The following is a 57,671-nucleotide window of genomic DNA, read 5'->3' as shown; positions in this document are numbered from 1 at the left end:
GGTTCAAACAGATCAACGACGGATACGGCCACGCGATCGGCGACGAGGTGCTGGTCGAGCTGGCCAACCGACTGCGCGAAGCCTGTCCACCGGACACGGTGATCTGCCGGTACGGCGGTGACGAGTTCGTGCTCGCCATCAACCCGCACCGCAATATGCTCATCGATCTCGCACACCGGATTGTGGCAGCGCTGCGTGACCCGGTGTGGTCGTCGGCGGGACCGGTTCCGGTGTCGGCGAGCGTCGGCACGGCCTACAACCCGCCGGGCACCCCGTGCGATTTCACCGATCTGCTCCGCCGCGCCGACCGTGCGATGTACGCCGCGAAAACGGCGGGTGGTCGCCGGTTCGCGTTCGCCGACGAGCCGGAGATCAACACGGCCGTCGCGGGCTGACGCGTTCCACCGACCAGCTTCCGCCTGGCGATCGGCGCCTTTGGTTCAGCCCGGTTGGCAGGTGGGGCACCAGAAAAGGTTTCGCGTTTCCATGACCTGATGGGCGATCGGCGTGCCGCACAGTCGGCACGGTGCGCCGTGGCGTCGATAGACATAGGTACGTGGACGATCGGGCGAATACGAGGGCTCGCCGTGATCGTGCTCTGGTCGGACCACAACCATCTTCCCGACGCGCACCCCCACGCGCATCAGCGCGCCGAGATCGGCCCACATGGAAGCCCACTCGCCGTCCGTCAGGGCGGTGCCGGGCCGATGCGGCGAAACTCGATGCCGGAACAGCAGTTCCGCGCGGTAGACGTTGCCGACTCCGGCGAGCACCTGCTGGTCCATCAGCAGAGCGCCGATCGGCCTGCGCGAGCGACGAATACGGTGCCATGCGCGATCCGGGTCGGCGCCACGGCGCAGCGGATCCGGGCCGAGCCGATCGGTGAGCGCGGAAACCTCAGGTGCGAACAGGATCTCGCAGGCGGTCGGCCCGCGTAGGTCGGTGCCGAAGCCGGGCTGTCCCTGCGGCGCCCCGATCATCCGCATCCTGACCTGCCCGACCGGCTCCCCCATCGGCAGCTCGGACTCGCTGAATTTGCCGTAGAGACCCAAATGCACGTGCACAACGAGACCCGAATCGTAATGGTGGAGCAGGTGTTTTCCCCATGCCTCCGCCTTGGTCAGCACCTGACCGTCCACCCGGGCGGCGCCGGCGGCGAATTTGCCCTGCGGGCTGGATACGCGCACCACGCTACCCGCGAGGCGACGCTGATGCAGCCGCGCGAGACGGTGCAGCGTATGTCCTTCCGGCACAGCCGTACCGCGGTGCGCTCAGTAGGCGGGGACCGGCGGTGCGACGCCGGTCTTCTCGTATTCGGCGAGGATGTCGATGCGCCGCTGGTGGCGTTCCTCATTCGACCACGGGGTCGCGAGGAACGCGTCAACGATGGCCAGCGCTTCTTCGGTGGAATGCATGCGGCCGCCGATACCGATCAGTTGTGCGTTGTTGTGCTGGCGGGCCAGCTGGGCTGTCCCGACGCTCCAGGCCAGCGCGCAGCGGGCGCCGGGCACTTTGTTCGCGGCGATCTGTTCGCCGTTACCGCTGCCGCCGAACACCAGGCCCAGGCTGCCGGGATCGGCGACGGTGCGGCGGGCCGCCTCGACGCAGTAGGCAGGGTAGTCGTCGAGCGCGTCGTATTCGAGCGCGCCGCAGTCCACGATGTCGTAGCCCGCCTGCCGCAGGTGAGCCTTGACGTGATTCTTCAGTTCGAAACCGGCATGGTCGGCACCCAGGTATACGCGCATGGCAGGCATTGTGTCAGGCCGCCGCACCAGGCTCACGACAGGGCACACGCCCTCGATCGACACCGCGGTGCGTCTGCACGAATCGACTGATACGCCAGCTGTGTTCGCGGCCACAGGTCGACAAGTCCGACGGGGCAGCCGATCCCGGCAACCGAATAGCAACTGAATAGAGTTCATCCCATGCAGCAGCACGAACCCCAACCGCACGACCGAGCCGGACAGCAGGCCGACCCACAGGCACAGCAGGCAGGGTGGGCGCGGGCTCAGGACACGCCCGCCACACCCCACAGCCAGCCACATCCGGGCTCGTATCCCACCGGCTCATCGGGTTCGTATTCGTCGGTGCCGTACCAGCACAACCCTTATCCGAGCGTGCCGATGCCACCGGTTTTCCCACCCCAGCGGCAGCCGCGCGGCCTCTCGCCGTTCGGCATGCCTGCCAGGCATAGCTGGGAGATCCCGATGCTCGTCATCGTGATCGTGCTGACGGTCTTCGCCTATCTGATCGCGCTGCTGCTACTGGCGACCGGCAACTTCGACCAGTACGTTCTCGCGTTCGCGGCCGCGCCGCTGCTGCTGTGGTTGGGCCGCGGCATCAGCTACGCGACCCAGCGGGTGAACGGTGTGAAGATGTCGCCGACCCAATTTCCCGAGGGGTATCGGCTCGTGGTGGACGCGGCCGCCCGCTTCGGCATGACGAAAGTGCCGGACGCGTATGTGGTGCTCGGCAACGGTAAGATCAACGCGTTCGCCAGCGGACACGGCTTCCGTCGCTACGTCGTGGTGTACAGCGATCTTTTCGAGATCGGCGGCGCGGCACGCGAACCCGACGCGCTGGCGTTCATCATCGGCCATGAGGTCGGCCACATCGCGGCCGGGCACACCTCCTACTGGCGACAGCTCGGCATGTTCCTGGTGCCATTCCTGCCGATCATCGGAAGCTCGCTGATCCGCGCGCAGGAGTACACCGCCGACAACCACGGCTACTGCAATCGGCACATCGGCGCGCCCGCCGCGATGGGCACGCTGGCCGCGGGCAAGTACATGAACAAGCTGGTCGGCTTCGACGAGATGGCCGACCGGGCGGCATTCGAAAAGGGCTTCTTCGTCTGGGCCGTGAACGCCACGTCCAGCCACCCGGTGCTCACCTGGCGGATGTGGGCGCTGCGCGACCGCAGCAGGCACGGCAAGCTGTTCCTGCGCCCGAACCCGCCGGTGAGCGCCGGGTAACCTCCGCCCGACGGCTGTCGAAATTCCTACAGTCAGGTTCCGGCCGATGAGTCCGCGGAAGTCCGTGGCATCACCTTGCGAGGGCCGCGCGCCGCGGCACTCGCACATCGACGCTCAGTCGAACGACGGATCCTCGGTCCGGGTTCGCTTGAGTTCGAAGAAGTGTGGATAGGACGCCAGCGCGACGGCGCCGTCCCAGAGTTTGCCCGCCTCCTCGCCGCGCGGAATGCGGGAAAGGACGGGGCCGAAGAACGCGGTCCCGTTGATGTGGATGGTCGGGGTACCGACGTCCGGTCCCACCTTGTCCATCCCCTCGTGATGACTCCGGCGCAGCGCCTCGTCATAGTCGGTGCTGTCGGCCGCCGCGGCCAGTTCGGCAGGCAGACCGACCTCGGCGAGCGAGTCGGCGATCACCGCGGCAAGGGTCTCTTTGCGGCTCTCCCGCTCGTATTCGGCGCGCCGGTTGTGGATGCGGGTGCCCATCGCGGTGTAGAGCGGCGACAGCACCTTGTCGCCGTGCTCTTGGGCCGCGGCGATGGCGACTCGGACCGGGCCCCAGCCGGTGGCGAGCAGCTCCTGATACTGCGGGGGCAGATCTTCCTTGTCCTCGTTGAGCACCGAAAGGCTCATCACGTGGAATCGGGCATCGATGTCCCTGACCTGCTCGACCTCGAGGATCCAGCGGGACGTGATCCAACACCAGGGGCACAGCGGGTCGAACCAGAAATCGGCGACGTCCTTGGTGGCTTTGTCGGTCACGGGTGGATTCCTCTCGATCGGGTCCTGGATGGGCGGCGGGGCATACCCCGCCGCCATACCGACCAACCACGTCGACGCGCGATTCGTTCCCATCCGACACACCGTTTTCCCGAGCTGCCGCGCGGCTGCCAGTAGGGTTGGTCGGCAGGATCCCGGTTCCCTTCCGCGAAGGAGTCCGCTATGAGTTCTGATCAGCGTTTCGTCATCGTCGGCGGCGGGCTGGGCGCGGCCAAAATCGCGGAAGCGTTGCGTGCCAAGGACTTCGATGGAACGGTGACGCTGATAGGAGCCGAGGACCGGCTGCCCTATGAGCGTCCGCCGCTGTCGAAGGAGCATCTCACGGGCAAGAAGGAGCTCAGCGAGTTCACCGTCGCTCCCGCCCAGTGGTACCGCGACCATCATGTCGAAGTCCGGCTCGGCACCACGGTGACCGGGCTCGACACCGCGGCGAAGACGGTCACCCTGCCCGACGGTTCGACAGTGCCCTACGACAAGCTGGCGCTCGCTACCGGCTCCACGCCGCGCACGCTGCCGATTCCCGGGGCGGACGCGCCCAATGTGCACACCCTGCGCACCATCGAAGACTCCGACACCCTGATCAATCTGTTCGGCAGCGCACGCCGGATCGTCATCATCGGCGCGGGCTGGATCGGATTGGAGGTGGCGTCGGCGGCCCGTGCGGCCGACGTACAGGTGACCATTGTCGAGACCGCCGACCTCCCGCTGCTCGCCGCGCTGGGTCCGGAGATGGGCGAGGTGTTCGCCGACCTGCACCGATCGCACGGGGTCGATTTCCGGTTCGGCGCGCAGGTCGCCGAGATCACCACGCAGGACGCCATCGCGACGGCGCTCGCCGACGGTGTCCGGCTCGGTGACGGCAGCACGATCGAGGCCGACGCGGTACTGATCGCGGTGGGCGCCCACCCTAACGTCGAGCTGGCCGCCGAGGCCGGGCTCGCGGTAGACGGCGGTGTGCTCGTCGACGAGCATCTGACCACCAGCGATCCGGACGTCGTCGCCGTCGGTGACATCGCCGCGCAGCAGCACCCGGTCCTCGGCACACGCGTCCGGGTGGAGCACTGGGCGAACGCGCTCAACCAGCCCGCGGTCGCGGCCGCGACCATGCTCGGCAAACCAGCCGCCTACGACCGGCTGCCCTACTTCTTCACTGATCAGTACGACCTCGGCATGGAGTACACCGGCTATGCGGCGCCGGGCGGATACCGCAGGGTCGTCGTGCGCGGCACCCTGGCGGCGCGCGAGTTCGTCGCGTTCTGGCTGGACTCGGATAACCGGGTACTCGCAGGGATGAACGTGAACGTCTGGGATGTGACCGACCGGATCAAAGAGCTGATCCTGTCCGGCGAGCCGGTCGAGCCGGATCGGCTCGCCGACCTGACCATACCATTGTGATGTGAATCACTCTCAGGACAACGTCGAATCGGCGCGCCGAGCTCCGACCTTTCCCCGAGCGCGCCGCACGGGCGCTCCGAACGGCCCGGAGCCGGAAAGAGGAGTCGAACTATGAAGTACATGCTGTTGAAGACCTATACACCCGCCGCCTACTGCGACACTCCGATAACCGAATGGTCGCCGGAAGAGATCAAGGCGCACATAGACTTCCAGCGCGCACTCGGTGCACAGTTGGCCGAGTCGGGCGAACTGGTCGACGGGCAGGGTCTGGCTGGTCCGACCGAAGCACGAGTGGTCAGCTCGGACGGTCGGTCGGCGCCGGTGGTCACCGACGGGCCGTTTCCGGAGACCAAGGAGTTCCTGGCCGGGTACTGGATCGTCGACGTGGACAGCCCCGACCGGGCCTACGAGATCGCCGCGCAGGCCTCCGCCGCACCTGGCCCCGGCGGCACACCGATCGGCGAATACATCGAAGTCCGCGCGGTGATGGGCGCTCCCGCCACCGAGCAGTGAGCGACCGGCGTGCGGTGCCCGACGACACACCGCTCCCGGCGAGCATCGAGGACCTGCTGCGCGCACTGGCGCCGCAGGTCCTCGGAGCGCTCGTCCGCCGATTCGGCGATTTCGACACGGCCGAGGACGCACTGCAGGAGGCGATGCTGGCGGCCGCGACGCAGTGGCCGTCCGAAGGTCTGCCGGACCATCCACGGGCCTGGCTGATCCAGGTGGCGCAGCGTCGGATGGCCGACGCAGTGCGCGCCGAGGTGGCCCGGCGGCGCAGAGAGAACACCGCCTTCGAACGCGATGTCACCGATGCCGCCCCTGTCGACCACGACGACACGCTCGCGATGCTGTTCCTGTGCTGCCACCCCGCGCTGTCGCCGGCCAGTGCCATCGCGCTGACCCTGCGGGCGGTCGGCGGCCTCAGCACCGAGCAGATCGCGCGCGCCTTTCTGCTGCCGGAAACGACTATGGCGCAACGGATCACGCGAGCGAAGAAGAAGCTGGCCACGTTGGACCGGCCGTTCGCGCGTCCCGGCGGCGCGCAGTGGCACGAGCGGGTCGGCGCAGTCCTGCACGTGCTGTACCTGATCTTCAACGAGGGCCACACCACCAGCTCCGGATCGTCGCTGCACCGCACGGACCTCTCCAGTGAGGCGATCCGGCTGGCCAGGGCGGTGCACCGGCTGCTGCCCGAAGACGCCGAGGTCACCGGACTGCTCGCGCTCATGCTGCTCACCGATGCCCGGCGCGCGGCGCGCACCGGCGCGCACGGCGAACTCATCCCGCTGGTCGAACAGCACCGCGCCTTGTGGGATCGCGCTCTGATCACCGAGGGGACCACGCTGACCACCGCCACACTGGCCGAGGGCCTGCGCGGGCCCTACCAGATCCAGGCGGTTATCGCGGTGCTGCACGCTCAGGCGGCGCGCGCCGAGGACACCGACTGGCCGATGATCCTCGCGATGTACACCCGGCTCGAACAGCTCTCCGACAACCCCATGGTGACTCTCAACCGCGCGGTGGCCAGCGCAATGGTGTCGGGACCCTCAGCAGGCCTCCAACTCGCCTCGACCCTCGACGAGCGGCTCGCGGGCAATCACCGGCTCGACGCCGTCCGTGGCCATCTCCAAGAAATGGCAGGCGATTTCGACGCAGCCATTACTTGCTACACGGCAGCGGCCGCCCGCACCACCAGCTCCTCTGAACGTGACTACCTGACCATCCGCGCCGCCCAGCTACGCAGGGACGGGCACGCTCAGAACACGACCGCCCGCACCTAGGAGTTCGGGGGCATCCGCCACACGGACCTTCGTGGTACCTGCCGGCCGATTTGCCGACCGCGCGTACCGCGGGCGAGCGGGTGGACCAGCCGCAGTTGCTACGCGACGCCGACACGGCCGGGCCACGGAAGCCTGCCGATCGAGGCCGAGGCAGACTACCCGGTGTGGCACACAAAAACAGCGCGGGAGTTCTACTGTTCCGCCGGACCTCCGGCCACGACGTCGAGGTGTTGCTCGGGCACATGGGCGGCCCGTTCTGGGCGCGAAAAGACCTGGGCGCCTGGTCGATTCCCAAGGGCGAGTACGAGCCGGAGTCCGAAGACGCGCGCACCGCGGCCGGGCGCGAATTCGCCGAGGAACTCGGCCTGCCCGTTCCGCACGGCGAGTGGATACCGCTGGGCGAGGTCAGCTACGGCAGCGGCAAAGGAAAGAAGAGCGTCACCTTCTGGGCCGTCGAGGGCGACCTGGATCCCGCCGACATCGTGCCTGGAACCTTCGAACTGGAGTGGCCGCCGCACTCGGGCACGATCACCGAGTTTCCGGAGATCGACCGCGCCGCGTGGTTCGACCTTGCCACCGCCCGCGACAAGCTCATCGTCGGCCAGCGGCCTTGTCCGGACCGGCTGGCCCAGCACCTGGCGCTCTGACCCGCGGCTACCGCGGCACGCCCGTCCAGGTCCGGCCGGTGATCAGTTCGTAGGCCTCCATGTACCTCTGCCGGGTGGCTCCGACGATGTCGGCCGGGATCTGCGGGCCGGGAGGCTCCTTGTCCCAGCCGGTGGAGGTCGACCAGTCGCGGACGAACTGCTTGTCGAACGAGCGCTGCGGCCTTCCCGGCTGCCACTCGTCGGCGGGCCAGAACCGTGAGGAATCCGAAGTGAGCACCTCGTCGCCGAGAGTGAGAATATCGCCGTCCCAGCCGAATTCGGCCTTGGTGTCGGCGACGATGACGCCACGTTCGGCGGCGTGCGCCGCGCCGCGGGCGTAGATGTGCAGGGTGAGCTCGCGCAGCCGCTCGGCGACCGCGCGCCCCTCCTGGTTCACCACGTCCGCGAACGTGATCGACTCGTCGTGGCCTTGCGACGCTTTGGTGGTCGGCGTGAAGATCGGCTCGGGCAACTTGTCGCCCTCACGCAGCCCCGGCGGCAGCGCCACCCCGGACACCGAGCCCGTTCGCCGATACTCAACGAGCCCCGAGCCGGTCAGGTAGCCGCGGGCAATGCATTCGACCTGCACCATCTTCAGCGGCTTGACCCGGATTCCGCGGCCCGCGAACTCGGCGGGCACGTCGGTGGCGGAGACCACGTGATCAGGCACATCGGTGAAGTATTCGAACCACCAGTTCGACAGCTGAGTCAGCAGCGCGCCCTTGTCCGGGATCGGCGTCGGCAATACGACGTCATACACCGAGACCCGGTCGGAGGCGACCAGCAACAGGGTATCGCCGTCTTCGTACAGGTCGCGCACCTTCCCGGCGTGCACATGCTTCAACGTCGAGCCTCCGAATCCGTAGGGGTGAACCTGCCCTGCAACAGGCAGAATACCGCCGCGCCGTGGGCGAAGAAGCCGCACCGTCCGCCCGCCGCCGTCGTCGGCACGCGGGGGCGGGCCACGCGGTTAGGGTTGGTGCGGAAAGTCCCGCGCGGGCGGCCGCATCCAGGTGGCATTGTGGGTGCGCCCGTGCCCGTTCTTCGACCACGAAGGAGCCCCATGTCCGCACCCAACCTCACTCGTGACCAGGCGATCGAACGCGCCTCGACGGTATCGGTCGAGAACTATCGAATCGACCTGGATCTCACCGACGGGGCGGACAAACCGGGCGAGCAGACCTTCTTCTCCCGCAGCACCGTGACCTTCACCGCGTTGAAGGGCGCGGGCACGTTCATCGATATCGTGGCGCGCAATGTGCGCTCGGCGGTGCTCAACGGCAACGCTTTGGACATCTCCGACTACGACGAGTCGACCGGAATCGCGCTGACCGATCTGGCCGAACACAACGAGCTGGTGGTCGAGGCAGACTGCGAGTACTCGCACACCGGCGAGGGTCTGCACCGGTTCGTCGACCCGGCCGACGAGGCCGTGTACCTGTACTCCCAGTTCGAAACCGCGGATGCCAAGCGGATGTTCGCCTGCTTCGACCAGCCCGATCTGAAGGCAACCTTCGACCTCACGGTCACCGCGCCCACCGACTGGCAGGTCGTTTCCAACGCCGCTTTCGTGCACACCGTCGCGGCCGACCCGGGCAAGCACATCTTCCGCACTACCCCGAAGATGAGCACCTACTTGGTCGCTCTCATCGCGGGCCCGTACGCGCAATGGACCGACGTCTACACCGACGAGCACGGCAGCATACCGCTCGGCATCTACTGCCGTGCCTCGCTGGCGGAGCACATGGACGCCGAGCGTCTGTTCACCGAGACCAAGCAGGGATTCGGGTTCTACCACAGGCACTTCGGCGTCCCCTACGCGTTCGGCAAGTACGACCAGCTGTTCGTGCCGGAGTTCAATGCGGGCGCGATGGAGAACGCGGGCGCGGTGACCTTCTTGGAGGACTACGTCTTCCGCTCTAAGGTGACCCGCGCGTCCTACGAGCGCCGCGCCGAGACCGTGCTGCACGAATTGGCGCACATGTGGTTCGGCGACCTGGTCACCATGAAGTGGTGGGACGACCTGTGGCTGAACGAGTCGTTCGCCACCTTCGCCGCGGTACTGTGCCAGTCCGAGGCCACCGAGTACACCAACGCATGGACCACCTTCGCGAACGTGGAGAAGTCCTGGGCCTACCGCCAGGACCAGCTGCCCTCCACCCATCCGATCGCCGCGGACATCCCCGACCTGGACGCGGTCGAGGTGAACTTCGACGGCATCACCTACGCGAAGGGCGCCAGCGTCCTGAAGCAGTTGGTCGCCTATGTGGGCCTCGAGCCGTTCCTCGCGGGTCTGCGCATGTACTTCGCCGAACACGCCTACGGCAATGCCACGTTCGACGATCTGCTGGCGGCGTTGGAGAAGGCGTCCGGACGCGACCTGTCGACCTGGGGCACGCAGTGGCTCAAGACCACCGGACTGAACATCCTACGCCCGGACTTCGAGGTAGACGCCGAGGGCAGATTCACCTCGTTCGCCGTAGTACAGGACGGCGCGGAGCCAGGCGCGGGTGAACGGCGCGTGCACCGCCTCGCCGTCGGTGTCTACGCCGACCAGGACGGAAAGCTGCTGCGCACCAAGCGCGTCGAAATCGACCTCGACGCCGCCGAGCGCACCGACGTCCCCGAGCTGGTCGGCGTGCCGCGCGGCCAGTTCGTGCTGATCAACGACGACGACCTCACCTACTGCTCGGTCCGGCTGGACGCGGGCTCACTCGACGTCCTCGTCAACCGCATCGCCGACATCGCCGAGCCGCTCCCCCGCACGCTGGCCTGGTCGGCCGCATGGGAAATGACCCGCCAGGCCGAATTCCGCGCCCGCGATTTCGTCGCCCTGGTCCAACGCGGCGTCGGCGACGAGACCGAAATCGGTGTGGTGCAACGACTCCTGATGCAGGCCAACACCACGCTCGGCAGCTACGCCGACCCAGAGTGGGCGGCGACCACCGGGTGGCCGGACTACGCGAACCAGCTGCTGGAGCTGGCCCGCGAGGCCGAGCCGGGCTCGGATCACCAGCTGGCCTTCGTCAATGCGCTGACCGGCGCGAAGCTGTCGGCCTGGCACACCGAGGTGCTGCGCGAGCTGCTCGACGGCGACCCTGCGAAGGTCGGGCTGCCCGGTCTGGCAGTCGATACCGACCTACGTTGGCGCATCGTGTCCGCGCTCGCGGCGGCCGGCGAGATCGACGCCGACGGCCTGGATACCCCGGTCATCGACCAGGAGCTCGCCGGCGACCCCACCGCGGCGGGCCGGCGCCAGGCCGCCGCGGCGGCTACCGCCCGCCCGATGGCCGCGGTGAAGGAACAGGCGTGGGCGACCGTGATGCACGACGAGTCGCTACCCAACATCACCGCACGCTCCATCGTCGGCGGCTTTGCGCCAGCCGGACAGGGTGACCTGCTCACTCCCTACGTCGAGCGCTACTTCGCGGAGGTGCCTGGCGTCTGGGAGCGCCGCTCCAGCGAGGTCGCCCAGACTGTGGTGGTCGGCCTCTACCCCCATTGGGCGATCAGCGAGGATGCGGTGTCCGTCGCCGACAAGTTCCTCGCGGGCGACCACCCCCCAGCCCTGCGCCGCTTGGTCAGCGAGGGCAAGGCCGGTATCGAACGCTCCCTCCGCGCCCGCGCGTTCGACGCACAGTCATAAAAAACCGGCGCGTCCACCCTGCTGAACGGGTGGACGCGCCGGTTCGACGACAACCACGAACTGCCGTGCGAACACGCAGCGCCGCAGGCGCTGCAAATCGAACACAGCCAAAAATTACCGCCCGATGGCGGCGGCCATCACCCGCACCGCGGAAACGAGACCGTCGATCAGCTGGCCCTGCCGGATCGAGCTCAGCGCGGCGGTGACGCCGAGCTGGCAGACGCGATCGTTCGCGCGATCGGCGACATCCCGGCCCGAGCGCACCTCGATCGCCTTCTCGTTGGGCGAGACGGCGATCAGCACGGAGCGCGCCGCCTCGGGCGTGGTCGGGAAGAGCGCGTCCGCGCCCGCGGCCGGGTCAGCACCCAGGTCGCCGATGTAGACGTTGAAGCGCACCTTTGTCGCGCGAGTCGCCTCGGTAAGCACGTTGTCCATCGTGAGCCGCTCGTCATCGCGGAACGGGGCTTCCTTGAACACGTCGCCGGCTTCGTGCACGCCGGAGACGCGCCCGCTGGTGGTGATCGCGTATCCGTGCGGCAGGTCGGCCTCGACCACCGCAGGCCACTTAGAACTTGCCACTTGCCCGGCCTCCGATCAGCTCCACCTCGGTGGACTCGATAGCCACATGATGTCCATGCGACGTCTCTGCGTTGTCGTAGTGACCCAAGCCGGTCACCTCGTCGGTAGCACTCCACAACACCGGCGGCTGGGTCCACTTCTGACCGAGATCGAAGTGGACCGGCTTCTCACCAGGCAGTGGCTTACCGAGAAACGACAATCCGGCGATCGCACCGTAGATCACCAGCGGGATGCCGACGAAGATCAGCACTGTCTCGAGAATGCTCACGGATCAACGGTAGACGATCGTGTGTAGTAGTTCTTCGTCCGGTCGAACCGTCATGGGTTCGTGTCCCGGTGCAACGGGTGGGCCAGGCCTTTCGGTCTGCCTTCTGCCGCACGGCGACACTCAGACCAGCCAGGCCGCAGAGTTCGGTGGTAGCTGGCCACCCTCCGGCAGCGCGCTGGCCAGCAGCACATCCCCCGGCGGCAACGGGATGGGCGTCGCCGAGGCGTTGAGCACGCAGACAAGCCCACCGGGACGGCGGAACGCGAGGCAGCCCGCCGGGCTGCCGTACCACTCGATTCGGTCGCCCCCGAATTCAGGTCGCAGAGCGCGGAGTTCGATCGCCGTGCGATAGAGCGACAGTGTGGAGTCGAGTTTCTCGAGCTGGGCTTCAACGGTCAGTCCGGCCCAGTCGGGCGGGATCGGCAGCCAGGAACTGCCGGTGGTGAACCCGAACGGCGGTCCACTACCCTCCCACGGTACCGGCACCCGGCAGCCGTCGCGGCCGCGTTCGGTGTGGCCGGAGCGTTCCCACACCGGGTCCTGCAGGACCTCGTCGGGCAGGTCGTCCACGTTCGGCAGTCCGAGCTCGGCGCCGTTGTAGATGAACACCGCGCCGGGAAGCGCGAGCTCCAGCAGGATCATCGCCCGTGCCCGCGCGATCCCGACCGCGCCGCCGCCGTATCGGGTGACCTCACGCTCGATGTCGTGGTTGGACAGGGTCCAAGTCGGCGAGGCGAAGACCGGCCCGACGGCGGCCAGCGAGTTGTCGATCGCATGGCGCACGTTCTCGGCGCTGAACTGGGCCTCGGCAAGACGGAAGTTGAAAGCCAGATGCAATTCGTCGGCGCGCACGTACTCACCGAAGCGGGTGTTGTCGTTCACCCACACCTCGCCGATGGTCACCGCGTCCGGGTACTCGTCGATCAGCTTGCGGATGCGGCGGTGGATCTCGTGCACGGCGGGATTGTTGAAACGCACGTCGTTGTCGTCGTGCGCGAGCAATGCGGAGGCGACCTCGGGCAGGTCGGGCAGGCCATCGGGTTTCGCCATGCCGTGTGCGACGTCGAGCCGGAATCCGTCGACACCACGGTCGAGCCAGAACCGCATGGTCTGCTCGAAATCGGCGGCAACGTCGTCGTTGTCCCAGTTCAGATCCGGCTGTTCGCGCGCGAAGATATGCAGGTACCACTGCCCCGGCGTGCCGTCGAGCTCGGTGACCCTGGTCCAAGCGGGTCCGCCGAAAATGCTCGGCCAGTTGTTCGGCGGCTCGGCGCCGTCGAGCCCACGGCCATCTCGGAAAATGTAGCGTTCACGTTCCGGGCTACCCGGCGCGGCGGCCAGTGCCGCGCGGAACCACGGGTGCTGGTCGCTGGTGTGGTTGGGCACCAGATCCATCGTGACCTTGATTCGACGGGAGTGGGCCGCCGCGATCAGCTCGTCCATCGCGGCGAGACCGCCGAAAAGCTGGTCGATGTCGCGCGGATCGGCTACGTCATAGCCGCCGTCGGCCATCGGCGAACGCATCACCGGGCAGACCCACAGCGCGTCCACGCCCAACAGTTCGAGGTAGCCGAGTTTGTCCCGGACACCGGCGAGATCACCGATCCCGTCACCGCTCGAGTCCGCGAAGGATCGGGGATAAATTTGGTAGAACACGGCCGACCGCCACCACGGCTGGGTGGTGCGATCCACCGGCGCCGCTACGGCTGGTGTATCAATCACGAGTGCAATAGTGCCAAAGTTTCGCGCTGAAGACCTTCGGGCAAACCTGCGTTCTCGCGGTCGGGCGAATAGTCAGCGTTGTTGCGCTGAGCCGGAACCTGATGCTGCCTCACCTCTAAACCGAAACATCCAGGCAACCTTCGGTACGCCAGCGAATTCACCGCCACCGCAAAGCTGTCGGAAACAACACTTGCCAGGATGCCGGTCCGCGCCGGGAACGCGCGGTCAGAACGGGGCGTTCACCAGCGAGTTGGCCGCCATCTCCAGGTAGTCGAGCAGAGCTTTCCTGTGCTCGTCGTCGAGGATATCGGGCTCGATCTCCGCGACCGCGATCCGCATGCACCGCAGCCACGCGTCACGCTCGATCTCCCCGATGGTGAACGGCATGTGCCGCATGCGCAGGCGTGGATGGCCGCGCTCGTCGAAGTAGGTGCGCGGACCGCCCCAGTACTGCTCGAGGAACATCCGCAGGCGCCGCTCGGCGGGGCCCAGGTCTTTCTCCGGGTAGAGGGGGCGCAGCACCTCGTCGGCCGCCACCTCGCGGTAGAACGCCGCGACGATCCGCCGGAACGTCTCCGCCCCGCCGACCATCTCGTAGAACGACGTCGCTGTGTGCTCGCCCGAAGTCATAGACCCTCTCGATTCGCCGAATGCGCCACAGCCCATTGTGCCCGCACCCTTCGGCCGCCGCGCAGCCGCCGCAACGTCGCGGCTGGATGGCTCTTCAGCCACCGTTAACCAGACATTGTTGAAAATCACCGTGCACTGGCCGACGTTCCATGGTCCACTGGGTGGCAGTCTCTGCTCCGCAGATACCACATGATCCTGCCAATCATGAAATTGAGGTCGAGATGAAGCAGCGGCACAGCGCCCGATCACACGAGGCGCGAGCGCACCGACAACTCCAGCCCGCCGACGTCCACAATCGTGGGTCGGGGGCTACTCCGCTGCACCTCTTGTCCGAACATTGTCCTGCCGGCCATCATGGCCACCACGACCATGCGTCGCACCCCGCCGCACCGCCCACCGAGGGCACGAACTGGCTCAAGACCAGGGTGCTGCTATTGAACGCCACCTACGAACCGCTTACCGCCTTGTCCGCGCGTCGCGCGGTCGTCTTGCTCATCTGCGACAAGGCCGACGCCGTCCATCAGAATGACGCAGGACCGGTGGTCCATTCCGCCGAAGCATCCGTGGCCATTCCCTCGGTCATCCGCCTACGCAACTATGTGCACGTGCCGTACCGGGCCAGGGTGCCGATGACCCGCGCAGCCCTCATGCACCGGGACCGCTATCGGTGCGGCTACTGCGGCGGCAAGGCCGAGACCATCGACCATGTCGTCCCGCGCAGCCGAGGCGGGGAACACTCTTGGGAGAACTGCGTCGCCAGCTGCGCACCGTGCAACCATCGCAAGGCCGACAAGCTGCTGAGTGAGCTGGGCTGGACGTTGCGCTCCCCGCTGGTCTCGCCGAAAGGCCCGCACTGGCGCCTGCTGTCCACCACCACCGAGCTCGACCCGCTGTGGTTGCAGTACCTCGGCGAAGGCGCGGCCTGAGCCTCAGGTTCAGGTGTATTCGACCACCAGGTGTCGTTCGACGGGCGGTCGGCGCCGGGGCGACCGCGGTCGGCGCCGGCTTCCGATCTGGCTGCCCGTCGTCCTCGGCTGTGCTGTGCTCACCGGAGACTCAGAGTTCCTGTTCCTCGGCATCGCCGCCGCGGGTGGCAGCCCGATCGCGGAGGTGGTCGCCGCGGCTTGTGGTGAACTCCAGGCGCCTGCCGTACAGCTTGTTGGTTTTCCGGAGGTGGTCGGGTATCGGTTGGCGGCACGCAATGATGTTGGCCGCCGGAGCATTCGCCCTCGCTGCGGGCGCCTACGCCTTCCGCTGGGCTGGTCCCGCGCCGCGCGACCGGGTGCGCTTACCGGCCCGCACAGTGGTCTGCCGGAAATCGGCACCGTCGTCCTGCTTCCCACGCTGGTGGCCCTGACCACCTTGCCGCTCGGCACGGGCAGTCTGGGATTCGCAGTGCTCGCAGGCGTTCTTGTCGGCGGCATGCTCGCTGGAAACAGCAGCCGATCGTGGTGGTGATCCTCGCGGCCGGCGTGACGACGGCGGTGTCGCACCTCGCCGGTGTCTCCTGACCGGTCTCGAAAATCATTGTCGGCCAATCTTCTTCGCGGGCCGCAGCCGCGGGCGGCGCCGTCCCCTCCTGTTGACGGCGCCGCCAACCATTTCATCGCTCGCGAGACGCTACCGTGCTACCGGAGAGTTCGCCGTCGCCATCCCTGCTTGCAGTCCGCCGCCTGCCATTGCGTCTCGCGCGGCGCAGCACTGTCAGTACAGGGCAGCAGCGCTATTACGGCACAGCAGAGCCAATCCGATGCAGCAGGGGCAAATACAGTGCAGCGGTCCCTGACAACAGCCGCGATAGCGCGCGGCAGCAAAGTCTGCGCGGCGCATGGTGCAGTGCAGTGCAGTGCGAACGGTAAGCGCAGCAGGCGGCGCGGCGCAGCAATGCCAGCGCGGCGCAGCGGCCGAGAGCGACGTCAGCTCCAGGCAGCGCGGCAGCAGCTAGCGCGGCAGCAGTGGGATACCGCCGCCGAGGCGGCGGGCGACCGAGCCGTAGCGGGCATCCAGCCGCAGCCAGGTCCGGCTGGCCCGAACCCGAACAATCTCGGCGGGCGGGATACGGCACGGATCGACCTTCTCCCCCGAATACGGAATGAAATCCATGGCGGTGAGCGCGAAGACGACCCGCATGGGCACCTGCACCTGGGTGTCCGCACCGGAAACGGTCAACACTGTCTGATCGAGCAACGACGCGGGCGGGCCGTGACCGCTGCCGTGTTCCTTGGCCAGCCGCGCACCCTGCTCGGCGAGATCGACCAGAGTACGCGCGGGCACGTCATCGATGTGTGCGAAGCCGTCGGCGGGCGGCAGCGCGCCGCGCCAGGCGGAGTCCATCGAATACCCCAGATCGATCGGACTACTGGTCGTCAGCCCGGCCAGCACCAAGTCGGCGGCGACGGTCACATCGTCGACGCCGAGCTCGGCGACCACGGTGCGCACCGCCAGCGCCTCGAAACCCGTCGCCACCCAGGCCGAGAGGTAGCGCTCCCCACGGCGGCGCAGGCGCACCACCGCCGCTTGGTCCAGCCGGACGGCCCGGGTCAGGAACGTCGCGAGATTCTCCCGCTCCGCCGGATCGGATACGTGCAGCACTCGTTGTTCTGCCATCACGGCTCTACTGTCCCTATTCAGCGATCACCGACGCGCGATCGCTCACTCCATCCACTCGGACAGGTAATCGCGCTCCGAGTCCGTGAGCCGCCGCAGCCGCTGCGCCCGCATGTCGAACGCCGCGATCTGCGTGGACGCGATCACCGCAGGCGCCGAATCAGCCGCCGCGCCGGCGGCGTGCACCTCGTAGCCGATAGTGAAGTCGACCGCACGCAGCTGCTCGATCCACATGGCGATATCCAGCGGCGTGTCCTCGTGCCGCAGCTGGCCGCGGTAGCGGACCCGTAGGTCTGTGAGCACGCAGCCCGCACGCAGCGCAGCGGTCGGGCGACCGTCCTCGAACAGCCATGGGATCCGCGCTTCCTCCAGCAGCGTCACCATACGGGCATGGTTGACGTGCTGGAACACATCCATGTCCGACCACCTGACGTCTACCTTGGTGTGAAAGCGCCTGGGCAGCACAATGCTGCCCAGCGCTTTTCCGCCAGCGTGCGACGAACTCGTCAACGTGGTACCTCCGATTGGGCACCCACCCCGCTCACCATGCTCCGCACTTGCCGCGCCGCAACCGACAGCGTGGCGAGATCGTGGGTTCCGGACTCGAACAACTCCGACAGTGCCGCCCTGGCTCGACCGAGCCTGGACTGATTCTTCGACTCCCAGTATGCAATCTTCTCGTCCGCGGTCTCCTCCGGGTCACCGCCGGAGAGCACGTCGAGGGTGAGCGAGCGCAGCGACCCGTACATATCGTCACGCAGCGCGAGCCGGGCCAGCGAGTGCCAGCGGTCGCCGCGCTCGAGGTGGCTGACCGCCTCCAGCAGCCAGTCGATCTTGAGGTGATCGTTGAGCGCGTAGTACAGCGAGCCGACCTCGTCGCCGTCCCGGTCGGTGATGTCGGCGATGTCCACAATGTCCAGCAGCGGGAACAGGGTGAGCAGACCGAAGACCTCGGTGGCCAGGTCGGTCGGGGCGCCGCGTGCGATCAGCTCGGCCGCTTGGTCGGTGAGGCTGGTCACGTGGTGTCCGCGCAGCCAACCCGGCACCTTCGGGGCGAGCTCGCGCACGTCCGTGCTGTACCTGTTGATCTCCGCGCCGACCGCAACCGGCTGCGGTCGGTTGCTCAGGAACCACCGGGACGCCCGGTCCAAGGTGCGCTTGGTCTCGAGTTCGAGTAAGTCACGCACCGCGGTGGGCGCGTCGCATTCCCGGATCCTTGTCCACATGGCATGCAGGTCGAAGATCCCGCTAGCCGCGGCGAATGCGCGCACCGCGTCGGTGGTGGTGGCGCCGATCTCCTCGCTCAGCCGGTGCGCGTAGGTGATGCCACCGTAGTCCACCATCTCGTTCACGATCATGGTGGTGACGATCTCCCTGCGCAGCCGGTGTCTCTTGATCGCCGTGCCGAACCTGCCGCGCAACGGCGTCGGGAAGTATGCGGGCAGCCGGGCTGCGAAGTACTGACTGTCGGGCAGGTCGGAGTCGAGCAGATCGGCCTTGAGCGACAACTTCACATGCGCCATCAGGTTGGCCAGCTCCGGCGACGCCAGACCCGCGCCCTCCTCCAGCCTGCGCTTCATCTCCTGATCCGAGGGCAGCGCCTCGAGTTCGCGGTCCAGGCCACGGCGCTCCTCCAGATCTTGAATGAGCCGCGTGTGCACGTGCAGCATCTGCGATGCGTCGGTGCGCGAGAGTCCCATGAGGAAGTTCTGGGCCACATTGTCCCGCAAGACCATCTGCGCGACCTCGTCGGTCATCGAGGCGAGCAGCGGGTTACGGTCGGCCTCCGGCAGCTCACCGCTGCTGACCACGCCGTCCAGCAGCACCTTGATGTTGACCTCGTGGTCGGAGCAGTCCACGCCCGCCGAGTTGTCCAGCGCGTCGGTGTTCATCTTGCCGCCGTTGCGGCAGAACTCGATCCGGCCCAGCGCCGTTGCGCCCAGGTTGCCGCCCTCGCCGATCACCTTGACCCGCAACTGGTTCGCGTTCACCCGCACCGCGTCGTTCGACTTGTCGCCCACATCGGCATTGGTTTCGCTGCTCGCCTTGACGTAGGTGCCGATGCCACCGTTCCACAACAGGTCGACCGGGGCGAGCAGGATCGCGCGCACCAGTTCCGGCGGTGACAGCGCCTCGACGTCGTCGGCCAGCCCGAGCGCCTTCCTGGCCTGGGGGCTGATCGGCACCGACTTCACGGTGCGGTCCCACACGCCGCCGCCTGGGCTGATCAGCGAAGCGTCGTAATCGGCCCACGAGGAACGCGGAAGCGCGAACATACGCTGACGTTCCTGGAACGAACGGGCCGCGTCCGGAACCGGATCGAGGAAGATATGCCGATGGTCGAACGCCGCCACCAAACGAATGTGCTCCGACAACAACATCCCGTTACCGAACACATCACCACTCATGTCACCCACACCGACAACAGTGAAATCCTGCGTCTGCGTATCGATCTCCATCTCACGGAAATGCCGCTTGACACTCTCCCACGCACCCTTGGCCGTGATACCCATCGCCTTATGGTCATACCCCGCCGAACCACCAGAGGCGAACGCATCCCCCAACCAGAACCCGTAGCTCTGCGCGACATCATTCGCGATATCGGAGAACGTCGCAGTGCCCTTATCCGCAGCAACCACCAAATAGGTGTCATCACCATCACGACGCACCACCCGCGCCGGCGGCAACACCTCACCAGACACACGATCCACATTGTCGGTGACATCCAACAAACCAGAAATGAACGTCCGATAACACGCCACACCCTCCGCACCCAGCGCCTGACGATCCGCCACCGGATCACCCGTCGCCCCCGGCGGCTGCTTCACCACGAACCCGCCCTTCGCACCCACCGGCACGATCACCGCGTTCTTCACCGCCTGCGCCTTCACCAAACCCAAAACCTCGGTCCGGAAATCCTCCAACCGATCCGACCACCGCAAACCACCACGCGCCACCGAACCGAAACGCAAATGCACACCCTCCACCCTGGGGGAATACACGAAAATCTCGAACTGCGGCCTCGGCTTCGGCAACTCCGCAATCGCATGCGGCTCCACCTTCACCGAGACGTAGTCGCGCGACACACCTTCGGCGTCGGTTACGTAATAGTTGGTGCGCAGTGTCGCCTTGATCAGGCCGAGAATCGCGCGCAGGATGCGGTCCGCATCGAGGCTGACGACCTCGTCGATCCGGCCGTGCACCTGGGTCTCCAGCGCGGAAGCGTGTTCGGCGGAGACGGTGTCCGGATCGAAGCGCGCCGCGAACAGGTCGGCGAACAGCCGCGCGACATCCGGATAGGTCAGCAACACGCGGCAGATGTTCGCCTGGCTATACGGAAAACCGGTTTGCTGCAGATACTTCGCGTAGGTGCGCAAGATCGAAACGGCACGCCATGGCAGCCGGGCGCGTAGCACGAGCTCGTTGAGCCCGTCGGCCTCGGCGCGGCCGTACCATACTGCCTCGACGGCGCCGATGAACCGCTCACGCAGCCCGCGCACCTCCGACTCCAGCACGTCAGCGCGCTTGGAGGATTCGAGCAGCTCAGCGTCCAGGTCTCGGTCCAGCGAGCTGCGCAGCAGCTCGGGCCGGGCAAGCAAACCGAAGTCGTATATCCACCGTTCACCAGTGGCGCCGCCGGCACCGTCCGGCGGCGTCTCCAGCACGATCCGGTACGGCCGCTCGTCCACCACCTCGACGCCCAGGCTCTGCAGCACCGGAAGTACCTGGCTCAGCGAGATCCCGCTGCCGCCGACGTAGAGGGTGAAGCGCCAAGAACCCGGCTCCGACTCCACTTTGCGGTAGAGGTGTTGGTCGATGCCGCCGTCACGCAGCCGTTCCAGACGCACGATGTCGGCGAGGGCGCGGTCGGAAGCGAAGTCCTGCTTGTAGCCTTCAGGGAAGGCTCCCGCGTAGCGCTGCACCACGGCGGGGTCGAGCACCGTCGACGTGCTCACCGCGTCGTTCAGGTGGTCTTCCCAGGTCCGGCTCGCCTCGGCGAGCAGATTCTGGAGACGCAGCCGGTTGGGTTCGGAGGTGTCGGCGGCCGGCGGTGAATGGCGCGCGACACCGAACTCGGCTTCGGGCATGCGCACCGTGAAATACACCCGGGCCAAATCACTTTCGCCCACCCGCGCGGAGTAGTCGATGGAGACACCACCCAGTTCGCGGACCAGGATGTCCTGCATCTCCAGCCGCACCCTGGTGGTGTAACGGTCGCGCGGGAGGTAGACCAGGCAGGCGACGAAACGACCGTAGGTGTCCGCTCGCAGGAACAGCCGCACCTGCCGGCGCAGGCCCACGTTCAGCACGGCAGCGGCGGTGCGCCGCAGCGTCTCGGCATCGGAGGAGAACAGTTCGGTCCGCGGGAAAGACTGGATGACCTCGAGCATCGCCTGACCGGAGAACGACTCGAGGTCGAACCCGCTCTCCTCGATCACCGAACGCACCCTGCGCTCGATCACCGGGATATCCAGCACGTTCTCATGCACGGCGGTGACGGTGAAGACGCCGATGAACAGGTGCTCGCCGATGATCGTTCCGGTCTCGTCGAAGTCGGCGACGCCGACGAAGTACGGGTACGCCGAGCGGTGCACCGTGGCGGGGACCAAACCCTGGGTCAGCATGAGCAGCGGCCGATCGCCACCGTTGACCGGCACCTGGAAATCGGTGCCGACATCCGGACGAAGCACGCCCAGGCAGGTCCCGGGCAGTGCGTTGGATATCTCCTGCCCTTGGGCGCCGCTCAGGCGGTAGCGGGCGTAGCCGAGCACGGTGAAGTTTCCATGCGCCAGCCAGCGCAGCAGGTCGGCGGTGTCGACGAGGTCGGTGGCACTGAACGGTGCGGTCCCGGATTTCGCGGCGAACTCCAGGTCTTCGGCAAGCCTGCTCTGCATGTCCTTGATGGCCTCGGTGTCGCCGATCACCTGGCGCACGTCGGCGACCACGTCCGGCATGGCGGCCTCCACCTTGGCCAGCAGCGCCGGACTGGTCGACGGGTGAAGTTGCACATGCATCCACGATTCGCTCAGCCCGGTCGGGCCGGTGCCGTCCACCTCGTGCGCGGCAGCGTGCGTCAACCGTCCGTCCGCGTCCCGCTCGACCTCGAAGATCGGGTGGATCACCTCGCTCACGCTGACGCCGATCCGGCTCAGGGATGAGGTGATCGATTCTACGAGCAGCGGCATGTCATCGGTGACCAGCTGTACCGCGGCACCGATGCCCGAGCCGTCGTCCTGGTGGTACACCCGCACCAGGGCGCGACCGGCGGGACGCGTCATCGCCAGCTCGGTGTGCCGGCGGAAAATCTGAGTGATCCCGGTGATCGCACAGTCCACATCGCCCGCGTCGACGTGGCGGAAGTACGCCTCCTCGAGCGTCGCGAGGTCGCCGCGCAGTGACTGCGGCAAACTCGCAGCCCACGCCGCGCTGGACAATTCGGACGAGACCGTCATTTTTTCGCCAACTCCCTCGGATATCGGTTCCGTAACAAAGCGACGCCGGTCCGAGAGTAGCTGTGCGCCGAAGACGCAGGGGGTGAATTGCCTTCCAATCCCTGGGTGTTCACCACAACCACGGTGTTCGCCGCTCGTTTGCCAAGTTCGAACGGATGACCTCGGCTCAGTACACGATCGGACCGGCGAACGTCAGGTGAGCGCGAGAGGTCGTATCCGCGGCGGCCACGGCGCCGCATCGGTACCTCGGGTCAGCTCGGCCAACACTTCGGCGGTCGGGGCCACCGATTGCTCGAACTGCGCCTGCGCATTCACAACTCCCACCCTAGCGAGCTACGCGTGGGTAGGTGTCACTCCTGTTCCGGGTTGCCGATGTCACTTGTCAGCGACACGTCCTGATGCGATCGCACACGGTGTTTGCCGAGGACTTCGGGTCTCGGGAACTTCGGGAGGGCGGTGCGGAAATTGCCCCGCCCTACCGGCAGGACTCAGCCGCGCGTCAGCTTGCGGTGCGTAACCCGGTGTGGACGAGCCGCTTCCAGGCCGAGACGCTCGATCTTGTTGGCCTCGTACGCCTCGAAGTTGCCCTCGAACCAGAACCACTCGGCCTCGTTGTCGGAGTCGCCCTCCCACGCGAGGATGTGGGTGCAGGTGCGGTCGAGGAACCAGCGATCGTGGGAAATCACCACGGCACAGCCAGGGAACTGCTCGAGGGCATGCTCCAGCGAACCGAGGGTTTCCACGTCGAGGTCGTTGGTCGGCTCGTCCAGCAGGATCAGGTTGCCGCCTTGCTTGAGTGTCATCGCCAGGTTCAGGCGGTTGCGCTCACCACCGGAGAGCACGCCCGCGGGCTTCTGCTGGTCCGGGCCCTTGAAACCGAACGCGCTGACGTAGGCGCGCGACGGCATCTCCTGTTGGCCGACCTCGATGAAGTCCAGCCCGTCGGAGACCACCTGCCACACCGTCTTCTTCGGGTCGATGCCCGCACGATTCTGGTCGACGTAGCTCAACTTGACCGTCTCGCCGACCTTGACGATGCCACTGTCGGGCTGCTCGAGCCCGACGATGGTCTTGAAAAGCGTGGTCTTGCCGACACCGTTCGGGCCGATGACACCGACGATGCCGTTACGCGGCAAAGTGAAGGAGAGGTCCTTGATCAGCTGACGGTCGCCGAAGCCCTTGTCCAAGTGCTCGACCTCCACAACCACGCTGCCCAGGCGCGGTCCCGCGGGAATCTGGATCTCCTCGAAATCCAACTTCCGCATCTTCTCGGCCTCGGCCGCCATCTCCTCGTACCGACCGAGGCGGGCCTTGTTCTTGGCCTGGCGGGCCTTGGCGCCGGAACGCACCCAGGCGAGTTCTTCCCTGAGCCGCTTCTGCAGCTTCTGGTCCTTTTTGCCCTGCACCTCGAGGCGCTCGGCCTTCTTCTCCAGATAGGTGGAGTAGTTGCCTTCGTACGGATAGGCGCGGCCGCGATCCAGTTCGAGAATCCACTGCGCCACGTTGTCCAGGAAGTACCGGTCGTGGGTTACCGCGAGCACGGCGCCCTGGTACTGGGCCAGGTGTTGCTCGAGCCAGTTCACGCTCTCGGCGTCCAAGTGGTTGGTCGGCTCGTCGAGCAGCAGCAAGTCGGGCTTGCTCAGCAGCAGCTTGCACAATGCGACCCGACGACGCTCTCCACCGGAGAGGTTGGTGACCGGCTCGTCCGGCGGCGGACAGCGCAGCGCGTCCATGGCCTGCTCGAGCTGGGAGTCGAGGTCCCAGGCGTCGGCGTGGTCCAGGTCCTCCTGCAACTTGCCCATCTCCTCCATGAGCTCGTCGGAGTAGTCGGTGGCCATGAGCTCGGCGATCTCGTTGAAGCGGTCGAGCTTCACCTTGATCTCGCCGAGCCCCTCCTCGACGTTGCCGCGGACGGACTTCTCCTCGTTCAGCGGGGGCTCCTGCTGAAGGATGCCGACCGTGGCGCCGGAGGCGAGGAAGGCGTCGCCGTTGTTGGGCTGGTCCAGTCCGGCCATGATCTTCAGCACGCTGGATTTACCCGCGCCGTTCGGGCCGACGACGCCGATTTTGGCGCCGGGAAGGAAGTTCAAGGTGACGTCGTCGAGCACGACTTTGTCGCCGTGCGCCTTGCGAACCTTCTTCATCTGATAAATGAACTCAGCCATAAGTGTGAAGCCTATCGGTGCGAGAGATGAGGGGACGAAGCAGAGCTACCACTACCGCCGGGACGAAACCGATCCTTGCGATCACGCGTCGACGGGCTCGGGTTCACTGCTGCGGGGCGGTACCGAAGAGACGGCTGCGACATTTTCCCCCAGCCCGTCGCCGGCAGACACCCGACTTTCAGCGCTCTGGTGCGCCGAAGTATTCCGCGGCGCCGAGTCCGACCATCGCGTCACCTGTGCGGCGCAGCGGGACAGGTCAGGGCCGACGGCGACGGCACGCATCTCCAGATCCCGGCGCTCCACGCCGTCCTTGCTCCTATACTCGTGCGAGCGCAGCTGTCCGTGCGCGATGATCGGATCCCCGCGGCGCAGGGACGCATCGACACCGGCTACCAGCCTGCGCCAGCAGCTGACGGTGAGGTACAGCGTGCCGTTGTCCACCCACTCCCCCGTCGTGTGATCCAGTCGGCGGGAATTGCTCGCCATCCGGAATGTGACCACCTGGTCGCCATTGGTCAGATCCCGCTTGATCGGATGGGTCACGACAGTTCCGATCACGGTCGCGTTCGCCTCGTACATGATTACGCCCCTCTATCTGATCCGGGCCTACCCCGGACGTCCTCCCCCTCCAGGAGGGCCCCTCCAGCGTGCTCCGAAGCTGGATGCCTCGGACGACCCGATCCGAGAATGTGGACAACTTTCCGACCTGTGAAGAGCAGGGTTTTCACCTGGTGTGTTGCGCGGTCCGAACCGCGGAACCGGCGGCTTATCCGATGACACTCACTCGTATCGGCACAGTGATGCGCACCCGTCACACTGATCAAGGGCCCCGGCGCGCCGAAATCCGCGAACCACCGGGCCGGGCGCCCGATTGTCGAGCCCGCGTAACCACCGACCAGCCGACCGTCGCAGGCGACGAACACCACGTCGTCAGAGGACCGCCACGTCGGTGTTGGCGCCGCACAGCACGACGACCGGGCGTTCGTCGGGCTCCGGGACGTACGCCCCGCTCTGGATGGCGGCCAGCGCCGCGGCGCCGGTCAGCTCGACGAGAATGCGGAACTCGCGCCACAGGTACTCCTGGGCCGCCACGATCGCGTCGTCGGTGACCAGTAGCGAACGCACGCCATAGCGTCGGGCGATGTCAAGCGCGATGTCGCTGATCCTCGTGGCGCCCAGCGAATCCGTAACAAGGCGACGACCTCGGACGTCCACCGGGCGGTTCGCGTCCAACGCGGCCTGAAGAGTGGGGCTGCCCTCCGGCTCGACCCCGATCACCTGCTGACGACGGCCCAGCGCAGCCGCCATCCCTGCGACCAGTCCGCCGCCGCCCACTGCGGCCAGCACCGAAGGTCGCCCGCGCACCTGTTCTTCGAGTTCCAGCCCGACCACTCCGGCGCCGGCGACCACTGCGGCCATGTCGTGCCCGTGCAATCGCAGCGCTCCGCGTTCGGCGGCGAACTCGACGGCGTGACGCAGCGCCTCGGCGTAAGTCGCTCCGTACCAGAGCACTTCGGCGCCGTGCGACCACATCGCGGCGACCTTGGTGTGTGGCGCCGTCTCGGGGACGACCACGGTGCAGGACTTGCCGAGCCGCGCGGCCACCAAGGCGGCGGCGATACCCGCGTTGCCGCCGGAGGCGATCACGACCTGATCGGTGCCTTCCCCGGACTCCAGCAGTGCGTTGAAGATGCCGCGCACCTTGAACGTCCCTCCGTGCTGGAGGTATTCGAGCTTCATCGTCACGGGCACCGGACCGGACGGGCTTGCGACGGAGGTGTGGAAGACCGGCGTCTTGCGGACCTGCCCGGCCATTCGTCTTCGCGCGGATCGCACGTCCGACCGTTCCACCCGCCCGACCGGCCTGTGCTGGGAGACCGTGCTGGCGCATTCATTCACTTACGCAGTTCTCCATCTCGCTTGGCCAGTTCGGCGAACATCGCGTTGTGCGCGGCGAGGGCGGCGTCGTGGTCGCGTTCGGCGGCCCGATCGGTCCGCTGTGCCAGCCGCTGATCGCTGCGGGACCATTGGATCAGCAGGGCGAGCATCACCACCACCAGCGGCACCTCTCCGCTGGCCCAGGCCAGGCTGCCGCCGGTGCGCTGGTCGCCGAGCAGGTCGGCGTTCCAGCCGATCCCGAGGCCGCGATAGAACCAGCCGCCGAGCACCGTGGTCATGCTCATCAGCGCGATGCCGAAGAACGCGTGAAACGGCAGCGATCCGAACACCATGCCGAGCTTGGTGAGCGGTTGCACCTGCCGAGGTTTGGGGTCGATGCCGATCACCACCCAGTAGAACAGGTAGCCGCTGAGCAGAAAGTGCACGTTCATCATCAGGTGCGCCGCATGCGAGTCCGCGAACGAATCGAAGATGCCGCCCAGGTACAGCGCGTAGAAACCGCCGACGAAGATCACCGCCGCCACGATCGGGTGGGTCAGGAAGCGCGACACCGGATTGTGCACCGCGGCCACAAGCCATTCCCGCGGTCCTGGAACACCGCCGCGGCCGGCCGGCGGTAGCGCCCGCAGCGCCAGCGTCACCGCGCCGCCCAGCGCGAAGAGGATCGGCGCCAGCATCGACAGCGCCATGTGCGCCCCCATATGCACGCTGAACATCGCGGGCGCATACCGGCCGACTCCGGACGAGGTCGCCACCAGCAGCACCACGCAGCCGGACAGCCAAGCGACGGTCCGCCCGACCGGCCACGCGTCCCCACGCGCACGCAGCCGCCGTACGCCCAGGACATACAGCACAGCAAGCACGATCGACAGCGTTCCGAAAATCAGATCGAAGCGCCAGTCGAACAGCAACCGCGCGAGTGTCGGAGGCCCGAGCAGGTCGTAGCCGAGTTCGACTTCGGACGGTGTCGGGACCGTCTCCGGCGGCGGCGGCGGAGTGCGGCCGAGCCCGACCGCGAGGCCCATGGTCGCCGCGAAAATCAGCACCTCGACACCGGCGAAGCGGACGAGCGCCGCTCGATCGCCGGGGTCCGCCGCGAGCGCGGGTAGCGCGGCGCGGCGCTGCAGGTAGCCGAACGCACCGAGCAGCGCCAGTGCCACGGCCTTGGCCAGCACCAACCGGCCATAAGTCGTGGTGAACAGCTCGTCCAGCGGCACCCGGACCCAGGAGTTGATCACGCCGCTGACCCCTATCACGACGAACGCGATCGTCGCGGTCAGCGAGAAGCGGCGGGCGGCAAGATCGGTGCCCCCGTCGCCACGCAGCGCGTGCGCCAGCACCGCGAACAGACCGCCGACCCAGACGGCGGACGAAACCAGGTGCAGGATCAGGCTGTTGGTGGCGACATCGTGCGAACCGCCCGAGGACGAGTGTCCGGTCAACGCCAACGGCATCATCGTGACGATCGACGCGCCGAACAGCACCGGCGTCCAGCCCCAGCGCAACGCCAGCCTGCATCCGACCGCGACGATCAGCGCGAAAACCACCGTTGTGCGCCAAGCGCCCGCCAGCGCGATCTGGCCGATCGCGCGCCACAGTTCTTCCGGCCACAGGTTGTCGCCGACCGGCTGCCCTGTGGTATCCGACACAGTCAGCGGCACGAGCAGCGCCGCGCAGGACGCCCAGACCACCGCGAAGTTCGACGCCCGACGCACCGCGCGGTACCCGCCGACATCGAGCAGACCGTTGGGCTGCGGTGGGACGAGGAACGCCGCGAACAGCAGCGAGCCGACAGTCAGCGCCGCCGACAGATCGGCGAGCGCCCGCACCGCGGGCAGTCCGTAAGTGGTCAGCGAGCCCGGGTCGGGGATGCCGAGCAGACTGAGCGCCTGCGCTGCCGACAGGCCGACCACCAGCGCCGCGACCACTGCCGCGATCGCACCGGCCAGCGCGGTCACCGTCGCGAACGTGGCCCCGGACCGAGCGACCCCGGATTCAGGAGTGACCGACGGGGCCTGAGCTGACGACATACGACTGAGCGTAGTTCGGCAATACATCCATGGCCCGGTCGGGTTTCGGCCGATAATTCTGGGCGCGGATCACCGGGCGCACCGAGTACTGTCGTTGGATGGGTGGAACGTTCCTGACGCTGAGAACCCAGCGACCTGGACGGTCGTTATGATTGCGGCGCTGGACAGCACGGCCATTGTCGGCCATGGTGGAACCCACTGCCTCCGTAGCTCAGTTGGATAGAGCAAGGGCCTTCTAATCCCTAGGTCGCAGGTTCGATTCCTGCCGGGGGCGCGAGCCCCGCTCTGACCTGGCAATACTTCGGGTCAGAGCGGGGTTACCCGAACTGCACGATGCTTAAACCCCTAAGAACTTTCCGAGTAGAACTGCCGCATGGGCAGCATCTCGAGAACCCCGAGTGACGTCGGACTTCACCAATCGAAGCTGCCACGAACCGTTCAGATAGGCCACCACCGCCAGGAACGCGCCGAACAGTACGACCGTGACGTGCCTGCCGAGGATCAGCCGGATCTGTGGCGCCTGGGCTCCCTCATCCGGGCACGGGTCGGGGTCGCCGCGGGCACCGACGCACCGTTCGGTGGCGCCGATCCCTGGGAAGTGATTCGGGCGGCGGTCCACCGCCCCGCGAATTCGTCGATCTCCGAGGGGATCTCATTGCGATCAGCGTTGTCTCTGTTTTTCGGCCTGCCCGAGCGGCCCGCGGCCGCCCGGAGTATCGCACCGGGCGAGATCGCAGACCTGACATTGCTGAGCGCCCCTCCGGAGGAGGCTGCGGCTACCTGGCAGAACCCTCCCGTGGTAGTCACTATCGTCGACGGCAGGCCGGTGCACATCACCGATTAGCGATCAGACGTTTTCCGCTCTCCACAGTCGATGGCAGCGCGAATAGCGGCTCGGTACTACGCACCGCCCCGAGTCGTGCTCGTCGGACTCGCGGCGACGCATCACTCGTTCGATGATCGAACGGGCTGCGCGTGCTAATCGTCGAAGGTGACTACCACCTTCTCCGCCGCGCCCGGGGTCAGGGTGAGTTCGAAGGCATGCTCGACCTCCGAGAACGGAATCCTATGGCTGATCAGCCGGGCGAAACGCTCGGCGTGCTCGGCGATCTCAGGGGTCACCTCGAAGATCTCGGTCGGGTACCCCTGCGAGGCGATGATGCTCATCTCGCTGCGCAGCATCGCACCGATGTCGATCGGCTCCGGCTTCTTGTGCACCGCCACCATCACGAGCTTGGCGCCCCATTTGCCATTCCGCAGCGCGGTGTTCACGACGACGGGAACACCGGCGGCGTCGATGTAGATATCGGTGTCGGGACGCGGTGCGCCGAGTGCGTTGCGGCCCTCGCCGTGCAGTTCGGTCAGCCGAGCTACCACATCCTCTGTCGAGGAGTCGATCACCGCGTCCGCCCCGACCGCCAGCGCGGTCTCCAACCGCGATGGGATCACATCGGCCACGACCACATGCTGCACGCCGCGCAGCTTCAGCCAGATCGTCGCGCCCAGACCGATCGGACCGGCACCGAACACCACTACCTTGTCGGACGGCCCGGCCTCCGAGCGGTTCACGCAATGCCGCGCCACCGCCATCGGCTCATTCATCGCGGCGACCTCGAACGGTACCGAATCCGGCACCACAGCAACACTCTTGCCGACAACGGCATCCGCGATGAGGAGGTATTCGTTCATACCACCCAGCGGGCCGCCGCAGCCGATGATCCCTGACGGCGCACCTTGCGGGTTGACCACCACGTGATCGCCGACCTTCAGCCCGGAGACCTCGGCACCTACCGCCACAATCTCGCCCGCCGGTTCGTGGCCGAGTACCACCGGCACCCTCTGATCCGGGGCCAGCCCCTCGGTCCGCGCAGCGGCTTTGCTCCACGCCGCCGGCATGCCACCCATGTGAATGAATGTCACGTCGGTGCCGCAGATTCCACACGCCCGGATGCGCACCAGCGCATCCCTCGGCCCGGGTACAGGCCGTTCGATATCCACCACATCGACCTTGCCCACAGCACCGGTCTGTACGGACTTCATCGTTGGCACGGTCAACTCACTTTCTCCGGATGGAATGTCAGACATGCTCTGCCACAAGCTTTTCAGCATCTTCAGAAGACCCCGCGGAGACTGCTCGCCGGACGGGGATGGTAGCGGCGACGGCCGCGGCGACCAGTGCGACACCACAGCCGAGGAACAAACTGGTACGGAAGCCGTCCTCGGTCGGGATGCTGTGCCCGCCCACGGTCATGCTCATCTGCGCCAGCACGACGCCGATCACAGCCGCCGAGAACGAGGTACCCACCGAGCGCATCAAGGTGTTGAAGCTGTTGGCGGACGCCGTCTCCGACAGTGGCACCGCGGCCATGATCAGCGCGGGCATCGCGCCGTAGGCCAGGCCGACACCACTGTTGATGATGCAGAGCGAGATCAGCAGACCCCAGGTCGAGCCCATCAGCACGGTCGAGGCGCCGTAACCCAGCGCGATCACCAACCCACCCGCGATCAAGGTGACCTTCGGGCCGCGCACCGCCGACAGGCGGGCGCCCATCGGGGAAATCACCATCATCATCAGGCCCGACGGAGCCATCCACAAACCCATCGCCATCATCGACTGCCCCAGGCCGTACCCGGTGACCGTCGGCGCCTGCAGCAGCTGTGGCACGGTCAACATCGCCGCGTACATCGCGACGCCGACGACCAGGGAGGCCGCGTTGGTCAGCAGCACAGGAGGCTGCGCGGTCACCCGCAGATCGACAAGGGGGTCGGCGATGCGCAGTTCCCACCAGCCCCAGACCAGCAGCAGCACGATCGCTGCCGCGAACAAAGCCAGAATCGTGCCACTTCCCCAGCCCCAGGCGGCGCCCTTGGACACCGCCAACAACAGGCACACCAGCCCAGCGCCCAGCCCCAGCGCGCCGACGATGTCGAAACTGCCGCTGGCCTTGATCGGCGAGTCCGGCACCACAACCCAAATCGCCACGGCGATAAGCGCGCACAAGACAGCGGAGGCCCAGAACAGCACTCGCCAGTTCGAATACTCGGCGACCGCCGAAGAGACCGGCAGCCCGAAGGCCGCGCCGATGCCCAGCGATGCGCTCAGCAGCGCAACCGCCGCTCCCAGCCGTTCGGCCGGGAGCACATCGCGCATCAGGCTGATCCCGATCGGCACGATGCCGACACCCATGCCCTGCAGGCCGCGGCCGACGATCATCGGCAGTACCGAGGACGACACCGCACAGACCACCGAGCCGGCGATCAGCGGCACTGTCGACAACAGCAGAACGCGACGCTTGCCATACAGGTCGCCGAGCCGCCCGGCCACCGGCGTGGCCACCGCCGCCACCAGCAGCGTCGACGTCACCACCCACGACGCGTTCGACGCCGTCGTGTGCAGCAACTGCGGAAACTGCGCGATCAGCGGTATCACCACCGTCTGCATGATCGCCGCGGTGATGCCGGCAAACGCCAGCACTCCCACGATTCCGCCTGCTCGGGCGGATTCAGGCTTGTCCACACCAACCTCCAGAAGATCACATGTCATCAGACGTGCATAATGCACTTGACATGCAGTATGCATACAATATGCATTATGCACAAACCGACTGTGACACATTTCTCCTGTGGTATACCGACACTCGTCTGCGATGCGAGGCGCACAGGTCGACGAAAGGACAGCATGGACAAGCCCACAGACCAGGTCGAGTTCGAGGCCATGCTGCTCGGCCGCTACACGATCAACCCGCAGTATCCCCAGGAGACCGGCCTGCTCGAACGCAGCGCATACCTGCTGCTCAGCCGGCTCAGCATGGAGGGCCCGATGTCCATCGGACAGCTCTGCGACGCGTTCGGCCTGAACAGCTCGACCATCAACCGCCAGACCACCGCCTTGCTGCGTGCCGGGCTCGTCGAACGCATTCCCGACCCCGATGGCGGCATGGCCCGCAAATTCCGGATCACCGCGAAGGGCCGACGGCGGTTCGACACCGAACGCGCCACCAAGGTCACCGGCCTCGACGACATCATGCAGGACTGGGCGCCCGAAGACGTCGCCGCCTTCGCCGGATACCTGCGGCGCTTCAATCGCGATATCGAGCATCGGCGCGGACAACCGTGGCCGCGGCCCGAACCCGTGCGCCCGGACCTCGCAAGCAGCTGACCGCATAAGCACGGAGCGACGCCGCGTCAGAACGGAATGAGATCGGCGGCCGCCCATCGCCGCGCCGACGACGTACCGCGGTGGAAGGTCTCGATAGGATCAATCGAGACGGCCGGAACGGAGGCTGCGGTCAGAGCTTCCGCCTTGAAGGCCCGTGCGGCCACACTCAGCCGGTGTTGTACCGAGCCGATCCGGCGGTTCAGCTCACTCGGGCAATCCCCGCCCCACAGCATGACCTCTGCGAGACCGCGATCGAGAGCCTCGAGCACACCGCACTGGATACGATCGTCCGTTTCGACCAGCGCCCCGGCCAAGGTGATCGCGTCCGGTCGCACATCATTGGTGGGCGAGCCAAGCGCCAGCACGTTCGCCCCGAGAATCCGCAGCGGCAATGCATCCGCCGGGTTGTGGACCAGGACGATCGCATCCCATCCGGCTAGTACCCGATCGAACAACCAACCTCCGGCGAAGCGCACTGCATCGACCACGCTGGGAGCTACCACGGCCAGCCGGTATTTCAACGCATGGCGGCCTGGCGTCGACTCGCGCGCGATTGAGCGCGAACAGCTCTGACACCTTGGTCAGTGAAATCGAAGGGGCCCACCGAGAACCATGCCCGGTGGAATCTCCGCATGGGGAGCGAATTCGATGATCCCGCCGAGCCGGCGACTTTCGCGATCTAGTCGCGGTGGCACAACAAATCATGGGGGACGGTTCGCGTTCGTGGCTATCAGGCTTTGTTGTGGCCCGCACACAGTGACCGATTCATTTGCGGAACGCCGAAACGGCCCTGGTTTCAGCGGCCATGGGCAGATCGGGCGGCAACGGAATGGCATCAGGCGGCGCAGACGTCGGATCGGGACACGAACCCGGCCCGTGTCGAGACGACCTCAAGTTCAGCGTCCCACGGATGGGAAGTCAGGACAATGAATATCTGGCGCCACGGAGGAAGGATCGTCTGACATATGCCGGACCGTCTGGACATGGATCCCAACGTGCTCCGCCGCCTGGCCGACGGCCACGACGCGGCCGCGGCGCGGACCCGGGACTGGGCACGGCAGCCGAAGGACTGGCTGAAGAACTTCCGCGCCAGCTACGGCCCGATCGCCGCGCCGGTGGAGCGGGCAATGGTGCGCTACTACGGGGCTCGGGAACGCGCCGGCAACGCGATGGCCGACCAACACGCCCGCGCGGCACGGAACTTGCGTGAGGCCGCCGACTCGTTCGAGCGGGCCGACGACGAATACTCGCGGCGGATCCGCGAGTCGACAGTGGATCCGGGTGGCCCCGACAGACGGACCCCGATATCCGGACCCAGCCCGGACGAACCGCCGCCGCCGGGCCCTGCCGCACCGCCACCGAACCCGAGCGGTCCTCCACCAGGCCCGAGTGGCCCTCCGGGAGGGAACCCGATAATTGCCGGTGGTCCGCCAACCGGACCGGGCGACCCCTTTGTGCCGCCCAGTCCCGGCCTCTCGGTTCCGCCGGTATCAGGACCGGTCGGTACCACTGCTCCCCCACCCACCGCACCGGGGCCGACTCACGGTGTCATGCCTGGTCCGGCTGCGGTACCGACCGGAGGAGCAGCGGCGCCACCGGGTGGTGGGCCATCCGGTGGCGGTAGCGGGCCATCCGGCCCTTATGGTGGGCCATCCGGCCCCGGTGGCGGGCCATCGGCGCCGTCCCCGCCCGGTGGTGGACCACGATCCGGCCCTGCGATTCCCCCGTTCTCAGCGGCGGTGGCGGCCCGGAAACGCGCCGCCGACCCCGCGTACGTAGTCGGCGAACCGGTGAACGACGATCTGCTGATCGCCCGCACCCTGCTGGCCGCTGTATTGGGGGCGACGGAGTCGGTGGTGGCCGGTGTGGCGTGGGCAGTGGCGGTACTACGCGGCCCGTCCGGCGCGGGACTGTTCATCACCACCAACGAGGGCCGCGGGTGGCTGCCGGCGGGCGTGTTCTTGCCCCGTGAGGTGTCCAGCCCATGGCTCTGGGATGAGCTGCTCGACGACGGCACCGGCAGCCCATCCACCGCCTGGGAGGGTATTGCCGATCCCGCCCGGGTGCTGGTGGAGTTCGGTCGGGTGTGGGGACCGAAGGCCGGTGCCGCGCTCACCGCGCTGGTGTCGTCCGGACCGATCGATCCTGGACTGCGCGCCCAGCTCGGCAACGCCGCCACCGAGGGCATGGTAGGTCCCGCCCACGACGTCGACCTGCGGGTACCTACCGCCGACACTGCCGACCGGCTGGGGCTGACCGGATCCGTCGATGCCCTGGAACACGTTGCCTCGGTGCCCGATACGCAGCGGCGGGACCGCTGTCTGGAACTAGCCGCTGACGCGCATCTGCGCCTCGGCCGCACGGGGCCCATTCCGCCGGAGGCAGACGAAGCGGCACGATGGCGCGACCGGATCCTGGCGCGTCTGCAAGCCAGGCAGGAGGTTCCACGGCAGTGGTGGAACGAGCTGCGCGATGCCGATGATTGGCTCGCCGCGAGCCTGCTGACCCGCCGCCTCGATGTGGCCCGCGTCGGCCTCGGTGGTCTGCGCGTCGAGGCCAGCGCGGATGCCTTGCGTGCCCTCGCCTTCCAGCGCCGCTGCAACGAACTGGTCCTGCTGCTGGACGGCAAACCAGGCTGGCAGCAGTTGCGGGACGAGGTGTACGCACACGAGCAGGTGGTGAAACATCCGGCGTTCGCGGATGTTCGGGCGGTGGTGGCGGCGCCGGAAAGCCGCCGATACGAACGGCCTCTTGCCGTGCAACGGGTTACAGCGGAATCGAATGAACGTGCCGTGCCGCCGACTGTGACACATCAGACACCTCGGTCGACGGTAGGTCCGTTAGATTCCAGGCCTGGTCAATCATGAGCGCCTCCCTGCCCCGGCCCCGGTCAAGAGTTCTCGCGGATCGGCGCGGAGACGTCACCGAGCGCGGTCGGCCCGTTTCCGCGAGCAACGGCAAGTCCAGCACGCCCTGACCGCCATACAGTAGTTCCCTGGCCTGCGCGAGGAGAAGCGCGAGTTCTTCGTCGTTGGGCGCCGATCCGATCTGCTCGGGTCCCTCCACGCGGCGGCTGCGCTTGCTCACGATCTGCACCGCCGTCGCCCCCAAGGCGGTCACCACCTTACGCACGAACGAACCCACGCGATCAGACGCTTACGGCATTCCCAGACAAGGGATTTCAGTAACCACATTCAGCCGGAAAATAACCTGTCACACCAGGTCACAGTTCCGCCGATCGCGGAACTCCACAGAGGTGAAGCAACCCAGGTCCGACCGTAACTCGGAATTCGCCGAATTCGATGCGCGACCCTGAACTCGGTCAAGAGTTCTCGCGGATCGGCGCGGAGATAAGCCTCAAGAAAACGTAAAAATATCCGCAGAGATATGACTCAAGTAAGCGTAAAAGATTTCCGGCCGACTTGCTCGGTGTCGATGAATGGTCGATGCTGAACCGAGTTGTATATTCAATCGCCAGAGCATGGTGGTGCTGCACGTAATGAAGAGCAATTCGGTCGATCAGTCGCGGTACCGCGACTGGGACAGCGACAACTGCTGCGACGCCCCCACCCGCGCCGACTACGGCCCGATCGCCGCGCCGGTGGAGCGGGCAATGGTGCACTACTACGGGGCTCGGGAACGCGCCGGCAACACGATGGCCGACCAACACGACCGCGCGAACGGCAAACCGGGCCGGCAGCAATGGCAGGCTGCGGCGTATATACAACAGCACAGGGTGAAACATCCGGTGTTCGCGGATGTCCCGGCCCTACTCACGCCGGAGATGAACCGGGTCCGGGTTGCGATGGCGACCGGTGTCGTGGTCGCACCCGACCGTGTGACTATTCCATTCGACCGAGTTTTTGTGGTGCCGATCGGTCCTGCTCCGGATTCGGAACGTCCGTCCGTCAATAGTTCGCGAGGCTGAGGCTGCCATGGGTGATGTTTTCTACCAGTACAAAGACGGTGAGTGGGTCCTCGCCAATGATATCGGCAGCACACCACAGGAGGAGGGCTACTATTACTATGAAAACTCCGCTGGGGATATGCGGCCCTACTATTGCAGCGGAGACGGTAAATATCAGGCAATAAATTACGACGAGCGAAATGTCATCGATTCGGAGGGGAATCTACACAAGTACGACGGCGGTCCCACGCTGTCGAGAAGCTATTCGGATGTCTCTAGTACATCTACTTCACATATCTCGAGTGAAAATGTCGAGGGGTTCGATCCGCCGCCCCCCAGCGGCGGTAACGAAAACGATGAAGACGGCGACGGTTCAAGCGGCGACGAGCTTCCGGCTGTTGAAGACCGCCGTGGTGACCGGTTGGAGCCCGGGGAGAAGCTGGCCCCGGAAGGTTCCACAGAGGTCGACGAGGGCAAGGCGCGCAATTCGATCACCAACGGTGATTACACGCTGACGCTGGACGCGGACAAGCAGCTGATTCTCACCGACAAAGACGGTAATGAGCTGTGGGGGTACGCCGGAGCCGACGTCGCGGATCTGTTGACGGACCCGAACAACGATGTCAAGCTCGGGGTGGATGGCAGTATCAAGGTCATCGATCGCGACACCGGCGAAGTGCTGAGGGTCATCCGCGAAGCGGACGACACTAAGCATGTAAAGCTGGTGCTGCTGTACCACCCGCCGGCGGAGTCGGAGCCGTTGCGCATCGCGATCAACGAAGCGCAGAAGTGTCTGCAGCTGCAGGTGGACTGCTTCGGCAAGGGGAAGGCCTCACTGGCCGAGGATGTCGCGGACTGGCTGCAGAACGAGGGATTGCTCGACAAGGACAATAAATCGTCGACCACCGACTCCCACAATTCGTATCTCAACCAGGACACTCAGGTCAAGAAACACTTCAAAGACCTGGATGAGAAGATCCGGTCGATCGCCGTCGCTACGGAAGAGGAAACAATCGAGGGCGTCAATTCCATAACGGCCGAGATCGATGAACTCGACGAACAGCTGCATGCGATCGATGCCCTGAAAGACGTACAAACCAAGTCCGTGGGAACGATGGGATCTCATACCTACAAGCAAATTCTGCCGGACCTGGAGGAAGAACTCTTCACGGCGATCGACAAGACCGTGGAGGACGTCGACAAGATCGTCGACGACGCGCAGCAGGCCAACGAGGAAAAAGAAAGAGAAGTCGACGAGGATTCGCACGAATACAAGTCCGGATACGAAGACGGGTATCAGGCCGGGCTGGGCGATGCCGGAGGTCTGCTGCCGGCGGCGACCACCGAAGATTTCGGCGCCCAGACCGACTACAGCGACGTGTTCGGTGATCTCACGAACGCCGGCCTGACCGATGGGCTGACCGACGCCTCGGGTACTACGGGGGATGGTTCTTCGCTGTTCGACCAGTTGAGGAACAGCTTGACCGGGGGGGCGGTCCCTGCCGCCGCCGCCACGGGCGCAGGCGTAGGCGCGGCCGCCGCAGGCAGTGGCGCCAATTCGATGCTGGGCATGATGATGCCGATGATGATGATGCAGATGATGTCGCAGATGATGCAGCAGGCCCAGCAGAAGGACAGGGACCGTTCCCAGCGGGAGCGTGAGCAAGAGGCCCAGGAGCAAGAGGACCGACACAAGCAGCAGGAGCAGGCCACCGCGCAGCAGCAGGCGACCGTCACCACCGCCGCCCAGCAGACAGCCACCGCCGACCCCGCCGCGACCGCGCCACCACCGATCGGCGGGTCCGGCGCCATGGTGGACATGCGACTACCGAACGGAGCCACCCAAAAGGTTTCAGCCGCTGTGGCCGAGGCGGTCAACCGAGAGTTCAACAACCCCAACGGCAGCGACGCCCGCGCCGCCTACGCCGGCACACTCGGCGAATCCACCTCCGGCCACACCTGGACCACCATCGACAGCGCGAGCCTGCGCACCGGCGACATCGTGCAATGGGAGAACCGATCCGCGATCGCGGTAGTCACCGACGACGGACTGCACTACATCACCAACGGTCAACTCGTCCCCCTCGACCCCCACAATCCCGTCGACGACAACCACGGCCCCTACGGCGCCTTCCAGGGCTTCTTCCATCCCACCGGCGTCGACGCCGCCACCGCACCGACCGACACCCTCCCCACCGCCCCACCCACCATCGACATGAACCAATCCACCCCCACCGCACCACCACCCATCACCGCCCCCACACCCCAGGTCGCCGCCCCCGCCATCCCCGGCTGACAACCACCCACAACAGCTACCTGACCACACCACCCCCTACCGAGACGACCAGCGACCATCACCACAGCGGCATTCGGTCCTGGTCGCCTCAGCGGATGCCACGAGCGATTTCGGCGGCTACGGCCAGGGCGACATCGGCCTACGTCTGGCTCTCGCAGGGGCTGCTCGATGCGGTGCGATTCATGGGGCCGCCCAGGCAACTGGACGATCGGATGCGCAACGGCGACGTCGCGGTCGATACCCTACGGGCCGATCGACATCCAATTCGGGCTGACTCGTCGACGATCTCGGACGAGCAGCATGCACCTTCCTACCGCGCGGAGTGCCGAGTGTCCTGATCGGCGCGCGCGTCCGGGCTGGCAATGCCTGCGCAGCGACCCTTACCTGCTCGGCCTGATGAGTGCGTCGCGGGCCGTGGCGATTTCGTTCCGATACCGGCTCCCGTGGAGCTCGGCTGACAGAGAAGTGCATCGAGGCCGCGCCGAATCGGACACGAACCGGCCCGTGCCGGACGTCGAGTCGCCCCTCGGGTTCAGCGTCCCACGGATGGGAAGTAAGGACAATGAATATCTGGCGCCACGGAGAAAGGATCGTCTGACATATGCCGGACCGTCTGGACATAGATCCCCACGCGCTCCGCCGCCTGGCCGGCGGCCACGACGCGGCCGCGGCGCGGACCCGGGACTGGGCACGGCAGCCGACGGACTGGCTGAAGAACTTCCGCGCCAGCTACGGCCCGATCGCCGCGCCGGTGGAGCGGGCAATGGTGCGCTCCTACGGGGCTCGGGAACGCATCGGCAACGCGATGGCCGACCAACACGACCGCGCGAACGGCAAACCGGGCCGGCAGCGATGGCAGGATGCGGCGTACATACACGAGCAGATGGTGAAGCATCCGGTGTTCGCGGATGTCCCGGCCGTGCTGACGCCAGAGATGAACCGGGTGCGGGTTGCGGTGGCGACCGGTGTCGTGGCCGCACCCGACGCGACTATTCCATTCGACCGAGTTTCTGTGGTGCCGATCGGTCCTGCTCCGGATTCGGAACGTCCGTCCGTCAATAGTTCGCGAGGCTGAGGCTGCCATGGGTGATGTTTTCTACCAGTACAAAGACGGTAAGTGGGTCCTCGCCAATGACATCGGCAGCACACCGGAGGACAAGGGCTACTATTACTATGAAAACTCCGCTGGGGATATGCAGCCCTACTACTGCAGCGGAGACGGTAAATATCAGGCAATAAATTACAACGAGCGAAATGTCATCGATTCGGAGGGGAATCTACACAAGTACGACGGCGGCCAAACCCTTTCGAGAAGCTACTCGGATGTCTCCAAGACATCAACTTCACATATCTCGGATGAAAAGATCGAGGGATTCGATCCGCCACCACCCCCCGAAAAGAAAGAACCCACCGCCGAAGAAAAACTGCCGCCTGTCGATGATCGTCGTGATGACCGGCTGGAGCCCGGGGAGAAGCTGGCCCCGGCAGATTCCAAAGAGGTCGACGAGGGCAAGGCGCGCAATTCGATCACCAACGGTGATTACACGCTGACGCTGGACGCGGACAAACAGCTGATTCTCACCGACAAAGACGGTAATAAGCTGTGGGGGTACGCCGGAGCCGACGTCGCGGATCTCCTGACGGACCCGAACAACGATGTCAAGCTCGGGGTGGATGGTAGTATCAAGGTCATCGATCGCGACACCGGCAAGGTGTTGAGGACCATCCTTCCCGAAGCCCCGCCCAAGCATGTGGAGCTGGTGCTGCTGTACCACCCGCCGGCGGAGTCGGAGCCATTGCGCATCGCGATCAACGAAGCTCAGAAATGTCTACAACTGCAGGTGGACTGCTTCGGCAAGGGGAAGGCCTCACTGGCCAAGGATGTCGCGGACTGGCTGCAGAACGAGGGATTGCTCGACAAGGACAATAAGTCGTCGACCACCGACTCGCACAATTCGTATCTCAACCAGGACACTCAGGTCAAGAACCACTTCAAAGACCTGGACGAGAAGATCCGGTCGATCGCCGTCGCTACCGACCAGAAAAACAGCGACTCGTTCAAATCGATAATGGCCGCGATCGATGAACTCGACGAACAGCTGCGTGCGATCGATGCCGTGAAAGACGTACAAACCAAGTCCGTGGGAGAGATGGGATATCATACCTACAAACAAATTCTGCCGGACCTGGAGGAAGAACTCTTCACGGCGATCGACAAGACCGTGGAGGACGTCGACAAGATCGTCGACGACGCAAAGCAAACCAACGAGGAAAAAGAAAGAGAAGTCGACGAGGATTCGCCCGAATACAAGTCCGGATACGAAGACGGGTATCAGGCCGGGCTGGGCGATACCGGGGGAACGCCGCCACCCGCGACCACCGAAACACCCCCGCAGGACTACAGCGACGTGTTCGGTGATCTCACGAACGCCGGCCTGACCGACGGGCTGACCGATGGCCTGACCGACGGGCTGACCGATGGCGTGACCGATGCCTCGGGTACCACGGGGGATGGTTCTTCGCTGTTCGACCAGCTGAGGGATAGCTTGACCGGGGGGGCGGTCCCTGCCGCCGCCGCCACGGGCGCAGGCGTAGGCGCGGCCGCCGCAGGCAGTGGCGCCAATTCGATGCTGGGCATGATGATGCCGATGATGATGATGCAGATGATGTCGCAGATGATGCAGCAGGCCCAGCAGAAGGACAGGGACCGTTCCGAGCGGGAGCGTGAGCAAGAGGCCCAGGAGCAAGAGGACCGACACAAGCAGCAGGAGCAGGCCACCGCGCAGCAGCAGGCGACCGTCACCACCGCCGCCCAGCAGACAGCCACCGCCGACCCCGCCGCGACCGCGCCACCACCGATCGGCGGGTCCGGCGCCATGGTGGACATGCGACTACCGAACGGAGCCACCCAAAAGGTTTCAGCCGCTGTGGCCGAGGCGGTCAACCGAGAGTTCAACAACCCCAACGGCAGCGACGCCCGCGCCGCCTACGCCGGCACACTCGGCGAATCCACCTCCGGCCACACCTGGACCACCATCGACAGCGCGAGCCTGCGCACCGGCGACATCGTGCAATGGGAGAACCGATCCGCGATCGCGGTAGTCACCGACGACGGACTGCACTACATCACCAACGGTCAACTCGTCCCCCTCGACCCCCACAATCCCGTCGACGACAACCACGGCCCCTACGGCGCCTTCCAGGGCTTCTTCCATCCCACCGGCGTCGACGCCGCCACCGCACCGACCGACACCCTCCCCACCGCCCCACCCACCATCGACATGAACCAATCCACCCCCACCGCACCACCACCCATCACCGCCCCCACACCCCAGGTCGCCGCCCCCGCCATCCCCGGCTGACAACCACCCACAACAGCTACCTGACCACACCACCCCCTACCGAGACGACCAGCGACCAACCAACCATCACCACAACGGCATCAGTTCGACCACCTCTTCGGCCGAATCCGAAGTCTCCATGAGTGATCCACGATTCCATGCGTCCTGGCCGATCTTCTCCGCTGGCGGCGCGTCCTCGATGGTCGCACCGTACACCGAGCCGAGCCCGCACCTTTTCGCAAAGAAATACGAAAGCACTTTCACACACAGCCAGCGTTCAGTAGGCTCGAATGTTTGTGCGCGGCATACCGGAGGGGGACGGACAGCGTGCCATCGTAAAACGACTTCATGGTTCCGTCGCTGTCTACGCGTATCTGGTCGGCGCCGGATTCCGCAAACAGTCACAGTACAAGCTGGCGATGTTCGCCGGGTTGTTCACCAACTGTGTGTTCGGGTTCGTACGCGCGGCGGTACTGGTCGCCGCGGTAGACGCCACGGGTGACTTCGGCGGCTACGACCAGGGCACCATCGGCGCCTACGTGTGGCTCTCGCAAGGGCTTCTCGGTGCGGTGCAGTTCATGGGGCCGCTAGGCCAGCTGGACGATCGAGTGCGCAACGGCGACATCGCGGTCGATTTCCTGCGCCCGGTCGACATCCAATTCGGCTACCTCGCCGATGATCTCGGACGAGCTGTGTGCACTTTCCTGCCACGCGGAGTGCCGAGCGTGCTTGTGGGCGCGCTCACGTTCGGGCTGGCGATGCCGGGAACGCCCGTCCCGTATCTGCTCGGCGTGGTAAGTGTGCTACTGGCCGTGGCAATCTCGTTTCTGTGCCGATTCGCCGTGGCGCTGATCGGATTTTGGGTCGTCGAGACCCGCGGTATCCGCCAGCTGTACTACGCAGCGGGAACTTTCCTCGCCGGGCTTTTCGTGCCGGTGCACATGTTTCCGTCTTGGCTGCGCGCGATCGCGGACGCCACCCCGTTTCCGTCGATCCTGCAGTCCCCGGTCGACCTGATCTCGGGCCGGATCACCGGAGCGGAAGCCTTTGCGGTCGTCGGGGTCCAGGTGTTCTGGGTATTGGTGATCGGGTCGGCCGGTCGAGTGCTGCTGGTCGCTGGACGTCGCAGGCTGGAGGTGCAGGGTGGTTGAGGTCGCGCCGTCCCGCTCAGGGTCGTGGTCGACACCCTATGTGGCGGTGCTGCGCTCTCGGATACGCGCCCAGCGCAGCTATCGACTGTCCTTCGCGAGCGAGGTTTTCAGCGCAATCGTGATGGGTCTCATCGAGTTCGCGGAAGTCTGGCTCATCTTCCGCACCGCGCGGGTGCTGGGCGGCCTGGACTTGGATGCGGCGCTGCTGCTATTCGGACTGAGTCACTCGAGTTTCGCGCTATCCCAGGTTTTGTTCGGGCACCTGGACACCTTGCCTGCGCTCATCAGAATGGGACAACTCGATGCCTATCACCTCCGGCCGCAACCGCTACTGCTGCAACTGATCACCAGCGACATCTCGCTGCGCAGATTCGCCAGGGCCGCGGTCGCGATCGGAGTGCTGGGGATTGCCTTGGTGCGCAACGACATCGACTGGGGACCGAAGACGACCGCACTGCTCACACTGACGATGTCCGGCGGTGTCGCGCTGTTCGGCGGCGTGTTCGTCTGCGCCGCCGGACTCCAATTCTTTCTGATCGACGGTTCCGAGCTCACCAACAGCTTCACCTACGGCGGCTCGTTCGCCGCCACTCAGCCCGTGTCGGTGTTCCCCACGCCGATGAGACTGCTGTTCGGATTCGCCATCCCCGTCGCGTTCACCGCCTACTTGCCCACCCTCGCGCTACTTCGACTGCCCGGTCCGCCCTTGCTTCCCGCCTGGCTCGCCTGGCTGATTCCGCTCGCAACACTGTGGGTGTGGCTTCTCGCGCTGTACCTCTGGCGGCTTGGTACACGGCATTACCAGGGAGGCGGCGGATGAGTATGACGCGACCGGACGCGATCGTCGATATGAACGAGCTGACCAGGCAATTCACCCTCTACCGCAAAAACGGGCGTCGCTGGCGACGACGCCGAGAGACACTCACGGCGGTCGACCGGATGACCTTTCGGATCGAGCGGGGCGCCGCCGTCGGCTACATCGGCGCCAATGGCGCGGGCAAGTCCACCACCATCAAGATGCTCACCGGCATCCTGGTGCCCACGTCCGGCACCGTCCGCACCTGCGGGCTGGACCCGGTGCGCCAGCGTCGGGAACTGGCCGGGCGGATCGGAGTGGTGTTCGGCCAGCGGTCCCAGCTCTGGTGGGATCTGCCGCTGCGCGAGTCGTTTTCGATCCTCGCCGCGATCCACCGGCTAGAGCCGGACAGCGCGCGCAAGCGCACGCACGAGCTGGTCGAGCAGCTGGAAATGGCGGAAACGCTCGACACGCCCGTGCGCCAGCTGTCGCTCGGTCAACGCATGCGTGCGGAAGTAGCCGCGGCGCTGCTGCATTCACCCGAACTCGTGATTCTCGACGAGCCGACCATCGGCCTGGACGTGTTGTCCAAACAGCGATTGCGCGAGTTCCTCCGGGCCGAGCGCGCCGATCGCGGAACCACCCTGCTGCTCACCACGCACGACATGGGCGATATCGAAAGGCTCTGCGGCCGCGTGCTCGTCGTCGACCACGGCCGTCTGGTGTACGACGGGTCGTTGACCGGATTGGCGACTACTGTCGGCGCGAAGCGAGTGCTGGTGGTCGATTTGGCCGAGCCGACACCGGACATCGACGACCTCCCCTCGGCTCAACTGCTGGCCAGCGAGGGCAACGGTATGCGGCAGCGGCTGGCCTTCGATCCGGAGAAGATCACGGCCGCACAACTGCTCGCCGCCGTGTCGGATCGGGCCGAAGTGCGGGATCTGTCGATCGAAGAACCTGAGATCGAGGACGTGGTCCGGCGGATATACGAATCCGCCCGCTGATTCAGCGGGCGGATTCGGTCGGAGTGACAGAATTATCGATGTTCACTGTGTTTCGCGTGCGCCCTGATCGAGACGGAAGGGCGGGTACTCGTCACGCATCAGGCTCGCATAGGCCTGGACCCGGATGAGCCAGCGGTTGATACCCAGCACGAAGTCGAACACCCCCTGCGGGTAGCGCGCCGTGAACAGCAACGCGATCAGCGCGACGATCAGCAGGATGCTGAGCAGCGGAATCGAGCCACCACCGCCCCAGTCGTCGGAATCGCCCATCCCGACGGCGACGCCTCCGCTGACCATCGCGGCGACGATCAAATAGTGCGGGATGGCCAGCAGCCACCATTTCACCAACACCAGACCTCGGTGCAGCGTCTCCGGATAATCGATCTCCAAATCGGCCGGGTACTCCGCGTTCGGCTGCAGGCTGAACGGCGGGTACTTGTCGGTGCCGAGCACCGACAGGGAGTAGAAGGTGACCCGCCAGCCCCAGCGCATGACACCGACATTGAAATCGAACAGCGCCCGCGGATACTTGCCGGTGATCAGGATCGCGAAGAAGGCGACGATCGTCAGCACCAGGTAGGCGAGATGCAGGAAGAAAAGCGCAATATAGTGCGGGATGGCCAATAGCCACTTGACCAGCCACATCCACCGCGACAGCGCGGGGTCGAGATCTCCTCGAACGCGAATCGGGTTGGGCGGGACGGGCTTCTCGGGTTCCATGATCGACGTTCCTTCCGGGTGCTCCGATGCAAGCTGCAACCAGTGCGGGATGTCCTGATTGTCGCGTATGGGACTACCAGGTACGGCACCTTCTGATACCGACACGCCAACGATCCGAAATTGCGTCGCACGGGGACTCGATCCGTGGGAGCTGGATGGCAATGAGGTCGCGCGGCCTCGATGGTACGGCCGAACCACCATTCCCAGTCTCGGGCGGCGGACGCGATCCGTGGTCAGACCGGTCCGCTCCCCTGCGCCGAATACAAACTGACCTCGCCCTCCTCGCTGAGGAAGGCGTTCACCAGCATGGTGCGACTGGCCCGGAGTTCATCCTGGTCCGGGGCGGCGGTCGTGATCGAAATCTGCGGAATGACAGCCCAGTTCACCACGTACCGCTCCGGCGGGCCGTCGTCGTCGGACAGGCGGGCAAGGCGGAAGACCGAGATGGTCTTGCGGACGATGAGGTCACGCACGACCTCCGCGATTCGCTCAGGGTCTTCCAGGGCGAACATGAAGCCGAATGTCAACTCGGGCGATGACACATAGGCGGGCACGAACATCGAGGCTAGTCGATCGGACCACGCCGCGCAGCCGCTGCACCGAACCGATTGCTGCTCATGCGCTCGGGCGATCGGGAACCGAACCGCAGGCGATTCTCAGTGACCGATCTGTAACGGAACATAACAATTCTCCGCCAGCTTCGAGATTTTTACATCGCGCTATTGCGCGAATTCGACGACCGCGCTTTCCTGAAATTGTCCCGATTTCTCGGGCCGTCGCACTCGTCGCATCGTCGCGGATTTCCCGGTTTCTCCGCCATGTCGGTGAACCGTGGGGTGAGGTCCGGACGCGGGACTGCGCCGGAGCCGAGGGGTGCCCCTCGAAATCCCCCTCGGCCCTGGCGTATCCAGGATTCGAATCGTCGCCGCAGGGGAATACCATGCCAGCGGAATACGCTGAACTTCGTTTCGGAGGCGAGGAGCTGCGACCGCGCGCCGCGCTACTTCGCGCACGCCCCAAGGCCCTTCTGGTGAAAAATTACCTGCGCGGCCGAATCCACTGCAGGTGGGCGTGGAAGCCCACCTGCAGTGGACCGGACCAGCTGACCGACGGATACCGGAATCCGATCGCCGACGCCATCGAACGCGGGCGCTGATTACCGATGTGGTGATCAGCGCGGCTTGTCGACCTCGGGCTCGACGACCTCGGCGTCGACGAACGCCTCCGGCGCGGTCGGCGACGGCTCGGCGACGGGGGCCGCGACATCGTCGCGATCGCGATCCTGCTGTACCGCCGCGTCCTTCCTGGCCGCGGCGGCTGCCTCGTTCATCTCGATCGCATCGGTGATCCACTCACCGATCTCCCTGGTGACCTCCGCGACGGTGCCGGTGATGATGTGAGCGATATTGCCGACATGCTTGGCGCCCGAGGATGTCAATTCCTGAATGAGATCCTTGTTGCTTTCGAATTTCCCGATCATTCACACGCCCACTTCGCTCGCCTTTCGCTGACGCATCACGATAACACCGGGAGATGGTTCGCTCCCGACCATGCGGGGCGGCAGCGCGAGTTTGAAAATTTTCTTCCATACCGAGCCGATCTGCTTGCCCAGCGAACCGGTGTTGTACGGCAGCCCATATTTTTCACACAATGCGCGCACGGTGGGCGCGATCTCGGGGTAGCGACTCGCGGGCAGGTCGGGGAACAGGTGGTGTTCGATCTGGTGCGACAAATTGCCCGACATGATGTGGAACAGCTTGCTTCCGGTAATGTTCGCCGAGCCGAGCATCTGGCGGATGTACCACTCGCCGCGGGTCTCGTCCGCGGTCTCCTCCTCGGTGAACGTCTGTACGCCGGTCGGGAAGTGGCCGCAGAAGATGATCGCGAAGGCCCATACGTTGCGAACCAGGTTGGCGGTGACGTTGCCCGCCAGCGTGTGGAAGAACAGCGGCCCGGTCAGCGCGGGAAACACCAGGTAGTCCTTGAGTACCTGCTTGCTCGCCTTGCGCCACTGTCCGAGGATCAGCTGCTTGACCTCCGGCCACTTCTTCTTGCCGCTCAGGATGTTTTCGATCTCGAGGTCGTGACCCATCACGCCCCACTCGAACAGGACCATGAGCACGAACGCGTACAGCGGCTGCCCGAGACGCAGCGCATTCCAGTTCTGGCCCTCGTCCATCCGCAGGATGGAATAGCCGATGTCGCGGTCCTTGTTGTGGATGTTGGTGTAGGTGTGGTGCAGATAGTTGTGCGAGTGCTTCCACTGGTCCGCCGGGCAGACCGTGTCCCACTCGAAGACGCGGGAATTCAGGCCGGGCTCGCGCATCCAGTCGTACTGGCCGTGCATCACGTTGTGGCCGATTTCCATGTTGTCCAGGATCTTCGACACGCTCAGCGCGGCCACGGCGGCCAGCCAGAACGGCGGAAGGAAGCCGAGGTACATGAGTCCCCGCCCGGCGATCTCGAAACCTCGCTGCGCCTTGATGATGGAGTAGAGGTACTCCCGGTCACGCTCGCCGAGATCGGCGACGATCGCGGCGCGCAGCGCATCGAGTTCGCGGCCGAGTTCCTCGATCTGCTCCGGGCTCAGGACCAGTGGTCCGTCTTGGGTTTCGGTGAGGATGGTCATGATTACTACCCCTTCGTTGTCAGATGTCGATCTCGACGTCGCCGACCGGCGCGCTGATACACAGCTGGATCGGCTGATCGGGATCGCTGTCGCACTCGCCGGTGCGCACATTGCGCGTGCAGCCGGTGCGGCGGACCGCGGTGCAGGAGAAGCAGATCCCCATGCGACAGCCGTATTCCGGCGTCAGGCCGGCGGATTCGGCCTGCTCCAGCAGGGTGGCGCCGTTGTTGTCCGCGCTCACCCGGCTGGCCGAGAAATTGACCGTGCCATACGTTTCCGTCGCCTCGATCGGTGCGACGGACAGGGTGAACTCCTCGGTGTGCAAACGGTCGTCCAGCTGCTCGGCCTCGTAGACTTTGCGCACCGCATCCATCAGCGACCGCGGGCCGCACACATAGGTCTGCGCGTCGGCGAACCAAGGCGCCACGCGCTCCAGTTCGTCGTAATCGAAGTACCCGCTGCCCTGCGCGGGCGCGACGTCCACTTCTGCCGCGCCGGGGTCGACCCGCTTCGCGACCCTCCTCGATCGCCACGGATGACGCAGCTCGATCCGGAAGTTCTGGTGCCGCCGCGCGATGACGTCGAGCTCGGTGCGGTGCGGCACCACCTCCGCCGATTTCGCGTAGTGCAAGAACACGACCTCGCCCCGGTGACCCTCTGCGGCCAACGTGCGCAGCATGGACAGCACCGGCGTGATGCCGCTGCCGCCGCTGATCAGCAGCACTCGCTCCGGGCGCGGCTCGGGGAGCCGGAACACGCCGTCGGCGGGCGTCAGGTCGACCACCATGCCGGGTGTGGCGTTGCGGTAGAGGAACTGCGACACCAGACCGCCGGGATGCGCCTTGACGGTGAGCTGGATGTGGCGATCCCGGCCGTTCTCCGGATTGACCGGCGAATAGCACCTGGCGTGCCGAACGCCGTCGATTACCACGCCGATCTGGACGTACTGCCCGGCGGCATGGCCTTTCCACTGCCGGGTCGGGCGCAGCGCGAGCGTTACCGACCCCGGCACGGAACGGTCCGCGTGGGTGATTTCGGCCCGCATGTCCCGGACGGTCAGCGTGGGGCGGACCAGTTCCAGGTACCGGTCCAGCGGGTGTGGCGAGGTCAGGGTCTGCACCAGGTTGATGAGATCCACCATTCGTTCTCCATGCCTCTTGTCTGCTGAGGACGTGCGACCCACATTTCAGTGCACGTCTGTACACTCAACCAGTGTGACCGATGACAGGGGGCAGGTGTCAACCGGCAAAACATGTGACCCGAACGACAGCTTGGGATAATTCAAATGGTGAACGGATGTATGCTCACCGTGATGAGCGAGCAGGCAGCTACCCGAGGCGAACGCAAAGAGCGGACCAGGCAGGCACTCCTGGACGGCACCCTGACGCTGGCCGCCGACCGCGGTTTCGCCGCACTCAGCCTGCGGGAGATCACCCGCTCGGCGGGCATCGTGCCCACCGCCTTCTACCGGCACTTCGCGTCGCTGGACGACTTGGGCGCGACGCTGGTCGACGACGGTGTCACCGCACTGCGTCTCGCCCTGCGCGAAGTGCGCCGCAACTCCGACGCGAGCCTCTCGGACACGGTGCGCTTCGTGTTCGAGCAGGTCGGCCCGAAGCGTGAACTGTTCGGCTTCCTCACCCGGGAACGGCACGGCGGCTCCGCGGCGCTGCGCAAGGCGATCGCGCTGGAGCTGCGGCTGATCGTGCGGGAACTCGTCGCCGACCTCTCCCGGATCAGCGCCCTGGATTCCTGGCCCCCACACGATCTGGAGATCGCCGCCGACCTGATGGTTGCGACGGTCACCGACGGGATCGCCGCCTACGTTTCGGCCGCACTGCGCGAGGAGAGTGCGATCATCGACCGCACCGTGCAGCAGATGCGGCTGATCGCACTCGGCATGGGCGCGTGGCAGCCACCGAAACAGCGGTGAGTCGGCACGCACACCGGAAACCTCAGCTGCCCATCGGCTCGCCCGGCGCCGGGTCGATCCCCTCCTGAGCCGCGACCGGGTCCGGCGGTCGCACCGGAAGCAGTACCGCGAGTCCGACCGCGAGCACGACAAGCAGACCGGCGATGCCCGCGCGATCGGCATCGAACAACCAGACGAACAGACCGAAAAGGCTTGGGGCAAGGAAGGATACGGCGCGTCCCGTAGTCGTGTACAGGCCGAAGAGTTGGCCCTCGCGTCCAGGTGGAGCCAGACGGGCGAGGAAGGAGCGCGCCGACGCCTGCGCCGGGCCGACGAAGACGGTGAGCAGTAGCCCGAAGATCCAGAACATCAGCGGGCCGGACACCACGATCAACGCGAGCCCGCACACCAGCATGGCGGCCAGGGACACCACGATGACGATCTTCGGCCCACCGCGATCGTCGAACCGGCCCGCGACGATCGCGCCCAGCGCAGCGACGACATTGGCGGCGATGCCGAACAGCAGCACATCCGAATCGGCGATCCCGTAGACCCGCACGGCGAGCACCCCACCGAGGGTGAACACCCCGGCGAGCCCGTCGCGGAACACGGCACTGGCGACGAGAAAAATCACCGTGTGGCGATCGACACGCCACAGCTCACACAGATCGCGCCAGAGTACTCGATACGACCCGAGGAATCCGGCGCTCGCCGCCCCTGGATCGGCGTCCGTGCGCGGCATTTCGGGTACCGCGAACAGGACCGGGAGCGCGAAGGTGGCAAACCACACGGCCGCGAGCACAGCGACGAGGCGGATGTTCAGCCCTTCGTCGGTGGGTATTCCGAGCAGTCCGCGATTGTCGCCTTCGCCGGAGATGAAGCCGAAGTAGCAGATCAGCAGGAGGAAAATGCCGCCGAAATAGCCCATGGCCCAGCCGAATCCGGAGACCCGGCCGACCGTGGCAGGGGTGGACACCTGCCGCAGCATCGCGTTGTAAGGCACGTTGGCCAGCTCGAAGCAGGCCGAGCCGAAGGCGAGCAGCACGAGTCCGAGCCACAGGTCGTGGTAGTCGTCGTGCACGAAGAACATCAGCGTCATCGCGGCGATCGTCAGCGCGGTCAACATGCCCAGGGAACGTTTGCGTTTTGCCGACGCGTCGAAGCGTTGGCCGCTGACCGGCGCGGTCAGCGCCACAATGAGTCCCGCGATCCCGAGTGTCCAGCCCAACCACGCGCTGGCGGAGACCTTGCCGGGCAGATCGTCACCAACCTTGTCGGTGAGATACACCGAGAACACGAAGGTAAGGATGACGGCGTTGAACGCCGAAGACCCCCAGTCCCAGAACCCCCACGCCACCACTTGCCCGCGCCCGGCGGCCTGTCCGACCGTCGCCCGCGCGTTCACCTCGGTCATGCCGCGCAGCCTATCCGCCGACACCCGCGCACGGGGCCACTCGCGCATGTCCGTCCGGGCGACACGGCTCGAAAAGCGCTGCGGAGCCGCTATGCACCAAGTTGCATAGTACCGAATGTGCCGTCTACCCTGACCGCATGGCCCTCGAGCATGCGTTGCTGGTATCGCTGACCGAGCGCGCCGGCTCGGGATATGAGCTGGCGCGCCGGTTCGACAAATCCATCGGCTACTTCTGGAGCGCCACCCACCAGCAGATCTACCGGGTACTCAAGCGTATGGCGGAGTCCGGCTGGCTCAACAGCGAGTCGGTGACCCAGGAGGGTCGACCGGACAAGAAGGTCTACTCGGTGAGCGAAGCGGGTCGCACCGAACTGGCCCGCTGGATCGCCGAACCGTTCGACTCCGGCACCCCCCGCAACGAGCTCGCGGTGAAGATCCGCGCCGCCGCCTACGGCGATATCGACGCGCTGCGCACCGAGGTCGCCCGCCACCGTGACCAGCATGCGCAACGGCTCGACTTGTATCTGGTCATCGAGAAACGCGACTTCCCCGTCCCGAGCCAGCTCTCCGGGACCGCGTTGCACCAGTACCTCGTCCTGCGCGCCGGCATCCGCGTGGAGTCGGGGTTCGTCGAATGGTGCGACGAAGTTCTGCACGCACTGCACCCGCGCGTCAGCCCGCGCGCGGAGTGACGGAGAAAGGCGAGACTCACCCATGAGTTCCTTCCCCCATCTGTTCGAGCCGCTCGACCTCGGCTTCATCACCCTGCCCAACCGCGTGGTGATGGGGTCGATGCACACCGGCCTGGAGGACCGCGCCTGGGACACCAACAAGCTGGCCGCCTACTTCGCCGAACGCGCACGCGGCGGCGTCGGCCTGATCATCACCGGCGGCTACGCACCCAACCGCACCGGCTGGCTCCTGCCGTTCGGCGCCAAGCTGACCAATAAGGCCGAGGCGTACCGGCACCGTGCGATCACCAAGGCAGTACATACGGAGGGCGGCAAGATCGCCATCCAGATCCTGCACGCGGGCCGCTACTCCTATATGCCCGGCAGCGTGTCGGCCTCCGCGATCAAGGCCCCGATCAATCCGTTCCGGCCACGTAAACTCTCGACCAAGGGCATCGAGCAGACCATCGACGACTACGCCCGCTGCGCCCAGCTCGCCCAATTCGCCGGCTACGACGGCTGCGAAATCATGGGCGGCGAAGGCTATTTCATCAACCAGTTCCTCGCGTCACGCACCAACAAGCGCACCGACAAGTGGGGCGGCTCGGCGCAGAACCGGCGCCGGATCGCGGTGGAGATCGTGCGCCGCACCCGCGCCGCCGTCGGCCCGAACTTTCTCATCGTGTTCCGGTTGTCCATGGCCGACCTGGTGGAGAAGGGGCAGACCATCGAGGAGATCATCGCGCTGGCCCAGGACCTCGAAGCAGCCGGGGTGAACATCCTCAACACCGACATCGGCTGGCACGAGGCACGGGTGCCCACCATCGTGACCTCGGTGCCCCGCGCGGCGTTCGTGGAGTTCACCGCGAAGATCACCGCCCAGGTGAGCATTCCGGTCTGCGCGTCCAATCGGATCAATATGCCCGAGGTGGCCGAGGAGATCCTGACTCGCGGGGACGCCCAGCTCGTTTCCCTGGCCCGCCCGTTCCTCACCGACCCCGAGTGGGCGAATAAGGCCGCGCAGGACCGGGTCGACGAGATCAACACCTGCATCGCCTGTAACCAGGCCTGCCTGGACCACGCCTTCCAACACAAGACCGTGTCCTGTCTGCTCAATCCGCGCGCCGGGCACGAGACCGAGCTGACGTTGCTGCCCACTCGCCGCACCAAGCGGATCGCGGTGGTCGGCGCGGGCCCCGCCGGGCTGTCCGCGGCAGTGAACCTCGCCGAGCGCGGCCACCGCGTCGATCTGTTCGAGGCCGACGACAAGGTCGGCGGACAGTTCGACATCGCCCGCCGAATCCCGGGCAAGGAGGAGTTCGACGAGTCGATCCGCTACTACCAGCGGATGCTCGAGATCACCGGCGTCACTGTGCATCTGATGAAGCGGGTCGGCGCCGACGAAATCGTCGAGGGCCGCTACGACGAGGTGGTGCTCGCCACCGGCGTGCAGCCTCGCATCCCGAACATCCCCGGCATCGACCACCCCATGGTGCTCACCTACTCCGAGCTGGTGCGCGAGAAGAAGCCGGTGGGAAAGCGCGTCGCCGTGATCGGTGCCGGCGGCATCGGCTACGACGTCAGCGAATTCCTCACCGTCGAAGGACATCCCGCGCTGAAGCTGGACGAGTGGAAGGAGGAGTGGGGCGTCACCTCCGACGACGAGCAGGTCCCCGGCCAGCTCACCACACCCAAGCCCGCTCCCGCCGCCCGCGAAGTGGTTCTGCTGCAACGCAAGACGACGCCGTTCGGCAAAGACCTCGGCAAGACCTCCGGCTGGGTGCACCGCGCGGCACTGAAAGCCAAGGGCGTCGAGCAGATCGGCGGTGTGAACTACGAGCGCATCGACGACCACGGGCTGCATGTCAGCTTCGGCGCGAAACGCGAACGTCCTCAGCTGATCCCGGTCGACAACGTCGTCGTCTGTGCCGGTCAGGAGTCCGTCCGCGATCTGGTCGCCCCACTGCGCGCCGCGGACGTCAACGTCCATCTCATCGGTGGCGCGGACCTCGCCGCCGAACTCGACGCCAAACGTGCTATCGACCAAGGCACCCGCCTGGCCGCGCGCCTCTGACGCAGCTCCGACAGTCATCGACATGGTCGACGCCCGGCGGCTGGCCTGTGTACACGACGGCGCGGCCTGATTCGTTTGCACGCAGAGTGTCGTCCGTGGTTCAGCGCAGGGAGCCGACCACCGCCGGTCAGCTACCCGAGCAGCAGATTCCGGTCGACTACGGAATCCGGCGCTAAGCCGAACAGCAGCGGTTCCGAAAATCTTCGCGCACAGCGATGAGATCTCGGACGGTGCTCCGTCATATCGGTTGAACGCGCTACCAACCCGGCGCGACCGACCAGAAGGACCAGAAATGACCACCGCGAACCCCACCGCCAACTTCTCCAACGACGTCACCGACCGTCCCGGCAAGATCCGCAACCGCGCCCTGTGGACCCTGCAGATCCTGCTCGGCCTGTTCTTCATCATCGCTTCCGGCGGGCCGAAGCTCGTGATGCCGAACGCCCTGACAGACAACGCCCCCGAGAATCTGACCATCCCCCTCGGGCTGCTCATCTTCATCGGAGTTGTGGAGGTCGCGGGCGGTATCGGCCTGATGGTGCCACGGCTCAGTGCCCTGGCTGCCGCGGGTCTGTCCGTTCTCACCGTGCTCGCCGCCGGGACGCAGGCTTTCCTCGCCGACAAGCCCTTGATGGGGATCTTCCCACTGGTGCTCGCCGCGATCTTCGCCTGGATCGCCTACCAGCGCCGCGCCACCATCACCGATCTGCGCAACTCGCTCTCGTGACGACAAATCCATAAGTACGACCGGCGATCGGTGGCCCACCCACCGATCGCCGGTCGCGCGTTCTCGGATCGATCGCCTGTCGGGTTGGCGGCGATCGATCCAGCGGCCATCTGGTCCGCGGCGCCCCGGCCCGGGCGCCGCACCAAGATGACAAGAGCCCGGTGACGGGAGGCTGTCACGCCGGGATTCTGTGGGAGCCCGAGGCTGAGATGCCTCGGGCCACCCGACTGGCTCAGCGCCTGGTGAGGTCCGATGAGCGCCGATGAGTTTCGAGCGCGTAGGAGGTCTACCCGGTCATGAGGAAACTGATCTACACGTTCGGCGTGTCCTTGGACGGCTACATCAACGACCGCGACGGCAGCATCGACTGGACTGTCCCGGACGAGGAGCTGCACCAGTTCCACAACGACAGGTACCGCGAGATCGAGGTCTCGCTGCACGGCCGCCGGCTGTACGAGCTGATGGCCGAGTACTGGCCGCACGTGCCCGAGAACGCATCGCGCATCGAGCGCGAGTTCGGCGGGCTCTGGACGGAGAAGCCCAAGGTCGTCTTCTCCCGGACGCTCACCGAGGTCCGCTGGAACAGCACCCTGGTCAGTAGGAACGCGGTCGAGGAAGTCCGCAGGCTCAAGGCCGGAGGCGATGGCGTCATGGAGGTCGGCGGCGCGAGCCTCGCGGCCTCGCTGATGCCGCACGGGCTCATCGACGAGTACCAGCTGTTCCTCGCGCCCGTGGTGCTCGGCGGCGGCACACCGCTCTTCCCATCACTGGACAAGCGCATCCAGCTCCGATTGGCCGAGACGAGGCACTTCAACACCGTGGTTATGCTGCGCTACCTCGTCGACTGAGGTCCATTCAACCGCAGCAGCCCCCGTTCAAGCGCGACCGTCACCGCAGCGATGCGATCGTCGACGTCGAGCTTGGTGAACGCGTGCACCGGGCGCGTCTTGACGGTCGCCTCGGACCTTTGCCGTTCGGCGAGATCGGTATAGCGGGCGTCGGCGAGGTGCCTTCGGCGGCGGCGAGGCGCCAGCCCTCGCAACGCTCGAGGTGGGCAGCGTCGATCAGCGCGATTCCGATGTGGGGATCGTCGTTCTTCTGATCTACTGCTCGCAGACAGTTTCGATGACAGCGGCCTGTTCGGCAGTACCGGCGCACAAGCGGCCACCCTCGAGCCTTCGCTCGCCTTGGCGCGGGCTGCGGACGGGCTTCGTCCGGCTGCGCCCTCTATGCTGCACCAGGTGAGCCTGCCCCCTCCCACCTCCGAGAACCGCGCGGTCGTCACCGGCGCCTCCTCTGGCATCGGCACCGCGCTGGCCGCCGAACTCGCCGCCCGCGGCTACTCGCTGATCCTGGTCGCCCGCCGCGGTGAGCTGCTCACCGAACTCGCGCAGCGGCTGACACTGGCGCACGGGATCGCCGCCGAGGTCCGCGCGGTCGACCTGGCTGACCGCTCCCAGCGCGACGAGCTGGTCGAGGAGTTGGCCGCCCGCGACATCGCCATTCTGTGCAACAACGCGGGCATCGCGACCTTCGGCGCGGTCGCCGAACTCGATCCGGCCGATGAGCGCGCCCAGATGGAGCTCAATGCCGTCGCGGTGCACGATCTGACGCTTGCCGTGCTGCCAGGCATGATCGCCCGCGGTGGCGGCGGCATCCTGATCAGCGGCTCGGCGGCGGGCAACATGCCGATCCCGAACAACGCCACCTATGCCGCGAGCAAGGCGTTCGCCAACACCTTCTCCGAGTCACTACGCGGCGAGCTGAAGGACTCCGGGGTGCACGTCACCTTGCTCGCCCCCGGCCCGGTACGCACCGAAACCCCCGACCCCGCGGACGCCTCGATCGTGGACCGCATCGTGCCCGACTTCATGTGGGTCTCTTCGGAATACACCGCCAAGGTGTCCATCGACGCCCTGGCCCGCAACAAGATGCGGGTGGTTCCCGGCCTGATCAGCAAAGGGATGAGCGTCGCGGGCCAATATGGTCCGCGCGCGTTCACCGCACCCATCGCGGGCGCGTTCTACCGGAAGCTCGGCGGCTGAGAGACCTCCGTCACGGTCCGCGTCAGCAACCTGTCAAGAACCACCCGCCGGTGGTCAAAGATGCGCAAAAGACCAGCCCACAGCCCTGTCACCCGGCGTAATCCTGGCATCGACCCCGCACTGAGAGAAGGCGGGGACGAACCAGGAGAACACCGTGACACTGCTCGATATATTCCCGTCTTTGCGGTCCGGAATGCCTTCGCGCCTCGATTCCGCGGTCTGGCCGCGGGACACGCACTACGACG

The 57,671-nt window shown here is 66.0% G+C and carries 53 protein-coding genes and 1 tRNA gene (2 of these 54 only partly in view); 28 read left to right on the top strand and 26 right to left on the bottom strand.

Annotated features, from left to right (window positions below):
- Window positions 1-395: the final stretch of a diguanylate cyclase domain-containing protein gene (locus OH799_RS31440; RefSeq protein ID WP_406271705.1), read on the top strand. Its footprint begins 556 nt before the window's first position; only the last 395 of its 951 coding nucleotides appear in the window; its start codon lies off the left edge, out of view; it ends in the stop codon at window positions 393-395.
- 45 nt (window positions 396-440) lie between these two features.
- On the opposite strand, the gene OH799_RS31435 is transcribed toward OH799_RS31440, so the two are convergent.
- Entirely contained in the window at window positions 441-1,253 is an 813-nt protein-coding gene (locus tag OH799_RS31435) for an Fpg/Nei family DNA glycosylase (RefSeq protein WP_406271702.1), read from the bottom strand.
- An 18-nt stretch (window positions 1,254-1,271) separates the two neighbouring features.
- Window positions 1,272-1,745, bottom strand: a complete 474-nt coding sequence (locus OH799_RS31430) for a ribose-5-phosphate isomerase (protein ID WP_406271699.1) — start codon at window positions 1,743-1,745, stop codon at window positions 1,272-1,274.
- A gap of 180 nt (window positions 1,746-1,925) precedes the next feature.
- Here OH799_RS31430 and OH799_RS31425 point away from each other — a divergent pair, with 180 nt between their 5' ends.
- Entirely contained in the window at window positions 1,926-2,975 is a 1,050-nt protein-coding gene (locus OH799_RS31425) for a M48 family metallopeptidase (protein WP_406271696.1), read from the top strand.
- Between the two features lie 114 nt (window positions 2,976-3,089).
- Here OH799_RS31425 and OH799_RS31420 read toward each other — a convergent pair whose 3' ends face one another.
- Window positions 3,090-3,791: a disulfide bond formation protein DsbA gene (locus OH799_RS31420; RefSeq protein ID WP_406282770.1), complete on the bottom strand. Its 702-nt coding sequence runs from the start codon at window positions 3,789-3,791 to the stop codon at window positions 3,090-3,092.
- Window positions 3,792-3,914: 123 nt separating this feature from the next.
- Here OH799_RS31420 and OH799_RS31415 point away from each other — a divergent pair, with 123 nt between their 5' ends.
- From OH799_RS31415 to OH799_RS31400, 4 genes are all read left to right on the top strand, one after another.
- On the top strand, window positions 3,915-5,147 hold the full coding sequence (locus OH799_RS31415) for an NAD(P)/FAD-dependent oxidoreductase (protein ID WP_406271694.1): 1,233 nt from the start codon (window positions 3,915-3,917) through the stop codon (window positions 5,145-5,147).
- A gap of 111 nt (window positions 5,148-5,258) precedes the next feature.
- Window positions 5,259-5,660 (top strand): YciI family protein, encoded by a 402-nt coding sequence (locus tag OH799_RS31410; RefSeq protein ID WP_406271692.1) that lies wholly within the window; start codon window positions 5,259-5,261, stop codon window positions 5,658-5,660.
- Entirely contained in the window at window positions 5,657-6,931 is a 1,275-nt protein-coding gene (locus tag OH799_RS31405) for an RNA polymerase sigma factor (RefSeq protein WP_406271689.1), read from the top strand. The genes OH799_RS31410 and OH799_RS31405 overlap by 4 nt, the downstream gene beginning before the upstream one ends.
- Window positions 6,932-7,095: 164 nt before the next feature.
- Window positions 7,096-7,578: an NUDIX domain-containing protein gene (locus OH799_RS31400; protein WP_406271686.1), complete on the top strand. Its 483-nt coding sequence runs from the start codon at window positions 7,096-7,098 to the stop codon at window positions 7,576-7,578.
- A 7-nt stretch (window positions 7,579-7,585) separates the two neighbouring features.
- Here the strand turns inward: OH799_RS31400 and OH799_RS31395 are convergent, their stop codons facing one another.
- Window positions 7,586-8,422, bottom strand: a complete 837-nt coding sequence (locus tag OH799_RS31395) for a phosphoribosylaminoimidazolesuccinocarboxamide synthase (RefSeq protein WP_406271683.1) — start codon at window positions 8,420-8,422, stop codon at window positions 7,586-7,588.
- Between the two features lie 219 nt (window positions 8,423-8,641).
- Between OH799_RS31395 and pepN the strand changes: the two genes are divergently transcribed.
- A complete protein-coding gene (gene pepN, locus OH799_RS31390) occupies window positions 8,642-11,224 on the top strand; it encodes an aminopeptidase N (RefSeq protein ID WP_406271680.1) in 2,583 nt (860 codons plus the stop codon).
- 114 nt (window positions 11,225-11,338) lie between these two features.
- On the opposite strand, the gene OH799_RS31385 is transcribed toward pepN, so the two are convergent.
- From OH799_RS31385 to OH799_RS31370, 4 genes are all read right to left on the bottom strand, one after another.
- Entirely contained in the window at window positions 11,339-11,779 is a 441-nt protein-coding gene (locus OH799_RS31385; protein ID WP_406271677.1) for a DUF5130 domain-containing protein, read from the bottom strand.
- A 10-nt stretch (window positions 11,780-11,789) separates the two neighbouring features.
- Entirely contained in the window at window positions 11,790-12,071 is a 282-nt protein-coding gene (locus tag OH799_RS31380; RefSeq protein WP_357273071.1) for a hypothetical protein, read from the bottom strand.
- A 120-nt stretch (window positions 12,072-12,191) separates the two neighbouring features.
- On the bottom strand, window positions 12,192-13,790 hold the full coding sequence (locus OH799_RS31375; RefSeq protein ID WP_406282767.1) for a glycoside hydrolase family 13 protein: 1,599 nt from the start codon (window positions 13,788-13,790) through the stop codon (window positions 12,192-12,194).
- A gap of 228 nt (window positions 13,791-14,018) precedes the next feature.
- Complete coding sequence (locus OH799_RS31370) at window positions 14,019-14,423, bottom strand: globin (protein WP_406271674.1); 405 nt, start codon at window positions 14,421-14,423, stop codon at window positions 14,019-14,021.
- Window positions 14,424-14,644: 221 nt separating this feature from the next.
- On the opposite strand from OH799_RS31370, the gene OH799_RS31365 reads away from it, so the two are divergent.
- Window positions 14,645-15,349: an HNH endonuclease gene (locus OH799_RS31365; RefSeq protein WP_406271672.1), complete on the top strand. Its 705-nt coding sequence runs from the start codon at window positions 14,645-14,647 to the stop codon at window positions 15,347-15,349.
- A 115-nt stretch (window positions 15,350-15,464) separates the two neighbouring features.
- Complete coding sequence (locus tag OH799_RS31360) at window positions 15,465-15,881, top strand: hypothetical protein (RefSeq protein ID WP_406271669.1); 417 nt, start codon at window positions 15,465-15,467, stop codon at window positions 15,879-15,881.
- 483 nt (window positions 15,882-16,364) lie between these two features.
- Here the strand turns inward: OH799_RS31360 and OH799_RS31355 are convergent, their stop codons facing one another.
- The 8 genes from OH799_RS31355 to OH799_RS31320 all read right to left on the bottom strand — a co-directional run bounded on the left by OH799_RS31355 (window position 16,365) and on the right by OH799_RS31320 (window position 28,577).
- Window positions 16,365-17,030, bottom strand: coding sequence for a hypothetical protein (locus tag OH799_RS31355; protein WP_406271666.1), 666 nt, complete (start codon window positions 17,028-17,030; stop codon window positions 16,365-16,367).
- 45 nt (window positions 17,031-17,075) lie between these two features.
- Window positions 17,076-17,540, bottom strand: a complete 465-nt coding sequence (locus OH799_RS31350) for an acyl-CoA thioesterase (protein ID WP_406271663.1) — start codon at window positions 17,538-17,540, stop codon at window positions 17,076-17,078.
- Window positions 17,537-22,483: an NAD-glutamate dehydrogenase gene (locus OH799_RS31345; RefSeq protein WP_406271659.1), complete on the bottom strand. Its 4,947-nt coding sequence runs from the start codon at window positions 22,481-22,483 to the stop codon at window positions 17,537-17,539. Before OH799_RS31345 ends, OH799_RS31350 begins: the two co-directional genes overlap by 4 nt.
- A gap of 192 nt (window positions 22,484-22,675) precedes the next feature.
- Window positions 22,676-22,798 carry a hypothetical protein gene (locus tag OH799_RS31340; RefSeq protein ID WP_357267902.1) on the bottom strand — a complete coding sequence of 41 codons (123 nt, stop codon included), beginning with the start codon at window positions 22,796-22,798 and terminating at the stop codon, window positions 22,676-22,678.
- Between the two features lie 173 nt (window positions 22,799-22,971).
- A complete protein-coding gene (gene ettA, locus OH799_RS31335) occupies window positions 22,972-24,648 on the bottom strand; it encodes an energy-dependent translational throttle protein EttA (protein ID WP_406271657.1) in 1,677 nt (558 codons plus the stop codon).
- Window positions 24,649-24,729: 81 nt separating this feature from the next.
- Window positions 24,730-25,227, bottom strand: coding sequence for a single-stranded DNA-binding protein (locus OH799_RS31330; RefSeq protein WP_406271653.1), 498 nt, complete (start codon window positions 25,225-25,227; stop codon window positions 24,730-24,732).
- Between the two features lie 351 nt (window positions 25,228-25,578).
- On the bottom strand, window positions 25,579-26,499 hold the full coding sequence (locus OH799_RS31325; protein WP_406271650.1) for a serine/threonine dehydratase: 921 nt from the start codon (window positions 26,497-26,499) through the stop codon (window positions 25,579-25,581).
- Between the two features lie 44 nt (window positions 26,500-26,543).
- Window positions 26,544-28,577, bottom strand: coding sequence for a cytochrome c oxidase assembly protein (locus OH799_RS31320; RefSeq protein ID WP_406271647.1), 2,034 nt, complete (start codon window positions 28,575-28,577; stop codon window positions 26,544-26,546).
- A 200-nt stretch (window positions 28,578-28,777) separates the two neighbouring features.
- Here OH799_RS31320 and OH799_RS31315 point away from each other — a divergent pair.
- Together OH799_RS31315 and OH799_RS31310 are read left to right on the top strand one after the other, a co-directional pair.
- A tRNA-Arg gene (locus OH799_RS31315) sits at window positions 28,778-28,851 on the top strand.
- 213 nt (window positions 28,852-29,064) lie between these two features.
- Complete coding sequence (locus OH799_RS31310; RefSeq protein ID WP_406271644.1) at window positions 29,065-29,421, top strand: amidohydrolase family protein; 357 nt, start codon at window positions 29,065-29,067, stop codon at window positions 29,419-29,421.
- Between the two features lie 134 nt (window positions 29,422-29,555).
- Here the strand turns inward: OH799_RS31310 and OH799_RS31305 are convergent, their stop codons facing one another.
- Both OH799_RS31305 and OH799_RS31300 read right to left on the bottom strand, forming a co-directional pair.
- Window positions 29,556-30,617: a zinc-binding dehydrogenase gene (locus tag OH799_RS31305; protein ID WP_406271641.1), complete on the bottom strand. Its 1,062-nt coding sequence runs from the start codon at window positions 30,615-30,617 to the stop codon at window positions 29,556-29,558.
- 37 nt (window positions 30,618-30,654) lie between these two features.
- A complete protein-coding gene (locus tag OH799_RS31300; RefSeq protein WP_406282764.1) occupies window positions 30,655-32,121 on the bottom strand; it encodes an MFS transporter in 1,467 nt (488 codons plus the stop codon).
- 135 nt (window positions 32,122-32,256) lie between these two features.
- Here OH799_RS31300 and OH799_RS31295 point away from each other — a divergent pair, with 135 nt between their 5' ends.
- Window positions 32,257-32,736: a MarR family winged helix-turn-helix transcriptional regulator gene (locus OH799_RS31295; RefSeq protein WP_406271638.1), complete on the top strand. Its 480-nt coding sequence runs from the start codon at window positions 32,257-32,259 to the stop codon at window positions 32,734-32,736.
- Between the two features lie 26 nt (window positions 32,737-32,762).
- Here the strand turns inward: OH799_RS31295 and OH799_RS31290 are convergent, their stop codons facing one another.
- On the bottom strand, window positions 32,763-33,257 hold the full coding sequence (locus OH799_RS31290) for a hypothetical protein (protein WP_406271635.1): 495 nt from the start codon (window positions 33,255-33,257) through the stop codon (window positions 32,763-32,765).
- 444 nt (window positions 33,258-33,701) lie between these two features.
- On the opposite strand from OH799_RS31290, the gene OH799_RS31285 reads away from it, so the two are divergent.
- The 5 genes from OH799_RS31285 (at window position 33,702) to OH799_RS31265 (ending at window position 42,301) form a co-directional block, all read left to right on the top strand.
- The gene (locus tag OH799_RS31285) at window positions 33,702-35,603 is read left to right on the top strand and encodes a type VII secretion target (protein WP_406271632.1); all 1,902 of its coding nucleotides are present in this window, start codon (window positions 33,702-33,704) and stop codon (window positions 35,601-35,603) included.
- A gap of 632 nt (window positions 35,604-36,235) precedes the next feature.
- Complete coding sequence (locus OH799_RS31280) at window positions 36,236-36,664, top strand: hypothetical protein (protein WP_406271630.1); 429 nt, start codon at window positions 36,236-36,238, stop codon at window positions 36,662-36,664.
- Between the two features lie 7 nt (window positions 36,665-36,671).
- Window positions 36,672-38,939, top strand: coding sequence for a hypothetical protein (locus OH799_RS31275; RefSeq protein WP_406271628.1), 2,268 nt, complete (start codon window positions 36,672-36,674; stop codon window positions 38,937-38,939).
- A 601-nt stretch (window positions 38,940-39,540) separates the two neighbouring features.
- Window positions 39,541-40,014 carry a type VII secretion target gene (locus OH799_RS31270; RefSeq protein WP_406271626.1) on the top strand — a complete coding sequence of 158 codons (474 nt, stop codon included), beginning with the start codon at window positions 39,541-39,543 and terminating at the stop codon, window positions 40,012-40,014.
- Window positions 40,015-40,021: 7 nt separating this feature from the next.
- Window positions 40,022-42,301 (top strand): hypothetical protein, encoded by a 2,280-nt coding sequence (locus OH799_RS31265; protein WP_406271623.1) that lies wholly within the window; start codon window positions 40,022-40,024, stop codon window positions 42,299-42,301.
- A gap of 66 nt (window positions 42,302-42,367) precedes the next feature.
- On the opposite strand, the gene OH799_RS31260 is transcribed toward OH799_RS31265, so the two are convergent.
- On the bottom strand, window positions 42,368-42,496 hold the full coding sequence (locus OH799_RS31260) for a hypothetical protein (protein WP_406271620.1): 129 nt from the start codon (window positions 42,494-42,496) through the stop codon (window positions 42,368-42,370).
- A gap of 74 nt (window positions 42,497-42,570) precedes the next feature.
- On the opposite strand from OH799_RS31260, the gene OH799_RS31255 reads away from it, so the two are divergent.
- Genes OH799_RS31255 through OH799_RS31245 form a run of 3 tightly spaced genes read left to right on the top strand, consistent with a single transcriptional unit; the run spans window position 42,571 to window position 45,234 of the window.
- The gene (locus tag OH799_RS31255; protein WP_406271617.1) at window positions 42,571-43,431 is read left to right on the top strand and encodes an ABC transporter permease; all 861 of its coding nucleotides are present in this window, start codon (window positions 42,571-42,573) and stop codon (window positions 43,429-43,431) included.
- The gene (locus OH799_RS31250) at window positions 43,424-44,251 is read left to right on the top strand and encodes an ABC transporter permease (protein ID WP_406271614.1); all 828 of its coding nucleotides are present in this window, start codon (window positions 43,424-43,426) and stop codon (window positions 44,249-44,251) included. Before OH799_RS31255 ends, OH799_RS31250 begins: the two co-directional genes overlap by 8 nt.
- A complete protein-coding gene (locus OH799_RS31245; protein ID WP_406271611.1) occupies window positions 44,248-45,234 on the top strand; it encodes an ATP-binding cassette domain-containing protein in 987 nt (328 codons plus the stop codon). Before OH799_RS31250 ends, OH799_RS31245 begins: the two co-directional genes overlap by 4 nt.
- A gap of 42 nt (window positions 45,235-45,276) precedes the next feature.
- On the opposite strand, the gene OH799_RS31240 is transcribed toward OH799_RS31245, so the two are convergent.
- Both OH799_RS31240 and OH799_RS31235 read right to left on the bottom strand, forming a co-directional pair.
- On the bottom strand, window positions 45,277-45,954 hold the full coding sequence (locus OH799_RS31240; protein WP_406271608.1) for a DUF4389 domain-containing protein: 678 nt from the start codon (window positions 45,952-45,954) through the stop codon (window positions 45,277-45,279).
- Between the two features lie 233 nt (window positions 45,955-46,187).
- The gene (locus tag OH799_RS31235) at window positions 46,188-46,514 is read right to left on the bottom strand and encodes a hypothetical protein (protein WP_406271605.1); all 327 of its coding nucleotides are present in this window, start codon (window positions 46,512-46,514) and stop codon (window positions 46,188-46,190) included.
- 380 nt (window positions 46,515-46,894) lie between these two features.
- Here OH799_RS31235 and OH799_RS31230 point away from each other — a divergent pair, with 380 nt between their 5' ends.
- Complete coding sequence (locus tag OH799_RS31230) at window positions 46,895-47,110, top strand: hypothetical protein (RefSeq protein ID WP_406271602.1); 216 nt, start codon at window positions 46,895-46,897, stop codon at window positions 47,108-47,110.
- A gap of 15 nt (window positions 47,111-47,125) precedes the next feature.
- Here OH799_RS31230 and OH799_RS31225 read toward each other — a convergent pair whose 3' ends face one another.
- From OH799_RS31225 to OH799_RS31215, 3 genes are read right to left on the bottom strand one after another with little or no spacing between them, the layout of a single operon-like run.
- Window positions 47,126-47,434 carry a hypothetical protein gene (locus OH799_RS31225; RefSeq protein WP_406271599.1) on the bottom strand — a complete coding sequence of 103 codons (309 nt, stop codon included), beginning with the start codon at window positions 47,432-47,434 and terminating at the stop codon, window positions 47,126-47,128.
- Window positions 47,435-48,583 carry a fatty acid desaturase family protein gene (locus tag OH799_RS31220; protein WP_406271596.1) on the bottom strand — a complete coding sequence of 383 codons (1,149 nt, stop codon included), beginning with the start codon at window positions 48,581-48,583 and terminating at the stop codon, window positions 47,435-47,437.
- A gap of 19 nt (window positions 48,584-48,602) precedes the next feature.
- A complete protein-coding gene (locus tag OH799_RS31215; protein ID WP_406271593.1) occupies window positions 48,603-49,724 on the bottom strand; it encodes a ferredoxin reductase in 1,122 nt (373 codons plus the stop codon).
- 171 nt (window positions 49,725-49,895) lie between these two features.
- Between OH799_RS31215 and OH799_RS31210 the strand changes: the two genes are divergently transcribed.
- Window positions 49,896-50,516: a TetR family transcriptional regulator gene (locus tag OH799_RS31210; protein WP_406271591.1), complete on the top strand. Its 621-nt coding sequence runs from the start codon at window positions 49,896-49,898 to the stop codon at window positions 50,514-50,516.
- Between the two features lie 22 nt (window positions 50,517-50,538).
- On the opposite strand, the gene OH799_RS31205 is transcribed toward OH799_RS31210, so the two are convergent.
- Window positions 50,539-51,909: an MFS transporter gene (locus OH799_RS31205; protein ID WP_406271588.1), complete on the bottom strand. Its 1,371-nt coding sequence runs from the start codon at window positions 51,907-51,909 to the stop codon at window positions 50,539-50,541.
- A gap of 137 nt (window positions 51,910-52,046) precedes the next feature.
- On the opposite strand from OH799_RS31205, the gene OH799_RS31200 reads away from it, so the two are divergent.
- The 6 genes from OH799_RS31200 to lysA form a co-directional block, all read left to right on the top strand.
- Entirely contained in the window at window positions 52,047-52,601 is a 555-nt protein-coding gene (locus tag OH799_RS31200) for a PadR family transcriptional regulator (protein WP_406271585.1), read from the top strand.
- Window positions 52,602-52,623: 22 nt separating this feature from the next.
- Window positions 52,624-54,654 carry an FAD-dependent oxidoreductase gene (locus OH799_RS31195; protein WP_406271583.1) on the top strand — a complete coding sequence of 677 codons (2,031 nt, stop codon included), beginning with the start codon at window positions 52,624-52,626 and terminating at the stop codon, window positions 54,652-54,654.
- Window positions 54,655-54,946: 292 nt separating this feature from the next.
- On the top strand, window positions 54,947-55,381 hold the full coding sequence (locus OH799_RS31190; RefSeq protein ID WP_406271580.1) for a DoxX family protein: 435 nt from the start codon (window positions 54,947-54,949) through the stop codon (window positions 55,379-55,381).
- A gap of 296 nt (window positions 55,382-55,677) precedes the next feature.
- Window positions 55,678-56,229 carry a dihydrofolate reductase family protein gene (locus tag OH799_RS31185; RefSeq protein ID WP_406271577.1) on the top strand — a complete coding sequence of 184 codons (552 nt, stop codon included), beginning with the start codon at window positions 55,678-55,680 and terminating at the stop codon, window positions 56,227-56,229.
- A 393-nt stretch (window positions 56,230-56,622) separates the two neighbouring features.
- Window positions 56,623-57,426, top strand: coding sequence for a mycolate reductase (gene cmrA, locus OH799_RS31180; protein WP_406271574.1), 804 nt, complete (start codon window positions 56,623-56,625; stop codon window positions 57,424-57,426).
- A 154-nt stretch (window positions 57,427-57,580) separates the two neighbouring features.
- Window positions 57,581-57,671: the beginning of a diaminopimelate decarboxylase gene (gene lysA, locus OH799_RS31175; RefSeq protein ID WP_406271571.1), read on the top strand. The gene runs 1,253 nt beyond the window's last position; 91 of the gene's 1,344 nt are visible here — the first part of the coding sequence; the start codon lies at window positions 57,581-57,583; the stop codon falls past the right edge of the window.

The organism is Nocardia sp. NBC_00881, assembly GCF_045207455.1.
Classification (GTDB): Bacteria; Actinomycetota; Actinomycetes; order Mycobacteriales; family Mycobacteriaceae; genus Nocardia.
The sequence above is the reverse complement of the archived record's forward strand: the minus strand, read 5'-3'. Positions and strand labels throughout refer to the sequence as shown.

Bases quoted from the DNA above. Each gene is read 5' to 3' on its own strand.
- OH799_RS31430 (WP_406271699.1), bottom strand. From the start codon at position 1,745: ATGCGCGTATACCTGGGTGCCGACCATGCCGGTTTCGAACTGAAGAAT.
- OH799_RS31425 (WP_406271696.1), top strand. From the start codon at position 1,926: ATGCAGCAGCACGAACCCCAACCGCACGACCGAGCCGGACAGCAGGCC.
- OH799_RS31420 (WP_406282770.1), bottom strand. From the start codon at position 3,791: ATGGCGGCGGGGTATGCCCCGCCGCCCATCCAGGACCCGATCGAGAGG.
- OH799_RS31415 (WP_406271694.1), top strand. From the start codon at position 3,915: ATGAGTTCTGATCAGCGTTTCGTCATCGTCGGCGGCGGGCTGGGCGCG.
- OH799_RS31410 (WP_406271692.1), top strand. From the start codon at position 5,259: ATGAAGTACATGCTGTTGAAGACCTATACACCCGCCGCCTACTGCGAC.
- pepN (WP_406271680.1), top strand. From the start codon at position 8,642: ATGTCCGCACCCAACCTCACTCGTGACCAGGCGATCGAACGCGCCTCG.
- OH799_RS31370 (WP_406271674.1), bottom strand. From the start codon at position 14,423: ATGACTTCGGGCGAGCACACAGCGACGTCGTTCTACGAGATGGTCGGC.
- OH799_RS31365 (WP_406271672.1), top strand. From the start codon at position 14,645: ATGAAGCAGCGGCACAGCGCCCGATCACACGAGGCGCGAGCGCACCGA.
- OH799_RS31355 (WP_406271666.1), bottom strand. From the start codon at position 17,030: ATGGCAGAACAACGAGTGCTGCACGTATCCGATCCGGCGGAGCGGGAG.
- OH799_RS31345 (WP_406271659.1), bottom strand. From the start codon at position 22,483: ATGACGGTCTCGTCCGAATTGTCCAGCGCGGCGTGGGCTGCGAGTTTG.
- ettA (WP_406271657.1), bottom strand. From the start codon at position 24,648: ATGGCTGAGTTCATTTATCAGATGAAGAAGGTTCGCAAGGCGCACGGC.
- OH799_RS31330 (WP_406271653.1), bottom strand. From the start codon at position 25,227: ATGTACGAGGCGAACGCGACCGTGATCGGAACTGTCGTGACCCATCCG.
- OH799_RS31320 (WP_406271647.1), bottom strand. From the start codon at position 28,577: ATGTCGTCAGCTCAGGCCCCGTCGGTCACTCCTGAATCCGGGGTCGCT.
- OH799_RS31305 (WP_406271641.1), bottom strand. From the start codon at position 30,617: ATGAAGTCCGTACAGACCGGTGCTGTGGGCAAGGTCGATGTGGTGGAT.
- OH799_RS31300 (WP_406282764.1), bottom strand. From the start codon at position 32,121: ATGACATGTGATCTTCTGGAGGTTGGTGTGGACAAGCCTGAATCCGCC.
- OH799_RS31295 (WP_406271638.1), top strand. From the start codon at position 32,257: ATGGACAAGCCCACAGACCAGGTCGAGTTCGAGGCCATGCTGCTCGGC.
- OH799_RS31285 (WP_406271632.1), top strand. From the start codon at position 33,702: ATGCCGGACCGTCTGGACATGGATCCCAACGTGCTCCGCCGCCTGGCC.
- OH799_RS31280 (WP_406271630.1), top strand. From the start codon at position 36,236: ATGAAGAGCAATTCGGTCGATCAGTCGCGGTACCGCGACTGGGACAGC.
- OH799_RS31275 (WP_406271628.1), top strand. From the start codon at position 36,672: ATGGGTGATGTTTTCTACCAGTACAAAGACGGTGAGTGGGTCCTCGCC.
- OH799_RS31270 (WP_406271626.1), top strand. From the start codon at position 39,541: ATGCCGGACCGTCTGGACATAGATCCCCACGCGCTCCGCCGCCTGGCC.
- OH799_RS31265 (WP_406271623.1), top strand. From the start codon at position 40,022: ATGGGTGATGTTTTCTACCAGTACAAAGACGGTAAGTGGGTCCTCGCC.
- OH799_RS31255 (WP_406271617.1), top strand. From the start codon at position 42,571: ATGTTTGTGCGCGGCATACCGGAGGGGGACGGACAGCGTGCCATCGTA.
- OH799_RS31245 (WP_406271611.1), top strand. From the start codon at position 44,248: ATGAGTATGACGCGACCGGACGCGATCGTCGATATGAACGAGCTGACC.
- OH799_RS31240 (WP_406271608.1), bottom strand. From the start codon at position 45,954: ATGGAACCCGAGAAGCCCGTCCCGCCCAACCCGATTCGCGTTCGAGGA.
- OH799_RS31235 (WP_406271605.1), bottom strand. From the start codon at position 46,514: ATGTTCGTGCCCGCCTATGTGTCATCGCCCGAGTTGACATTCGGCTTC.
- OH799_RS31230 (WP_406271602.1), top strand. From the start codon at position 46,895: ATGCCAGCGGAATACGCTGAACTTCGTTTCGGAGGCGAGGAGCTGCGA.
- OH799_RS31225 (WP_406271599.1), bottom strand. From the start codon at position 47,434: ATGATCGGGAAATTCGAAAGCAACAAGGATCTCATTCAGGAATTGACA.
- OH799_RS31220 (WP_406271596.1), bottom strand. From the start codon at position 48,583: ATGACCATCCTCACCGAAACCCAAGACGGACCACTGGTCCTGAGCCCG.
- OH799_RS31215 (WP_406271593.1), bottom strand. From the start codon at position 49,724: ATGGTGGATCTCATCAACCTGGTGCAGACCCTGACCTCGCCACACCCG.
- OH799_RS31210 (WP_406271591.1), top strand. From the start codon at position 49,896: ATGAGCGAGCAGGCAGCTACCCGAGGCGAACGCAAAGAGCGGACCAGG.
- OH799_RS31205 (WP_406271588.1), bottom strand. From the start codon at position 51,909: ATGACCGAGGTGAACGCGCGGGCGACGGTCGGACAGGCCGCCGGGCGC.
- OH799_RS31200 (WP_406271585.1), top strand. From the start codon at position 52,047: ATGGCCCTCGAGCATGCGTTGCTGGTATCGCTGACCGAGCGCGCCGGC.
- OH799_RS31195 (WP_406271583.1), top strand. From the start codon at position 52,624: ATGAGTTCCTTCCCCCATCTGTTCGAGCCGCTCGACCTCGGCTTCATC.
- OH799_RS31190 (WP_406271580.1), top strand. From the start codon at position 54,947: ATGACCACCGCGAACCCCACCGCCAACTTCTCCAACGACGTCACCGAC.
- OH799_RS31185 (WP_406271577.1), top strand. From the start codon at position 55,678: ATGAGGAAACTGATCTACACGTTCGGCGTGTCCTTGGACGGCTACATC.